This is a genomic window from Pseudomonas sp. 273 (genome assembly GCF_029201425.1).
Taxonomy (GTDB): Bacteria; Pseudomonadota; Gammaproteobacteria; order Pseudomonadales; family Pseudomonadaceae; genus Pseudomonas; species Pseudomonas delhiensis.
On the sequence record NZ_CP116775.1, the window covers coordinates 1,788,827 to 1,845,000 of the forward strand.

A 56,174-nucleotide genomic window follows, 5' to 3' on the forward strand; every position below is an offset into this window, starting at 1 on the left:
TACACCACCACTGACATCGAAGCGGTCGTGCGGCGGATCACCGCCGACCTCCTGATGATCGCGTCGAGCAGCGAAGCTGTGACTGAGGCGAAAGCAAAAGAGTGGGCCAATGACATTGAGCTGCTGGCCAAGAATGGCTACCTCCAGTTTGCGGATCTCACTTTGCTTAGTCATGGAGTAGAGCAGAAGGCCACCCGGTTCTATGTCAACGAGTCTGGCACCCTGGCCAATCAGCGCCCAGGTGATGCGCGCTGGCCCAAAGTTCAGGGTGCGCACCTGCGGATCGTTCTGTCCTACAACGACAGTTACACCCAGCAAGCGCGGGAGAAAATGTCTGGCAAGTTGAAAATCAACTGGACGACCTCTTACGACGACATTAGCCATTCTCAGCTCACCCAGAGCGGTGGTCGCGAATACTCTAGCAACGGCTACGGCATGGAACGGAAGGACTACACCCGATGAGCAACAACACCGTATTTGACTCAGCGATTGAACTGCCGGAAGCCCAACTGAGTGAGCGTGAAAAAGTGTTGCTCGGGTTTGCGGGTCGCTACGAGCGTGTGCAAAACCAGCTCCAGCTGTTGCTGAATCAGAGCCAGTTGTCCGAGTGGAGCAAGGTTCACCACGAAAGTGTGCTGCCAATTTGCAACCTGGTTGCCGATCAGTACCCCCTCGTGATCTTCCATGGCGACGTCGGCACCGGGAAGACCGCGACAGCGGAGTGTATTGCTAACCGTATCGTCCGTGACTCACGCAGTGAGGACTCGGTGCTGTTCAAGCTGAGCAACCGAGTCCGCGGCTCCGGTAAGGTCGGCGAGATGGGCACGCTTTTGACACAAGCTTTTGCGGAGGTTGTCGAAGCAGCAGGTAAAAAGCGCAGGGCGATTCTCATCATCGACGAAGGCGATTCGATCGCAGCTTCCCGCTCGCAAAGTCAGAGCCACCACGAAGATAAGGTGGCTGTGAACACCTTGATCCAAGGCGTGGATGAATTGCGCAAATATGGCGGTCGGATTGTGGTGATCCTGTGCACTAACCGACTTTCAGTTTTGGACGCAGCACTTCGTCGTCGTGCAGCCATCGTTGAAGAGTTCACTCGCCCAGACGCTGCTGAGCGGAAAGAGCTGTTCAGCATGGATCTGGCGGGCATGGGGCTCACGGATAAGCAGCTGACCGATTTGGCCACTCTCACTGGCGAGCGCAACGGTCAGCCAGCATGGACCTACTCCGATATTCGGACTCGCTTGTACCCTACGGCGATGGCGAAAGCCTTCCCTAATCGTCCGCTGAGCTTCAACGATCTGACCGACTCGATTCTGGCGATGCGACCATCTCCGGTCATGGAGGATAAGTAAGCGGCAGATCGTTTGATTGGCTCGGAGGAGGGGGCTCTGCTTGAACTCTTCACCGACTGGCACAGTGACCTTTCCAGGATTTTGGTGTCTGGTAGTGGTAACCGCGGTTGTCATCCAGACACCAGCTCAAACGGAGTAGTTATGAAAGCCGAAAAAGAAATTTTCGTCTCGGTCGACATTGAGGCATCGGGGCCGATCCCTGGAAAATACAGCATGCTCTCTATAGGCGCATGCGTTACTTCTGATGCCACACGGCAGTTTACTTGTTATCTGAAGCCTATATCTGATGAGTTTGTACCTGCCGCGATGGAGGTCACAGGGTTGTCCCTTGACCAGCTCCGGAAAGAGGGCCTGGATCCCCTCAAGGCGATGGAGCAATTCAAGGCCTGGGTAGATTCGCTTGCGGGTAAAGACGAAACCGTCGTGTTTGTAGGGTTCAATGCGTCGTTTGATTGGGCTTTCGTGAATCACTACTTTCACTGGTTCATCGGGGAAAACCCATTTGGTATCGCCGCTCTGGACATAAAATCTATGTACTTCGGGGCTGCTGCTTCAACTTGGAAGTCAACTCGATCAAGCGAAATTGATAAAGTAGTCAATCCGGACGGCGAAGGAAGTCATGATGCTTTAAATGATGCCGTCTATCAAGCTGAGTTATTTAATTTGATTCGCAAAAAAATAATGAATTAATGCGCTGGGGGCGCCGGACTCGCTATGCTTCATGTTGCGTAAAATATTGATATTGATTGGTTTGATATTGGTTTTGCTTGTGTTTGTCCTGGGTTTTAGAGCGCACTGCTGACGTTTTTTTGCGATGGGTGGTTTCAATGAGTAATTTTGATAAATTTGATCGTTCTATGGATCATGCTTGGAAGTACTTTGAACTCCATGCTCAGCAACGCATGACGGTTTTTAATTTTTTTTAGCTATTGCGGGACTGATTGCTGCCGGAATTGGTGTGGGATTACAAGCTAGCGGGAAATTATCTGGGCTCGTTTCGCTTCTCGGTTGTTTTTTGTCTTTAGTGTCATTGGTTTTTTGGAAGCTAGATCAGCGGGTTTCAGCAATGATAAAGCTGGCGGAGGGAGCAATTGTTTACTTGGAGGGGCTGGGTGTAGCACCGGAGGCAGCAATTTTCACAAGGGAGCTAAATTGTAAAAAAGCAAATGGCGTATTTAAAGTTTGGACCTATGGCCGGTGCTTTAGGGTTTCTTTTTTGGCTGTAGGGGTTGCAGGTTTTGCTTTTTCAGTTCTACCTTTTTTCTTTGAGTTCTCTTGAAGTGGTGGTTTGCTAGCTGAAGCCGTGGATGGGCGTTAGATAAGCACTGGAGTGCTAGATTTAATTTCGCAAGCATATCCTGGATATATTGATAATTGATCTTGCTCAGAAACTAAAAGCTGCTTTGGGTCCAGGCTGTGTAAAAATATTTTTGAAAACGATGACTGCTCAGGAAACGAAAAAGTTTCGCGTTCGTTTGCGAGTTTTGAGCGAGCCCAATGGGGAAATTTCTTCAGGTTTCACGTAGCAACGTGAGCCTAAAAATTGACTTGGTGTCTCTACACAGCCTCGGGTGGAGGCTGACGATGATGAAGGAGGACTTGATGATCGTCTCACCAAATGTGCATCAATCCGTATGCTGCCCGCGTGATTTTTAGGAGTGCCCAGGCCGCTATAAGCACTATGAGGTAGCGAGCAATGGTCGAAGTAGTTTTGGTACTAGCATTTGGCGCGCATCTCCATACCCCAATCGACCCTGCAGTCAACGCTAGTGTGAGAGGCAAAAGCGAGGAAATCGCTACAACAGGCGGCCCAATGGATACAGTCATAGTGACGAGCCACACTAGGGCCTGTATTCCTTGCTCAGTGGCTCCCCAGAAAGCGAGTACCAGGGCTGTAGTCCCCACTCCTAATGCCATGCATGGCAAGTAGAAGAGCCAGAGCGACCTCCATAAAGGTTGGGTACCCGCCAAGAATTCCTTGAAGGGCCATCCGGGTTGGCCATCCATAGCTACGCCTCCGCGCAATCCCTTAACGATGATGTTTCTCAGGAGATTAGATGGCTCAGGCCTTGCTGCCCAAACCAAGATTGCCATATGTCTAGATGATGCTCGTCCATCGCGTCGAAATGACACCAGCTTTCGCTTTCATCGCTTGAATTCACCGCCGATGGCCGTTATTTGTCAGCGATAGCTACCGAGCCAGAGCTACTGGTCGTGACAGGTAACAAACAGCCGTTAGCTGCCCAAGGCGTCTGCTCAGGTCGCTATCCAAGACATCTTGATATGCGTCCTGGTTTCACCCGTTCGGCGAAAGCCCTGACGTTCATAGAGCTTCTGCGCCAATGGATTCGTTCGGAAAACGCTCAATTGCAAGGGCACCTTTCGGGCCGCGGCGGCCAACTGGAGCTCCTTTAGAATTTGGGTGCCGATACCATTACCTTGGGACTCTCGTAAAATAGCAATGTTCTGAACGTAGATTCGATCGTCCTCGTCCAGGATCTGGACATATCCAATAATCTGGCCATTGGTTTCAATAACCGAAGTGGCTGCGCGTGCGAACTCTGCTGCAAAATTTGAGAGCTGCCAACTTTCATCCCAGCCCCATATTTTCTCGATGTGGCTCTGGAAGGCAGCCCGATGCACGTCAAAGAGAGCAGCTTGGTCACTATCGGTCGCCGGACGTACATTCATACTCGTTTTCTCGGTCTGTACTAATGCCTTTCATCAAGCGCTGCTATATGTCGGCATGCCCTTGATTCGTGCTATTGAATTTTTTGTGAGGCTAGCGGCAGCAAAAATAAACAGCAATCCCGACCACTGCGCCCCTCGCTATCTGACTGCTTCTGCCCGGTTGCAACCGGCCGCGCAGTACCGGTTTCATCTACCTTCCAGACAGGCCGCCACCGCAGCCGGCTCGGCCGCCTGCTGTGCCTGGTCGAGCACGCGGAGCAGGTTGCCGCTCCAGATGTTGGCCAGGTCCTGTTCGCTATAGCCGGCGTCGAGCAGGCGCTGGGTAATCTTCGGCAACTGGCTGACGTCCTCCAGGCCTGTCACGCCGCCACCGCCATCCCAATCCGCGCCTATGCCGACATGTTCCGGGCCGACCACCTGAAGGATGTGCAGCAGGTGCTGCATGAACACCTCGAAATCGGCGCGCGGGTGCTGGTACTTGCGATCGACCTTGCGGATGTCGGCATAGAGCTGCTGGACCTGTTCCGGGCTCAGCGCGGCCATGTTCCGGTAGCGCGCGTAGAACTGCAGGCGCGCGCGTTCGCGCTCGGGCTCTGCCTTCAGCGGGATGAGGTAGTCGCTGTAGGTGTTCACCTGGATCACCCCGCCCTTGGCTGCCAGCCGGCGCAGGCGTGCATCGTCGAGGTTGCGCGGGTGGCGGTTGACCGCCCGGCTGCTGGAGTGCGATGCGATCAGTGGCGCCGACGAGCTGGCCAGCAACTGGTCGAAGACCGCGTCCGAGGCGTGCGAGACGTCCAGCAGCAGGCCCAGGCGTGCAGCACGCTGCGCCAGGTCGCGGCCCTTGGCGCTGAGGCCGTGCCACTCGGGCAGGGCGGTGGCCGAGTCGGCCAGGTCGTTGTTGGCGAAGTGCACCAGGCCGAGCATGCGCAGCCCCTGCCGGTAGTAGGTGCAGAGCAGGCCGGGGTCAGAGCTGAGCGGGTCGGCATTCTCCATGCTGATGAACACCACGCGCTTGCCCTGGGCGGCAATGGCGCGAGCGTCCGCGGCCGTCGTGGCGAGCGCGAACTGTGCCGGATGGCGGGCGACCAGGTCGCGGATGCGCGTCAGCGTGGCCAGGCCATAGGCGCTGGCCTGGGCGCGGCCTTCGTCGGTACGCGGGCCCTGGGGCGTATAGATGGCCCAGAAGCCGCCATCCAGGCCGCCTTGCTGCATGCGCGGCAGGTCGACCTGGCTGCCGTCGGTGAGCGTGTCGTGGCGTTGCAGGATGTCCCAGCCAGGGCGGGACAGCTGGATGGGCGTGTCCAGGTGGCTGTCCAGCACCAGCAGGCGCTGGTGCAGGGCCAGGGCCGTGGCGGAAACCCCCTCCGCGGCCTGGGTGCTCGTTGCTGCGCAGCAGGCCATCAGAGTGCCGGCGAGCAGCCGGTACAGGGTCGGCGGAGGCATGTCAGAACTCCGCGCTGAGGGTGGTCTGGAAGCTGCGGGGCGGGCCGGGGCGGAATAGCGCCGGGCCGTCGGGGCTGGCGAGGATGAAGCCGAGGTAGTTCTTGTCGAACAGGTTGTCGACGTTGAAGCGCAGCTTGACGCTCTTCAGCGGCCCGCCGCCCCACTGCCGTCCGCCCAGGTCGAGGTAGGCGCTGTACAGCGTGTAGCCGCCGATGGACTCGGTATTGGTGAAGTTGCTGTAGCGCGAGTCGATGTAGCGCGCGGTGAAGTTGGCCACCGCCCAGGGCGTGATTTCATATGTGGCGCCGGCCTGCGCCAGCCAGCGCGGGCTGTCCGGCAGGGTGTTGCCGCTCAGTTGCAGGCCGCCGGCATCGTCCTTGAAGTGGGCGACGTTGTAGGTCAGGTTGCCGTTGATCACCAGTCCGCCGCCGGGCAGCGGCGGCTTCCATTGGCCGCTGAGCTCGCTGCCGTAGGCGACAACGCGGCCGACGTTCTGGTAGTAGGTTTCCGCCTGGCTGCTGCCGGGCACCGGCGCGGCGAACGCCTGCAGGCGGTTGTCGAAGACGGTCCGGTAGAAGGCCAGGGAGGCGTTGAATGTCGGCCGGTTGAAGCGGTAGCCGACCTCGTAGTTCTTCGCCCGTTCGGCCTCCGGCGCGGGGACGTTGGGGCTGGCGGCGCGGTAGACGTCGTCGGCGCCGCGCGGCAGGGCCATGTTCTCGGAGTAGGAGGCGAACAGCTGCGAGCGGCCGTCCAGGTCGTAGACCAGGCCGGCCTGAGGCAGGAAGTCATCCTTCCAGGAGGTCGACAGGCGCGGCTGGCGCCCGGCGATGTAGTCGCCGGCGTTGCGCTGGCCCTCGATGCGGTAGTCCAGGTCGAGGCGCTTGAAACCGTATTGCAGGCGCAGGCGGTCGTCGAGCAGCGACCAGGTGTCCTTGAGGTCGAGTTGCAGCGAGTCGCGGGTGGAGGTGAAGTCGCCCTGCAGGTGTACGGGCTGGTCCAGCAGTGGCTGGCCGGCCGGGCTGCCGTCGGTGAGGTTGTAGCGGGCCTGCAGGCGGTTGAACACGTCTTTCTCGATCCAGGCGCCGGCCTCGAGGAAATGCTCGCCAAGCTGCCATTGCAGGGCCTGGCTGAGGCCATAGCGGTGCCCGCTGATCTTCGACAGCCCGTATTGCACGCCAAGCGGATCGAACAGGCCGGCCACGCTGCCGGCCTCGGCGTTGTGCAGCGTCGTGGAGGTGGCGTAGGCCTCGGGAGATACTCCGTAGCCGCGCTTGCCCTCGTAGTAGAGGCTGCTAACGCTGCGCAGGTCCGGCGTCAGGGCGAAGCTGCCGCGCAGGGTGGTCAGGTTGTCGCGGCGCTGGTTGATCGCCTGCTTGTAGTACTGGTTGTAGGCGGTGTTGCTGAAGGGGACGCCGGGGGCTGTCTGCGGCAGCTGCGGCAGGTAGTCGATGTACGGGAAATCGCGCCCGGAACGGCCGAATGGATCGGCCGCCGAACCCTGGTACTGGGCCAGGGTGACATAGGGCGAGTCGTAGTCGTAGAAGTCGTTGTAGATGCTGCGCAGGCTCAGCTCATGGCCTTCGCCGAAGCGGTAGCGGACCTTGGCCTCGACGTGTTCGCGGTCGATGGTGCCGGGACCGCGCCAGAGGTCGCCATCGATCTTCGAGCGGCTGAGGTAGGCCGAAAGGCCATCGTGCTCGCCGCTCTCCAGCTTGACGAAGCTGCGCCGCAGGGCGTCGCTGCCGAGGCTGTAGGAGGTGCTGATGCCGGCCTCGCTGGCGGGCATCAGCGTCTGGTAGTCGACGTAGGGCCGAGCGAGGCGTAGCCCGGCTGGGATACGTCGCCGGCGCCGGTGGAGGCGGTCACCCGCGCGGTATTCTCGTTGTCCACGTAGCGGTAGATCGGGCTGCCGCCGAACTGGTCGCTGCGCCCCAGCGGCACGCCGTCGATGGAGAAGCCGATCTGCTGGAAGTTGAAGGCGCGGACGAACACCGAGTTGCCGAACTCGTAGAGCCCGAGGGGATCGTTGACCTGCACGTTGAACCCGGCCAGCGACTCCAGCATCTTCAGCCCGGAGGTGCCGGCCGGCGCCGAGAGCAGCGCCTGGTGGGAGATGGACTGGGTATTGCTGATGTGATCGACACCGGTGGCCAGGCTCGCCTCGGTGACACGTGCGCCGACCACCTGGACCTGTTCCAGGCGGGTGTCGTCTTCCTCGGCCTGTGCCGTGGCGCAGGTGAGCGCGCCGAGCAGCAGGCTGCCTAGCAGAGGGTAGCGGGTAGGGAACTTCCGTTGTGGTGCCAGAGCTTTCATCGATCGGCCTTGTCTTTCCTTGGGCTGAGAGAAGCCGTCCGGCCCAGCGGGGCTGGCCGGAGGCGGTGGGTTCCTTGGGGTGTCAGTGCCGCGTGATGGCGTGCTCGTCCAGCTCGCCCAGGGCCTGGGCGAGGAAGCGCCCGTCGGCCCAGTCGCTGACGCGGAAGTCGTGGCGCAGGTAGCCGCGCTGGTGCAGGAAGTCTTTCTTCAGTTCCAGGGCGGCGAGGTTGCGCTCACCCAGTTGCGGGACCAGGTCCAGGCCGGCCAGCCACTGCCGGGCCTGGGCTGCGCTGCGCAGGACGCTGAAGCGCGGCAGGAGTTCGGCGGCCGCCTGCGGGTTGGCGTTGATCCAGCGCCCGGCGCGGATCGCCGCGCGGAGGAAGGCCACCACCACTTCGGGATGTTCTTCGGCGAGACGGCGGCTGACCACGGTGGCATGGGGCCATTGACGTTCTTCAGCGTCCAGTCCGGGTAGCGGTCGAGGTCCTCGATGACGGTGAAGCGACCGTCCTGGAGTAGGCCGGGAGCCTGCCAGGCCTGCACCACCAGGGCGTCGATAGCGCCGTCGGCCAGCGCCTGCACCGCTACAGCGGCCTGGTGATGTTCACGCAGTTGCGCCCAGAGCGCGGCGGGGCGCTGCGCCGGCTGCAGCTCGCGCGGGTCGCCGTGGTCTTCGAACTCCACCACCTGTACTTGCTCACGGTCGAGGCCGGCCAGTTCCAGGCTGTAGTGCAGTGTCTGCTCGGCCAGCGCATTGAGCACGTCGATACGCTCGCGGTTGGCGCTGCGCGGTACGCCGACCTTGCATCCGGCCAGCTGTGCCACCCGGCGGATGCCGGCGCCGGCGCGGACCAGAATCTGCCCCGGCCGCTGGCTGGCGGTGCTGGCCACCAGGAGGGTGTCGCTGAGGTCGGCGCGGGCCCAGAGCGCGGGCACCGCGCCGCCGTCGCGGATCAGGTCGTCGCGGGAGTGGCGGAAATGCGGCAGCCAGCCCTGGTTGTCGGGCAGCGAGCGCAGGTAGCGGGCCCGGGCGCCGACGCGCTGGAATTCTTCGTCCAGCCAGCCCAGTTCGACCGCGATGTTCGAGGCGATCGGCAAGGGGCAGAGGGTGTACAGGGCTTCGGTGGGGTGGGTCGTGCTCATGGACAACTCCTGATTCATCGGGGGATATGAACGGCAGGCCGGTTGTCCGCCTGTTGTCGTTTGTGTCGGTTTCGCGGTGGCTAGGATGTGAGCGCTTCGAAGGCCTGCGCCAGGTCGGCCAACAGGTCCTCCACGGCCTCCAGGCCGACGTGCAGGCGCAGCAGGCGTTCGGCCGGTCCCGGTTCGCGTGGCGACTGCTGGCGGACCAGGCTTTCGTAGCCACCCCAGCTGGCGCCCTGGGCGAACAGCGTGAGACGGGCCAGGAAGGCATCCACCGCGGCCTGGGACTGGGCCTTGAGGACCACGCCAAAAAGCCCGGAGGTGCCGCGGAAGTCGCGCTTCCAGAAGGCGTGGCCGGGGTGTTCGGGCAGCGCCGGATGCAGCACCCGCTCGACTTCCGGGCGCCCTTGGAGCCAGTGCGCCACGGCCAGGGCCGAGCGCTCGTGCTGGCGCAGGCGCACGCCCAGGGTGCGCAGGCCGCGCAGGCCGAGGTAGGCGTCGTCGGCGCTGGCGATATAGCCCATCTCGCGCACCAGGTTGCGCACCGGCACGAACCAGTCGCGGGTAGTCACCAGCATCCCGAGCATGGCGTCGGAATGGCCGACCAGGTACTTGGTCGCGGCGTGGATGGAGATGTCCACGCCATGTTCGAAGGCCTTGAAGAACAACGGCGTGGCCCAGGTGTTGTCGAGCAGTACGGCGAGGCCGTGGGCGTGGGCGATGCGCGCCAGGCCCGGCACGTCCTGTACTTCGAAGGTGTTCGAACCGGGCGCTTCGAGGTAGAGCGCGCGGGTCTGCGGGTGGATCAACTCGGCGATCGCTTCGCCCGCCATGGGCTCGAAGTAGCTCACCTCGATGCCGTAGCGCGGCAGCAGGCCGTCGAACACCTGGCGCGCGTGCCAGTAGCAGTTGGCGGTCACCAGGATGTGGTCGCCGCTGCGCGCCACTGCCAGTACCGCACCGACGATGGCGGCCAGCCCCGAAGGCATGACCAGTCCGCGGAAGCCGCCCTCCAGTTCGGCCACGGCATCTTCGAAGGCGGCGGTGGTGGGGTTGCCGTTGCGCCCGTAGAGGTGCCCGCGGTAGTCCGGCTCCTGGCCGTGGTGGCGGTAGTCCTCGAGCACTTCCGGGGAGTCCCAGATGAAGGTCGAGGCACGGTACACCGGGATGTTCACCGTGCCTTGGTGGCTGGCCGGGTCGCGCCCCAGGTGGGTCAGCTGGGTGTCCGGCCGCCAGGTGTTGCGGCGTTTATCGTTCATGTCACAGGACTCGGTCGAGGAAGCGCTGGGTGCGCGGATCACGGGGGTTGCCGAACAGCTCGGCGGGTGCGCCTTGTTCGACGATGCGCCCGCCGTCGGTGAAGTAGAGGGTGTCGGCGATCTCGCGGGCGAAGCGCATTTCGTGGGTGACGATCAGGCAGGTCATGCCACTGGAGGCCACCGCGCGGATGGTTGCCAGGACCTCCTTGACCGTCTCCGGGTCGAGCGCCGCGGTCACCTCGTCGAACAGCATCACGTCCGGGCGCATCGCCAGGCTGCGGGCAATGGCCACGCGCTGCTGCTGGCCGCCGGAGAGCTGCGCCGGGTAGGCGTTCTCCTTGCCGTGGAGGTTGACCTTCGCCAGCAGCTCGCGGGCCCGTGCCTCGACCTCGGCGCGCGGCTCGCCGAGCACCCGCAGCGGCGCCAGGGTGATGTTCTGCAGCACGCTCAGGTGGGGGAACAGGTTGTAGCTCTGGAACACCATGCCGATGTGCCGGCGCAGGGCGCGCGGGTCGGTGCCGGCGTTCACCGCCAGGCCGCAGACCTCGATGCTGCCCGCGTCGATCGGCGTCAGGCCGTTGAGGGTGCGCAGCAGGGTGGACTTGCCCGAGCCCGAGGGGCCGATCAGGCAGGCGATTTCGCCGCGTTGCACGTCCAGGGACACGCCTTGCAGCACGGGCTGCCCGGCGTAGGCCTTGTACAGGTCGCGCACGCGGATTTGCGGGTGGCTCATCGGGGTGGGCTCCAGCGCTGTTCCAGCCGGCGTGACCAGCGGGAAAGGGGGTAGACGCAGAGGAAGAACACCAGGAAGGCGTAGAGGTAGGCCGGCAGCAGCAGGTCCGGCCGGGTCTCGCTGCTCAGGTGCATCTGCAGGCGGGTCATCAGCTCCTCCACGCCCAGCAGGTTGGCCAGCGAGGTGGACATCAGCAGGCTGCAGAACAGGTTCATGGCCGGCGGCAGCAGGGCGCGCAGCGCCTGTGGCAGGATCACCCAGCGCAGGCGCTGGAAACGGCCCAGGGCCAGGGCGGCGGCGGCTTCCCACTGGCTGGCAGGAATCGCCAGCAGGGCGCCGCGGACGAACTCCGAGACGTAGCCCGAGGCGGGCAGGGCCAGGCCAACGGCGGCCTTCAGCCAGTCGGGCAACTGCACCCAGCGGCCACCCAGACGCACCTCGAAGGGCAGCAGGTAGGCGACGTAGAACATCACCACCAGCCAGGGCAGGGCGCGCAGGCTGCGGGTCAGCAGCGCGGCCAGGCGCGCGCCGGAGCCACGGCCGAGCTGGAGCAGGCCCAGGGCGGCGCCGATGACGCCGGCCAGGGCCATGGCCACCAGGCCCATCAGCAGGTTCAGGGCCGCGCCGCCGAGCAGCGACGGCGTCCACGCCAGCAGCAGGCGTGCCGCGTCGAAATAGGGCCAGGCCAGCCACAGCAGCGCGGCCAGGACCACGGCCAGTGCTGCCGGACGCCAGCCGAGGTACTGGGAAGGGCAGGGGCGGGCCACGCTCAGGGCGCTCATGCGCGCACCTCGCCGGGGATGCGGAAATGCCGTTCCAGCCGGCGCTGCAACCAGGTCACCGCGAGCACCAGCAGCAGGTAGCTGAGCAGCAGCACCGGCATCATCTGCGCGACGTTGCCGTTGTCGGCCCACAGGCGGTTGGCCGCGTAGAGCAGCTCCGGCACGGCGATGGCATAGGCCACCGCGGTGGCCTTGACGATCTGTACGCTGGTGTTGCCCAACTCCGGCAGCGCCTGGCGCAGGGCCAGCGGCAGGATGATCCGGCGGTGCAGTTCGCGACCTTGCAGGCCGAGGGCGCGGGCAGCTTCCAGGGTGGCGACGGGAACGCTGTCGAGCGCCGCGCGCAGAGCCTCGACCTGGAAGGCGCCGTAGTGCAGGCCGATGGCGATGATCGCCCAGGCGGTATGTCCGAGCAGGTGCTCGCCGGCACTGTCGAGCGGTAGCAGTGCGCCAACGCCGAAGTAGAGGAGGAACAGTTGCACCAGCAGCGGGGTGTTGCGCATGGCCTCGACATACACCCGCACCGCCAGTCGCGCACCGCGCCATGGAGTGGCGGCGAGCAGCGCGCCGGCCACCCCGAGCAGCAGCGCGAGCAGGCTGCTGCCGGCGGCCAGCAGCAGGGTGTAGCCGAAGCCGGCGAGGTAGCGTTGGCGATCGAGCGGGTCGGCGAAGGCGGCCAGCAGGTCCCGCTGGCCGAACCAGTGAAGCAGGCTGTCGATCATGGCTGGCTCGCCGGTTGCGGTTGGGCGTAGCGCGCGCGCTGTTCGGCGACCCAGGGGTTGGGCGGCAGGTGGTAGTGCTGCTCCAGGGCGACGATGCGCCCGGAGGCGTGCCAGTCGCGGACTATCGCGGCGACGGCGTCGCGCAGCGCCGGCTGCTCCTTGCGCAGGGCTATGCCCCAGGGCGCCGGGTCCTGGCCCGGCAGCTTGACCTCGAAGTCCTGCCAGCCCGGCTCCTGCGCCAGCGAGCGGTACAGCACATCGTCGCCCAGGGCGCCCAGGCAGCGGCCATCGAGCAGCGCCTTGCGCATCTCCGGCAGGCCGCCGAAGGAGACGAACTCGATGCCGTAGCGCGCTTCGTAGGGGCGAACCCAGACGCTGGTCAGGGGCGCGCAGAGGGTCTTGCCGCGCAGTGCTTCCCAACTGTCGATGCGCGTACTGCGCGGGGCGAACACAGTGGCGGCGGAGCTGTAGTAGCCGGGGCTGACGAAGTCCACCTCACGGCGCCGCGCCGGGGTGTCGAGCAGCGAGGTCACCAGCAGTTCGCAGCGACCCTGGTTGAGGAACAGCAGGCGATTCAGCGGCGTGACCTGGACCAGCTGCAGCTTCAGCGGCTGGCCGACCTGAGCCGCCAGGCGCTGGTGCAGGTCGAGGATCAGGTCCTGGATCAGCCCGCTGGCCTGGCCGTCTTTGTCGTAGCGCTTGAACGGCGGGAATTCGTCGGCGGTGCAGATGTTCAGGCTGCCGCGCTCCACTGCGTGCTGCAGCAGCGGCTCGGCGTGCGACGTGGCGCCGGCCGCGAGCAGGGCCAGCGCCACGGGGAGCCCGGCGAGGCGGCGGGGGAGTGCCTTCATGCCGCGCTCCAGCCCTGGCGCACCCGCTGCGCGGCGCCGGCCGGGAAGCGTTGCGCACCGCCGAGTTGCTCGGCGAGGAAGCTCAGGTAGGCGGTTTCCTCCAGGTTGACCAGCAGCCGGGTGGCTGCCAGTACGCCGCCTTCGGCCCAGGCGAAGGGGCCATGGTTGGCCAGCAGCACCGCCGGGGTCCAGGGCTGTTCGCGCAGCGCCGCGACCACCGGTTCGGTGGAGTAGCGCGGGCCCCAGTCGGCGACCGGGATGGCCTGGTCCTCGGCGATGGCGAAGAGCAGCGCGTTGCTGTGGGCCGGCAGCGGCCGGCGGGCGATGGCAAAGGCCGAGAGGTACGGCGAGTGGGTGTGGATGATGGCGTTGGCCCGGGGACGCTCGCGGTAGATGGCCGCGTGCAGCGCAGCGACTTCGCGCAGGTTGTCGCTGAGGGTGCCCTGGGGGTTGCCCAGGTCGAAGTCCAGCAGCAGGGCGGCGCCCATCTGCGGGCCATTGAAGGCGGCGATGGCCAGGCGCTGCTCGCCGGGCAGGCGCAGGCTGATGTTGCCCGCGGCGCCGGGGCGTAGCGACTGGCTGTCCAGCAGCAGTTGGCGGGCTTCGGCGACCTCGCGCTCGAATTGCTGGACGAAGTGCACCGCGTCGAAAGGGGAAGGCTGGCTCATGGGGATTCTCCGGTTGGGAGCGGGCGCCGTGGCGGCGCCCGCCGGGGGCGGTCAGAAGCTGTAGTCGGCCTGCACGTAGTAGAAGGCGCCTTCGGCACCGGCCGGGGCGATGTTCGGGTATTCGACGATGCCGCCGGCGGAGCGGTTGGCGAGCAGCAGCTTGTCCGGGTAGCTGTCGAACAGGTTGTTGCCGCCGACGGTGAGCTTGAAGGCCTGTGTCAGGTGGTAGGACAGGCTGGCGTTGGCGACCCACTGTGCGGAGAAGGTCTGGTCGTATTGCGGACCGTTGTTGGAATCCAGGCTGTACTTGCCGTAGCGGATGGCGCTGGCGGCGGCCTGCCAGTCGCCCTTGCGGTAGTCCAGGCCGAGGATCAGCTTGCTTTGCGGACTGGCGCTCTCGACGTAGCTGAGCGCCTCGCGGTTGATCAGCACGATGCCGGTGCCGGCCAGCGCGCCGGGGTTGGCCTTGACGTGGGTGACCTCGGTCTTGCTCCAGTTGAAGCCGCCGTTGAAGGTCAGGGTCGAGGCGTCCGCCAGGTCGAGGCGGTAGCTGCCGTTGAGGTCGACGCCATGGGTGTTGGTGTCCAGGGCGTTGGTGAAGAAGCTGACACCGGTGTAGGAACCGTAGCCGGCGGCGTTGAGGATGCTGCTGACCTGCGGCCCGGTGAGGGTTTCGGAGAGGGCGATGCGGTCCTTGATGCGGATGTCGTAAGCATCGATGCTCAGCGAGGCGTTGTCCAGCGGGCGCAGCACCAGGCCGAGGGACAGGTTGGTGGACTTCTCCGGCTTCAGGTCGCTGGCGCCGAGGGCGCGCGCCACCGGGCGGTCGACGCTGAGGGTGCCGACCTGGTAGGCGGTGGGGTCGCCCGGGTGGAAGTCGGTGGTGGTGGCGGAGGTGCCGATCTGCCCGAGAGTCGGTGCGCGGTAGCCGCTGCTGAGGGTGCCGCGCAGGCCGATCCGGGGCGTGAAGTCGAAGCGTGCCGAGAGTTTGCCGGTGGTGGTGGTGCCGAAGTCGTCGTAGTGCTCGCTGCGTCCGGCCACGCCCAGCTGCAGCTGTTCGGTGAGCTGCTGCTCCAGGCCCAGGTAGCCGCCGAACACGTGGCGTGAGTAGCGCCCCTCGTCGCTGTCCTGGATGCCGGGGAAACCCTGGGAGCCGGCGGCTTTGCTGTTGGCGCTGCCGTGGATCCAGGACGCGGTGTCGCCGGAAATCACCTGGTAGTCCTCCTTGCGCCAGGCCAGGCCGCTGGAGAACACCAGCGGGCTGTCGGCATAGCCGACGCTGAAGTTCTTCACGTGGTCGAGGGACAGGCTGGTCTGCTCGTTGACCAGGGTGCCGGCATCGAAGTCGTGCGGGCTTGCGCTGCCGAGGCTGGCGTTGAGGCTGTCGCCAACCTGGTATTCGATGCGGTTCTGCCCGTAGGTGGCGCTGAGGTCGAAGCTGCCCAGGCGTTCGTCGTCGAACTTCAGCCCGGCGGTCGCGGCGCCGTCGCGCGAACGCACGTCGAGCAACGGCAGGAAACCGTTGGGGTAGACCTCGGGCAGGTTGTTCGGGTCCACCGGCCGGCGGAACAGCGCCTGGGAATGCGTGGTGCGGTCCTGGTAGGTGGCGAAGCCGTAGGCTTCGAGCTGGTCGTTGAGGGAGAAGCCGGTGTTGGCGCCCACCTTGAAGTCGCCCAGGCCCGGCGAGCCATAGCGCCAGTCGCGGTCGGCGCTGGCCTCGCGCGGGTCGCCGGCGGGGTAGAACTGGCGGCTGTCGCTGCCGCCAACCGAGGTGCGTTCCTGGCGGGTGCCTTCGGCGTTGAGGGTGAGGAAGCCATCGGCGGGCAGGGTGAACCCCTTGAGGCCGCTGACGGTGCGGGTGAAGCCGTCGCCCTTGGTGTACTGGCCCAGGCTGCCCTGCAGGTCGCCGCCATGGTCGTCCTGGCGCAGCACGATGTTGATGACCCCGGCGATGGCGTCCGAGCCATACTGCGCCGAGGCGCCATCACGCAGGACCTCGATGTGGTCGATGGCGCTGACTTGGATGGTCGACAGGTCCACCGCCTGGGAACCGCGCCCGAGCGTTGCCTTGGTGTTGACGAAGGCCGAGGCGTGCCGGCGCTTGCCGTTGACCAGTACCAGCACCTGGTCGGCGGCCAGGCCGCGGAGGGTCGCTGGACGCTGCGAGGAGACCCCGTCGGTGCCGTTGATCTGCGGGAAGTTCACCGAGGGCACCAGGGTTTCCAGCACCTTCGCCAGGTTGCTGCTGCCCACCGCCTGGATCTGCTGGGCGCTGAGAATGTCCACTGGCGCCGGCGCATCGAGCGCTGCCAGGTCGCTGCGCCGGCTGCCGATCACGGTGACTGTCTTCAATTGTGGCGCGACGGCCGCTGGGGCGTCCGCTTGCGGCGCCTCGCTGCGGTGGATCAGCACCGCGCCACCGGCGATGCGCGAGTAGCTCAGCCCACTGTCGCGCAGCGCTGCCGCGAGTGCCTGGTCACGGCTGAGCGCGCCGTGGATGGCCGGGCTGCGATAACCCTGGACCAGTGCCTGGTCGAAGGAAATCGGTTGCCCGGTCAGGCGCGAAATGTTCAGCAGCGTATCGGCCAGTGGCCCGGCTTCCAGATCGAACTGCGTGATGCGTTCCTGTGCCGCCGGCGAGCCTTCCTGCGCCAATACGGCACCGGTGGCCAGTGCGCCGGCCAGTGCCAGCGTGCAGGCGCCGATTCCCCTGATGATCCCCTTGTCCAGCATTCGAAGTGCTCCAGTGCGTGCAAGTGATTCGGCCGGGCGGTCTGTGCGGCGCCGCGCCGTACCGTGTTTCGGTTTCTGCACTGGTTGAGCAACTTCGGTGGGGAATTTTCAGCAGGCATTTAGATCGTTTTCGCTGCACTACCAAACTTTTCGTAAAGCCAGGATTTTGCCTTCCTTATTACACGGGGCACTTTTTGCGGAGTCGTCTGGATAGGGCGTTCGGGAGATTTCATAGGCCATAAGCTGAAAATAAAAAGTTCTAAGGAAAAACTGAAAATACCCTTCGGGAGTTGCTCAGGGGATGAGAACGGCAAGAAGCCGCGATGTTGAAGTGCAACTTTTGAAAGTGCCTGCAACCGTCCATGAAGGAGATCTCGACATGTCCGATGTTTCTCATTACGAAAACACCGTTCCGCGCAGCCTGGTGCATCGCGCCGCCGTCAGCGAAGTATTCCTGACCGGCGCCATACGTTTTGACGACGTGAGCTTCCAATGTGCCGCGCAACTTCCGCGCACCCACAGCTACTTCAGCGAGCATGCCCACGGTGGTGAGTATTACGACATGCTGTTGCTGCTCGAAGTGTTCCGCCAGGCATCGATCTATATTTCCCACGCCTTTCTTGGCGTCAGCCCCAAGGACAAGTTCCTCTATGTCGACAGCGATACTCGCCTGGTGCGCCGTGACTTGCTGCGTGTCGGCAGTCGACCGGCGTCGGCGCTGATCGATGTGCAGGTGGTGGACCACTACTGGCGTGACAGCGTGCTGTCCGGTGTGACCCTGGACATGCAGTTGCTGATCGACGGCCAGGTGGCCGCTCGCCATGAGCGCATGAGCATCCGCTGGATGCCCTCGGCCAGCTGGGACAAGCTGCGTGCCCGCGGCCTGGCCAGCGTGCCGGCGGATGCCGACCCGCGGGTGCAGCGCCCCGAGCCATTGGCGCCGCGCCGGGTCGGGCGGCACTGGTTGAACAACGTGGTGCTCGGCCGCGACCTGGCGGAAAGCGAGGAGGGCTTCTCTGCGAGCCTGGTCGTCGACCGCGACAACCCGGCGATCTTCGACCATCCGCTGGACCACATCCCCGGCATGCTGCTGCTCGAAGGCTTCCGCCAGGTCGCGCTGGTCGCCGCGCGGCGCTATCGCTCCATCGAGTCCGACGCGTTGCTGCTGTCGCAATGCAAGGTGGCCTTCACCCGTTTTGGCGAGTTCGGCCTTGAGACCCGCTACCGTGTCCGGGAGGCCGAACTGCAGTTGCTGGGCGATGGGCAGACGCTGACGCTGCCGGTGGACGTCGTGCAGGCCGGGCAGGTCATCGCTCGCGCGCAGGTCTGGCTGGTGCCGGTCGCCTCGGCTTTGCCGCTGGAAGTCAGCGGCGTGCCGCTGCACGAAGAGGTGGCTTGAGATGGCCGCGCTGAAGATCGTCTGGTTCGACTTCGGTGGCGTGCTGTCGCCACCGATTCCGGAACTGTTCGCCCAATACGAGCGCAAGACCGGTATCGCTCCGGCTGCCTTGCAGCAGGCGATGCAGGACGTCGCCGATGACCTGGGCGTGCCGATGCTCGCACCGATCGAGAATGCCCTGATCAGCGAAGAGCAGTGGGGCATTCGCCTGGCCGAGGCGTTGCGCCGCAACGACCCGCAGCTGGACCTGTCGCGGGCCCGGCTCACCCGCTTCGGCCAGCAATGGTTCAGCGGCGTGCAGCCCAACCCGGCGATGCGCGAAGCGGCGCGACGGCTCAAGGGTGCCGGCTACCAGGTGGGCATCCTCACCAACAACGTGGTCGAGTGGGAGCCGTACTGGCGTGAGCTGGTCGACCTCGATGCGGTGGTCGACCTGATCGTCGACTCCTCGCGCGAGCGCTGCCGTAAGCCGGACGCACGTTTCTTCGAGATCGCCACGCAGCGTTCCGGCCGCCTGCCGGCGCAAAGCCTGCTGATCGACGATGTCGCGGAGAACATCGCCGCGGCAGCCGCGCAGGGCTGGCAGACCCTGCATTTCATCGACAACCCTGGCGCGCTCGATGCTCTCGAGGCATTGACCGGTGTTGCCTTGCGCGCGTCCGAGGAGGCCCTCGCATCATGACCATTGCCCTGCATACCCGCCCACCGGTGCTGGTCACGCAGATTCCCCAGCTCGACGCGGCGCCGCAGTACCGGCCCGCCGAGCCGAGCGGGGGCATCGCCCGCATCGTCCTGCCCAGCGGCCACCTGGCCTATCACCTGACGCGCTACGAGCACGTGCAGCAGATCCTCACCGACGCACGGGCAATCCGCAGCCCGTGCAACGCCGAGGATGGCGCCAGCTTCCTGCCGACCATCACTCCAGCGGAAATGCTGCTGAACAACGACGCGCCGTTCCACGGACGGCTGCGCAAGGTGATCGCCAAGGACTTCAGCCCGGCCGGCGTGGCCGAACTGCGCGAGCGCGTGGTGGCGGTCACCCAGCAGCGCCTGGAGCTGTTGCCGCAGGCAGGCGAGGGCGCCGACCTGTTCGGCCTGGTGCTGGATGAGGTGCCCGCGACGGTGGATTGCCACCTGTTGGGCATCGACCTGGCTGACCGTGCCTACTACCGGCCGCTCAGCCACACCATGCAGATCGCCTCGGACGAAGACGTGCCGGAGTTGCTGCGGCAGTTCTGGGCGGTCTACGGCTACCTCACGGACCTGGTGACCGGCGCGCGACCGACGCTGCCCGGCGGCCTGATCCAGCGCCTGGTCGCCGGACGCGAGGAAAGCGAGCCGCCACTGAACGACAAGGAACTGGTCGGCATCCTCATCGGCGTGCTGGTCGGGGGCGACCAGAACATCCTCACGGTACTGACCAAGGCGCTCTATACGCTGCTCGCCGCGCCGGGGCTGTGGCAAACCCTGGTGGACAATCCGGCGCTGATCCCGACGGCCGTGGAGGAGCTGCTGCGGCTGATTCCACTGGGCACCATCTCGACCTTCCCGCGCCTGGCCAGCGAAGACATCGACGGTCCCTGGGGGCTCATTCCGGCCGGCAGCGCCATCTACGCCGACGCCTTCGCCGCCAACCGCGACCCCGACGCCTTCGCCGACCCGCTGGTGATCCGCCTGGATCGCCAGGGCCCGCGTCACCTGCAGTTCGGCTATGGCATGCACAACTGCATGGGCGCGGCCCTGGCCCGCCTGGAAATCACCACTGTGCTGCAGGTGCTGGTCGAGCGCCTGCCACGCCTGCACCTGGCGGTGCCCGCCGCAGAGCTGCCGTGGGTACACGGCATCATCCTGCGGCGACCGGCGCGGCTGCCGGTGCGCTGGACCGTCACCCACTGACCGCAACGGGAAACGAACATGAGCAAAGCACTGATCGACAAGGCCCTGCTGGGCATCATCCTGCTGGCGATCTTCGTCGTGCCCAGTTCCATCTCGGGCACGGCGTTGGCGCTTCCGGCCATCGGCAGCGACCTGCGGGCTCCGCTGACCAGCCTGCAATGGGTGGTCAACGCCTTCAACCTGGCCTTCGCCTGCTTCACCCTGACCTGGGGGGCGCTCGCCGATCGCCTGGGCCGGCGCCGCTGCTTCGTCAGCGGCGTCGGCCTGTACGTCCTGGCCTCGCTGCTCTCGGCGCTGGCGCCGGCAGCCTGGATTCTCGATCTGGCGCGGGCGCTGGCCGGGGTCGGCGCGGCGGCGATCTTCTCCTGCGGCATCGCCATTCTGTCCACCTACTTCGAGGGGGCGGCGCGGCTGCGTGCCTTCGCGCTGTTCGGCACTGTCGCCGGGCTGGGTGTCAGCCTCGGCCCGACCCTTTCCGGCGTGTTGCTGGACAGCATCGGCTGGCGTGCGATCTTCGCCGCGCACACCGTGACGCTGGTACTGGTGCTGCTGGGCAGCGCACTGATCCCGCGCGACGTCGCACGACCAGGGGCGCAGCGCTTCGACGTGCCCGGTGCGGCACTGTTCATCCTCGCCCTGTTGGCGCTGATGACGGCCATCGTGCAGGGTTCGCAATGGGGCTGGCAGAGCCAGGGGCTCGGCCTGTTGGTGCTGGCCTCGGCGGTATTGCTGGGCGTGTTCGCCTGGCAGGAGCGGCGCCATGCGCAGCCGATGCTCGACCTCTCGCTGCTCGCCAATGCGCCCTTCGTGGGGCTGGCGTTGGTGACTGTGGCCGCGTCGTTCGGCTTCGTCACCCTGCTGACGTACCTGCCCAGCTACCTCTCCGGAGTGTTGCGCCTGGCGCCGACCCATGCGGGCCTGGCCATGTTGCTGCTCACCGCGCCCATGCTGGTGTGCCCGATCCTGGCCGGCAAATGGGTCGGTCGTGGCGTTTCGGCGGTGGGCATTCTCAAGGCCAGCCTGCTGGCATTGCTGGCGGGGCTGGTCAGCCTGGCGTTGCTCAGCCAGCCAGGGGCGCTGCTCTGGCAACTGGCAGCGCCGCTGTTGCTGGTGGGCATCGGCATGGGCCTGTCGGCAGGCCTGGTGGATGGCCTGGCGCTGAAGACCGTGCCCGAGCCGCAGGCCGGCATGGCGGCGGGGCTGCTCAACACCTTCCGGCTTGGCAGCGAGGCTGTCGCCGTGGCGCTCTACGGCTCGCTGCTGGCGACTTTCCTCGGCCAGCAACTGGGGCCGCGCATCGCTCCGGCTCTTGATGGCCCGGGCAGCCTCAGGCAATGGCTCGACGCAACCGCCGCGGGCAATCTGGACGGTCCGGCGCAAGCTTCCGCCGACCTGCTCCAGGCCTTGCAGCCGCTGCTGCTGGCGGGGTACGACCAGGCCTTCCACGGTGTGCTTTGGGTGCTGGCCGGGATCGTGCTCGTCCTGAGCTTGGTGATCGCCTGGCTGGTGCGTCCGCTGCGCGCGCAGGAGCGCCAGGCGGCCCCGGCACGCGCCGCGAGCCAGGCGGCCTGATACCCGCGTCGGCAAGCGGCGTCAGCGTCCGACGGGCTCTTGCCAGAGCCCGTTGGCGCCTGTCCGCGTGTTTTATTTCTTATAGCTTGCAGTGTGGTAGTAGAAATTTTTTATTCCTTCTGAGAGGGCCCTGATCATGCAGATTGATAGCCAACCGGTTCCTCGCAGGTCCCGGATGCGCCGGCTTGGCGCTCGTTCCCTTCACCGACAGGCCCACTACCGCACCACCCGTTGGCGTGAGCAGTCCCCAAAGGCCTCGATTCATATGGACCATGAAGCCCTCAAGCACAAAGTGTTCGGCCAGTTGTTCCAGCAGAACTACGCCTGGCTCTGCGCCCGGCTGTCCTACCGTACCGGTTGCGCGCACAGCGCCCAGGACATCGCCTCGGAAACCTTCCTGCGGGTCTGGTCGCACACTGATCCCAGCGCCATCCGCGAGCCACGCGCGCTGCTCACCACCATCGCGCAACGCCTGATGTACGAAGGCTGGCGCCGGCGCGAACTGGAGAATGCCTATCTGCAGGTGCTGGCCGAAACGCCCGAGCAGACCCACCCTTCGCCGCAGGAGCAGTGGATCCTGGTGGAGAGCCTGTTGGCCATCGACCGTCTGCTCGATGGCCTGTCGACCCAGGCCAAGGCGGTGTTCGTGTACAGCCAGATCGATGGCCTGACCTACACCCAGATCGGCCAGCGCCTGAACCTGTCGCTGGGGCGCGTGCACCAACTGATGACCGACGCCTTGCGCTGCTGCTATCAGGAGCTCGCCGGATGAGTCGCAAAGCGATAGCCGATCCGTTGGTGGAGGAGGCCATCCAATGGATGGTTAGACTGCAGTCGGGGGAAATCTCACAGGAGGAACGCCAGGCGCTGGAGCATTGGCGAAGCGCCTCGTCGCAGCACGAGGCGGTCTTCCTGAAGCTCTCCCAAGGGCTGTCTCCGCTGCGCGACTCGCCATGGCGAGCACAGTCTGGCGACCAACTGCTGCGAGCCATGCAGGCCCCTTCCGGGCGGCGCCAGTTCCTGCGCGTGAGCCTGGCGCTTGGCGGCCTCGCATTGGCCGCCGGAGCCATACTGCGCGTGGAGCGGGCGGGCCTGGCGCTGCCTGGCGACCTCTACACCGGCACTGCCGAACGGCGCTTCTGGATCCTGGAGGACGGCAGCCGGCTCGACCTGAACGCCCGCAGCGTGGTGGCTACCGGCTTCGACACCCATCGGCGGGGGCTACGCATGCGCCAGGGAGAGCTCCTGCTGCAGATCGCAGCGGATCGCCGAGGGCCTTTCCTGCTCGAAACTGACGCGGGCCAGGTAAGTGCCTCGCAAGGGCGCCTGCTGCTGCGCGAGGAAACCCAAGGCATGCGCCTGGTGACGCTGGACACGCCCGCGCAACTGACTCTCCCCAACGCCAGGACGCATGCGCTCGACGTTCGGCGCAGCGTGCTGTTCAACGAGCACGGTCTGTTGGCGGATGAGGCGATGCAGCCCTCGGAAAGCGCCTGGGTGGATGGCTGGCTGGCGGCGCACGATCGTTCGCTGGCCTGGGTGATCGAGGCGATCAGGCCCTACCGCCGCGGGATACTACGCCTGGACGCGGCCATTTCCGGCTTGCGCGTAAGCGGCCTGTATCCGCTGGACGATAGCGACCTGACGCTGGAGATGCTCGAACGAAGCCTGCCGATCCGGGTGGTTCGGCGTAGCGATTATTGGGTGAGCATCGAGGCGCAGGGCTAGTAGATAAGTCCAAATGCCTGCTCAGCTAATTGAATTGACGATAGGTTTTCTATTCATGCCAGTCCCCCTGAACTTGCCGATCCAAGCTGCAGCGAAACTTGTCCTGACGCAGCTCGTTAATCACATAACTCCAAGCTCCAGTGAGGCCTCCATTGTACGAATAGCTGCCGAGATGCTCGCTCATTTAGGCTATCCGGATACATGGTATTACGATTGCCCGGCATTCGTTTTGCTGGGATCCCGCAGCTTGGCCTCAATCTCGGGCCGGGACTACCGACCGAGCGAAGAAACAGTCGGCTTTCAGAACCTCGTGACAGTTGACTTGAGCCCTCGGTCAGGAACTGTATGGGGTGATTGCGCACGTTCATTTTATGTAGAGCAAGGTATCTGCCGTACATCGCCACTTGGCAAGGAATTCGCAAGAGGATTCGACGTTGAGCAACATCTACATCGGGCCATGCTCCGATTTGTTCATCCTTCAACGACCTTCAACGAGCTATATGAGTGGGCTAATGAATTGATAATTGATGTTGGTTTCGAGAATCTTGATTTTCTTGGCAATGTTGGTCACAGCATCTGTGAGCGGCGAGAGGAGAGGCTCTACATTGAGTCGGGTAACGATCGATGCTTGGGCGAGGTTACTTGCTTTACGTTTGAACCGCACATTCGAGTGAGGGGTGGTAAATGGGGTTATAAACATGAAAATATATATTATTTTGATGGCGCAGGCGTAGCATGTGAACTTTAGTGTCTATCACCTGATTTTATATTGAGGTTGGTTGCAGTCTGTTTGGCCCAGAGCTAACCGATGAAACGTATCGCTCAAGTTATATGCTGTTGTTCGGTAGTTTTTTGATGTATTTTTGCAGTGCTTTCTCAAATCCTTTTGGATCTAGTTTACCTTGCTCTTTGTAAATAATGAAAAGCTCTTTTATTAAAATTCTTGAAAGAATTTCGAACTCTCCTCTGGAATGTAGTGATAATGCCTTGAATAGAAATGCTACTGGGCTTTTTTTAGCAGGGACGGATAAAACCCTAATGCTTTCCTTGGTTTTTCCTACTACTCTAAGTGATGATCCGAGACAAATTTTGGCGATCAATTCCTTCTGCGGTGGAAGACCGAGTTTAATTGCATCTTTATAGTGTTTAATGGCTTTGCTTTCTTGCGAAGCTCTGTCTAGATTTAGTGCTTTATCTAAAAGCTCTTCTGCAATTTTTGTCTTCTCTTCTTCCAAGGTTTTCTCCTTTTATTTGGGGTAGACCGTTTTGATTTTTCCGTCCCTTAATATGTTGAAGGGATACTCTGATTTCTTCTTTGCATTGATTCTCTGAAGTCTTAATGACATTTTTACAATCCAAGCAGGTGCCTTGAAACGATTTATGTTGAGAGTAGGGAACTCGGATATTGGCGTTCCTCTCGGGACGTTGATGACATCGGAGGATCTATTAAAATCTTTGTTGTAAATGTCAATGAAATGGCGAGCTTGGTTTAAGCTCGTCATATCTGCTAGGTTGTCAAATATGTGTGCTACGCCACGAGGTATGATTAGGGATTTATCTGGGCTCCCCTTGTATTCTAGGCTGGCCTCTTGATGTAGTGTCTTGGAGTTATTTCGGCAATCAACGAAATGCCCTTTGATCAGTCGATCATCGTAGGTCAAAAAACTAAGAACATCATCTTGACCTAGGTGGATTCCATAAAACTCATATCCGCCATGGTTCGCACCAGAAAAATCTTTTCCGTGGTATATGATGCTGTATGCGTTTTGGTTGGGATTGGGAATTATAATTCTTGAGTTTGGTGCGCTTTTGAAAAATCTGTTCTTTATCCAGAATAGACCATCTATTGGCGTGGTTTCAATTACCTCATCGTCATCGGAGCAAAAGTCCTTATATGCTTGAGTAATTCTATTGAGCATGAAGTTCCCTCTTGGGTTATGCAAATTAGCTCCATTCTTTAATAGGAATTGCTGTGACCTCCCCCGATAGTCGTCGAGGAAGGTCGTTCGGTTATTGCCCAGAGTCGTCTATTGGTACCTCGTCAGAGAATAACCCCATGCCGATCCCACCAATACCTGCAAGTGCTGCATTGGTGATGCTTAGCAACATCAGTCCTATGGAGAAGCAAACAAAGCGAATAACCTTCATGGCAACTTCCCTGCTGATTAATGGAGATTAATTTATAGCTCCCCAGTCTTATGTTTGGTAAGAATATTTTTTTCTGTTGTTATGTCATTCTGTTATTCGGTCCGCTGATGTGGTGAGTAAATTCTCCCTGCTTAGAAGGCAATCAATACGCTCATCAAGTAATTGAAGCTTCCCCCTGCTTAAGCTCAAGTCCATCCAATGTTGTTACCAATATTCAATGGATTGCCACTGCCCAAAGAAGCCGAAACGCTGCCGATGACCTGCACGTTGTAGGCAACGGAATGCATGATGACCAGTCCATGAAGCTGATCAGGCGCGTCGGGTCGTAGTGGATGCACGGCGGGCAGGGGAACCAGCCGATACGGTTCTTGTGGTAGATCAGGCCCTCGGTCTCCAAATGTTGCAGGGCCTGATGCAGTTTCCCCTGGGAGGCCGCCAAAGTGCGTGGTGAGGTCGCGCTCAACGTCGCCCGGGCCGCTGCAGCCCCAGGTGTTCGCGCAGGGTTTTGCCCTGGTATTCGCGGCGGAACAGTCCGCGCTTCTGCAGCTCCGGCACCACCAGGTCGACGAAGCTGTCCAGGCCGTCGGGCAGCAGCGGCGGCATGATGTTGAAGCCGTCGGCGGCGCCGCTGGTGAACCATTGCTCCAGGTGGTCGGCGATCTGCCTGGGGCCGCCGACCAGGGTGCAGTGGCCGCGGGCGCCGGCGACCTTCAGATAGAGCTGGCGGATGCTCAGATTCTCGCGCCGGGCCAGTTCGATGAACAGCGCCTGACGGCTCTTCATGGCGTTGCTCGGCGGCAGTTCCGGCAGCGGGCCGTCCAGCGGGTAGGCGGAAAGGTCCAGGCCGCCGGCCATGCCGGAGAGCAGGGCGAGACCCAACTGGGGTTCGATCAGGTCCTGCAGTTCGGCGTAGAGGTCCTCGGCCTCGGCCTGGGTGCGGCCGAGGACCGGCGACAGGCCGGGCATCACCTTCAGTTCGTCCGGCTCGCGGCCATAGCGGGCCAGGCGGCCCTTGAGGTCGGCGTAGAAGGCTTGGGCGTCCTGCAGCGTCTGCTGTGCGGTGAACACTACCTGGGCGGTGCGCGCGGCCAGTTCCTTGCCGGGCTCGGAGGAGCCGGCCTGCACCAGTACCGGATAGCCCTGGGGAGGGCGCGGCTGGTTCAGCGGGCCGCGTACGCGGTAGTGCTCGCCTTGGTGGTCGGAGATATGCAGCTTCGCTGGGTCGAAGTAGCGGCCGCTGGCTTTGTCGCGCAGGAAGGCGTCGTCGGCGAAGCTGTCCCACAGGCCCAGGGCCACGTCGATGTATTCCTCGGCCTGGGCGTAGCGCTCGGCGTGGTCGAAGTGGCGTTCGCGGCCGAAGTTGTGGGCCTCCTGGTCGGTGGCCGAGGTCACCAGGTTCCAGCCGGCGCGGCCGCCGGACAGGTGGTCCAGGGAGGCGAAGCGGCGGGCCAGCAGGTAGGGCGCGTTGTAGGCGGTGGAGACGGTGGAGATCAGGCCGATGCGCTCGGTGGCCGAGGCCAGGGCAGCGAGCAGCATCAGCGGGTCGAGCACTTCGGCGTGGGTGGTGTGGCTGGCCAGTTCGGGCGAGCCCAGCAGGGCCAGGTTGTCGGCGAAGAAGATGGCGTCGAACAGGCCGCGCTCGGCGGTCTGCGCCAGGCGCCGGAAATGCGCGAAGTCCAGGGCTCCGGCCGGGGCCTTGGGGTGGCGCCAGGCGGCCAGGTGGTGGCCGCTGCCCATGAGGAAGGCGCCGAGGCGCATCTGTGTTTGGCTCATGTTCACCTCAGAAGTCGTAGCGCAAGGTCACGCCGGCCATCCGGCGCTGTCCGGGATAGCCCACGTAGAGGCCGTTGGAGGAGGCGATGACCGCCTGGTAGAACTCCTTGTCGAAGGCGTTCTTCACCCACAGCGAGCCATCCAGCAGGCCGTCGCCGACCTCGTGGCGCAGGCCCACGGAGAAGTTGGCGATGCCGTAGCCGGGGATCTTCGACAGGTCGGAGTTGTCCAGGGTGCCTTCGGCCTCGGAGCGGTATGCGTAGCTGGCGGTGACGTAGGGCTCGAAGCTGTCGGCCAGTTGCCACTTGTATTCGCCGTTGAGGTTGGCGATCCACTTCGAGGCGCCCATCACCCGCTCGCCGCTGAGGTCGCAGGTGGTCGGCGCGCCGGGCTGGCCGCTGACTTCGGCGGGGCAGGGGGCATCCTTGAACGACAGGTAGGTGACATCGTTGTAGGAGCCGTTGAAGTTCAGCGTCAGGCCGCGTAGCGGCAGGGCGGTGGCCTCGAACTCCAGGCCGCGGGAGCGCAGTTTGCCGGCGTTGGCTAGCACCTGGTAGCCGGTCACCGAGCCCGCCGGCTGGTAGTAGGTGGTGGCCTGGTAGCCGTGGATGCCGGTCCAGAACAGGTTGGCGTTGAGCAGCAGGCGACGGTCGAACAGCGTCGACTTGATGCCCAGCTCGGCGTCGTTGGCGCGCTCCGGGCCGACGAGGAGGGAATCTGCTCCGGCGCTGGGCGCGCTGCCGACCGAAAGGTTCACCCCACCGGACTTCTCGCCATGGGACAACGAGGCGTAGCCCAGCAGGTTGTCGTCGAACTTGTAGCTCAGGCTGAGCAGCGCCGAGGGCGCGGCGTTGTGCAGGCCGAGGTCGCCGGAATCGTAGGCCCCCGCCTGGCTGGCGCGTACCGCCGCCGGCAAGCCGCTGACCGCGGCGCCGCCTTCGGGGGCGTAGCGCCTGACCCGCGCCTGTTTTTCCTCGTAGGTGCCGCGCAGGCCGGCGGTGAAGTCGAGCCTGTCGGTGAGGTGCCAGGTGCCCTGGGCGAACAGCGCGTAGCTTTCGGTGTCGATCCTGCCCTTGCTGGTGCTGCTGACGTTGTTCAGCGCATTGAGGTTGGCGCCGATCAGGTTGAGGTCGGCCAGCGGCCCCAGGTCGACGAAGTAGCGGTTGTTCAGCTCCTGCTTGAAAGCATAGGCGCCCAGCACGTAGTCGAAGGCGCCGCCGGTGGGAGAGGCCAGGCGGATTTCCTGGGAGAACTGGCGGTCATGGATCTCGTAGCCGAGGTCGCGGATCACCGGCACGTCCAGTTCGTCGGAGTCGTTGGCCGGGTTGAAGTGCCAGTAGCGGTAGGCGCTGATGGAGGTCAGGGTGTAGCCGCCGCCCAGCTGCCAGTTGGCCTCCAGCGAGGAGGCGTTCTGGTGCACGCTGACGTTCTGCCGGCCGTCGATGTTGGACTTGCCCAGCACCGGGTGCGCGCCGACCAGGCTGGCGCGGCGCCAGAACAGGTCGGAGGCGCCGTAGACCACGCCGCTGCCCTGGCTGGAGTTCTCGCTGTTGTATTCGTTGATCCAGCGCAGGCTGAAATCGTCGTTGGGCTGGAACAGCAACTGGCCGCGCGCGCCTTCGCGTTCGCCGCCGAGCAGGGTGCGGTTGTCGGCGAGGTTGTTCAGGTAGCCGTCGTCGCGGCTGCGGTACACCGACAGGCGCCCGGCCAGGGTGTCGGTCAGCGGCCCGGAGAAGGTGCCCTTGCCCTGGAAGTAACCGTTCTCGCCACCGGAGGCCTCGACGCTGCTTTCAGGGGTGAAGGTCGGCTTGCGGGTGGTGATGTTGAGCACACCGGCGGTGGTGTTCTTGCCGAACAGGGTGCCCTGGGGGCCGCGCAACAGGTCGAGCTGCTCGATGTCCATCAGGTCGAACACCGCCATGCCCGGACGGCCCAGGTAGACATTGTCCAGGTAGATGCCGGCGGAACCTTCCAGGCCGTCGCTGGCCGGGTTGTTGCCGATGCCGCGCACGGCCAGGCTCGACTGGCGGGCATGGATGTAGGCGACGTTGACGCTGGGCAGCGCCTGCTGCAGATCCTGGATCTTGTAGATGCGCTGCTTCTCCAGGGTTTCGCCGGCGAGGGTGGTGATCGGCGTGGGTACGTCCTGGGCGTTCTCCTCGCGGCGCCGGGCGGTGACCGTGACTTTCTGCAGGGTGTCCGCCTGCACTTGCGGTTCGGTTTCGGCGGCACTGTCCTCGTCGGCCGCCTGGGCGGCGCCAATGGCCAGCAGCAGCGCCAGGGCCAACGGATGCAACGCCAGGCCCGCCCGGGCGGCGTGGGAAAAGGTCTTGCTCATGGCTTGTCCTTGCAGGGGCCGTGGCACGCACGGCGGGTTCGGCTTGATGGGGGCTCATGCCCCTCTGGCTGCCGATGCTAGGACTGCCCGGCGCGCAAGGACGGGCTTTTGCGGACAATCCATGGTCCGTTGCGGACAGCGCTCCCTCACACCGCCAGCGCCAGGACCGATGCCCTCGGCGCCGGAGATGAGGTGGCGCCCTGGCCGAGTTCGCGCTGGCGCCACTGCCCCGGGGTCTGCCCGGTCCAGCGGCGGAAGGCGCGGTTAAAGCTGCTGGGCTCGTTGAAGCCCAGGCGGTAGCAGACTTCGCTGACCGAGCAACGGGACTGCCGCAGGTAGTCGAAGGCCAACTGCCGCCGGGTGTCCTCCAGCAGTTCGGTAAAGCTGGTGGCGTGGCGCTGGAGGTGGCGATGCAGGTTGCGCACGCTCATGCCCAGTTCTTCGGCCACCAGTGCCTGCTGCACCTCGCCGCGCGGCATCTGGCGGATGATCGACTGCCGGACCTGCTCCGGCAGGTCGTGCCGCGCCAGGCGTTCGAGGTAGTCGCTGAGGCTGCCGTCGAGGGTGCGCGCCAGTTCGCTGTTGCCGCCGCGCAGGGGCACTTCGAGCAGGCGCGGGTCATAGTCCACGGCGTTGTGTTCGGCGCCGAAGCTCAACGGGAAGCCGAACAGGCGCTCCCAGCGCGGGGCATCGGCCGGGCTGGGGCGCATGAGATGCACGCGGCACACCACCCCCAGGCCCCAGATCGGCGTGGCATGGCGCAGCCCGGACGCCAGCAGGGCTTCGGTAGCCATCTGCTCGACCTGCACACCAGCGATGCGCCTATAGACCAGGCGGCTCGCCTGTGGAGTACGTTCCAGGCTGACCTGGCCGGAAGTACTGACCACCGAGGAGAAACGTACCACCCGCTCCAAGGCTTCGCCGACGGTGGCGCTGCTCTGCAGGGCGAACAGCAGGCCGTGGAAGTCGGTGGGTAGACTGTGCGCTGCCACTTCGAGACCGAAACTCGCATCGCCGGTAGTGCGCTCCACCGCCCGCCACAGGGCGCTCATGCGCGCCAGGGGAATGCGTAGGTTGGCGTCCTGCAACTGTGCCGGGTCTATTCCAGCGCTGCGCAACAGCGGCCGGGGATCGTACCCGTTGGCTTGCAGCGCGCGGGCGATGACCTGGGCCCAGGTGGCGATGGTATCTGCATGCATGTCATGCCCCTCCGCAGTGGCTCAATGGACGTGGGCCTGATGGGGAACTGCCTCCCGATGGCCCGTGGTCGAGGCGGGCGGCGCCGGAGCGCGGACTAGGCGTCGCGGGTCGGGCCGAAAGCGGCATGATCGGAGGTTTCGATTAGCTCACAAAGGAATTATTTTTATTTTATAAATAACTTTTAGATCTAATAACGGTGCACATTCAATGGCCTGGCCCCCAGGGCTACCCGGCTACCGACAGCTTCGTGCAAAAGAGGATTTCCTTTGACCAGGCGATTGCCTGCTTCGACCGCCACTGCGAGAAAGCCCGAGCGATCTGGTGCTGATCCGAAGTGAGCCTCGCGCCCGTTTCGTGGCCTACGGTCCGTCGTTGCGCGGGTAGGGAAATGATTTTCCTTGGGTTTCGTCGATACCTCCAGGCTCATGGCGAGTCCCATCAGGAAGCGTCATGTGCTGCCGGCATTACCCCGAAGAGCTCAAGATCGAAGCGGCCAAGCACAAGTGGCAAAGCTCCGTCTAGGCGCAGCCGTATGTGCGTGCCGGTGCTAGTCGAAGCGGAGCCAACGGACTTGGGGTTGGCCTGTAACTACGATTTCCGGTAGGTCGGCCTGATGGCGAAGCAGGCTGAATCCGCCTGGACTTGATTGTTCCCGAGGGCTGGAGGCGCGCGTCCGGCAACAGAGGCGTGGGGGAGCAAAGCCGCGTTCGGCAAGCCTCCGTAAACGGACATCCCTTGGCCAGGAATCTGGTTGTTTATATATTCCTAAATGATATTGAAAGCTTGTTGATACCTGCTCGTATCTTATAAAAGAATGCTCGGTAATTTCCCGGCAAAGGCTCTGTCACGGTGCTTTTGCCACTTCCGCCGCATACCTGAGTTTCCCATGCCTTCCTGTTCCGCTCCCGCCACCTCCTTCATTCGCCTGCGAGGCCTGGGCAAGTCGTTTGCCGGGACCAGGGTGCTCGAGGGTATCGATCTGGAGATTCGCCCGGGCGAGGTCCTGGCGCTGCTTGGCGCCAACGGGGCGGGCAAGTCGACGTTGGTCAAGGTGCTCGCCGGCAGCCATCGCCACGATGCCGGAGAACTGTCGATCGATGGGCGTTCGCTGCATCTGAAGTCACCGCAGCAGGCTCGGCGCATGGGCCTGGTCGCGGTGCATCAGCAGGTGGAGCAGGGTGTGGTCCGTGGGTTGAGCGTGGCCGAGAACCTGCTGCTGGATGAGCTGTGCGCGCCGCGCGGCGCGACCTTCTTCAGCCCGCGCGCGGCGCTGCGCCGGGCCGCCGAAATCGCTGCCGGACTGGACCTGCGTCTGCCGCTGCAGGCGTCCATCGAGTCCCTCGGCGCGGCTGAGCAGCAATTGGTCATCCTGGCCCGCGCCCTGGCCCTGAAGCCCAGGCTGCTGATCCTGGACGAACCGACCGCGGCCTTGTCCACCCTCGAAGCCGAGCGCCTCTTCGGCCTCATCGAGAGGCTACGCGAAGCTGGTGTGGCCATTCTGTACATCTCCCATCGGCTGTCCGATCTGCAACGCCTGGCCGATCGCGCTCTGGTATTGCGCGACGGGCGCCTGGTGACCGCGTTCGAGGCGCCCCTCGACCTGTCGGCCGCCGTGGACGCCATGCTCGGCTCGCGCCTCGAAGAGGTGGCGCTGCAAGCCCCGGAGTCCGGCGAGGTGGTCCTGGCTCTGCGCGCCTGGCGCCTGCATTCGCGCAGTGTCGCCTTCGACCTGGACCTGCGCGCTGGCGAGGTCGTCGCGCTCACCGGCTTGCTCGGCGCCGGCAAGAGTGCGATCGGCGAAACGCTGTTCGGCCTGCGCCGGCAGCATGCCGGCGACATGTTTCTCGACGGCAGGCCTTGGGCGCCGCGTTCGCCGAAGCAGGCCATCGACGCCGGGGTGTTCCTGGCCGGTGAGGATCGCGCGCGCTGCTCGCGAGTGCCGGGATTCTCGCTGCGCGCCAGCATGACTCTGCCGTTCCTGCAGCGCTTCAGCCGCTGGGGGCTGCTTGACCTTGCCGCCGAGCGTGAGGTGGTACAGGCGCAGGTCCAGGCGCTGGGAATCAAGGCTCCGGGCATCGAGCAGCCGCTGGAACTGCTTTCCGGCGGCAACCAGCAGAAGGTGATCCTCGGCCGCTGGCTGCTCGGTACCGGCCGTTTGCTGATTCTCGATGAGCCCTTCCAGGGCGTGGATGTGCGGGCCCGCCGCGACATCGGTCGGCGCATTCGCGAGAGCGCGGCTGGTCGCGCCACCCTGGTGATCTGCAGCGACCCGGACGAGGCCCTGGAGATCGCCGACCGCTTGCTGGTGGTGCGCGACGGCGCGGTGGTGGCGGAACTTCCGCGCCCCGGCCTGTTACGCGCCGACATCATCGCCCACCTGGCCGGCACGCCGCCGCCGGCCTCTCTTCATAGCCCGCGCCAAGGAGCCGTGCGTGTCTAGACCTGCCGCCGCGAGCGCAACGGCGAACCCCGCCGCGCGCCTGCTCGATTTCCTCATTCACTACGCGCTGCTTCTGCTTCTGGCGCTGCTGGTATTCGTCTTTGCCTTGCTGGAGCCTGCGTTCCTGCGCCTGGGCAATCTGTTCCTGATCCTGCAATCGGTTTCGATAGTGGCGCTGCTGGCTCTGGGCGTGACGCTGAGCATGGCCGTGGGCGGGTTGGACCTGTCCATCGGCGCGATCGCCGCCCTGAGCCTGATGAGCGCCAGCTACGTGATGGTGGTGCTGGACTGGGGCGGCCTGGCCGCCATCGCCGTGAGCCTGGCGCTGGGCACTCTGGTCGGGCTGTTCAATGGCTGGCTGATCGTGCGCCTGCGGGTGCCGGACATCCTCGCCACCCTCGGCAGCATGTTCCTGGTACTGGGCCTGCAATTGATTCCCAGCGGCGGGCGCTCGATCGCCGTGGGCATGACCCTGGCCAACGGCGACGAGGCTCCCGGCGCCTTCGCCGGCTGGTTCCTGGCCCTGGGCCGCGCACAGCTTTGGGGCAGGGTGCCGCTGGCGGTGCTGGTGATGCTCGGCTGCGCGCTGCTGGTGTGGTTGTTCCTCGAGCGCACCCGGCCTGGACGGCTGTTCTACGCCATTGGCGGCAACGAGCAGGCCGCGCGCCTGGCCGGCGCCGCGGTGGAGCGCCACAAGCTGCTGGCCTACGTGCTTTCGGCGCTGCTGGCCTCGCTCGGTGGGTTACTGCTGGCGGCGCGCCTGGGACGCGGCGACGTCAGTTCCGGCAATGGCCTGGTGCTCGACGCCCTGGGCGCCGCGCTGATCGGCTTCGCCGTGCTCGGCGCACGCAAGCCCAACGCCTTTGGCACCCTGGTCGGTGCGGTACTGGTGGCGACCCTCCTCAACGGCCTGACCATGCTCAACGCACCGTACTACGCCCAGGACTTCGTCAAGGGCGCGGTGCTGGTGGCAGCGCTGATGTTCACTTTCGGCCTGGCGCAACGCATGCCCTGAGCCCCTGAAAAAGGATCTTCCGATGAACCTGCCAATTCCCCGTGGCCTGCGCGCGCTATGCGCCGCCGGTCTGCTGCTCTCCGCCATCAGCGCCGATGCCGCCGGCTTGCCCGGTGCGCCAGCGCCCTTCGACAAGGGGGGCGTGCAGATCGCTCTGGTTGGCTTCCTGTTCTCCGGCGACTTTCCCGAAGCCTACCTGCGAGGCGTGGAGAGGCAGGCCAAGGCACTGGATGTGAAGCTGCGGGTGTTCGACGCTCGGCAGCAGGCCGCTACCCAGCGTGAGATGCTCGAACAGGCCATCGACCTGGGGGTGGACGGCATCATCGTCCAGCTCGGCCTGGCCGAGACACTCAAGGATTCCATCGACAAGGCGCTGGCCAAGGGCATCAAGGTGGTCACCTTCGACGTTGAGGCCAACGACCCGCGCGTCACCCAGGTCGAGCAGGACCACCGCGAACTGGCACGCCTGGCGTTGCAGCAGGCGCTGCACGACAACGGCGCGGCGTTCCCGGCCGGCTACGTGTACATCGACGGCTTCACCCCCATGGAGCGCCGCGACGAGATCTGGCGCCAGGTCAAGGCCGCCAACCCGGGCATCGTCGAGAGAGCTCGCTTCGGCACCCTCAACCCGCCTATCGCTAACTCGGTGGCCGACCAGGCTAGCGCGGTGTTGCGCGCCAACCCGGACATCAAGGTGTTCTTCGCGCCCTTCGACGAGTTCGCCAAGGGCGTGAAGATCGCCGTGGACGAAGCAGGACTGAGCGACAAGGTGAAGATCTACAGCGCCGACATCTCCACCGCCGACATCCAGATCATGAAGGAGCCGAACAGCGCCTGGGCCGCCACCGCCGCGGTCAATCCGGAAGTGGCCGGGGCCATCAGCGTACGCAGTCTGGCGTTGCGCATCGCCGGACAGAACCCCGGCGAGCACGTTCTGGTGCCGCCGACGCTGATCACCCGCCAGCAACTGCTGGACTTGGACGTACGCAACATCCGCGACCTGGCGAAGAAGGTGCCGGCCTTCGGCGAGGCAGCCCAGGTCGCCCGCGCGCCCTGGATTCCCCTGGCCGACTGAGGTGCGGACGATGCACGACAAGGCCCGGCGCCTGCGCAACAGCCGCAACCCGCCGGCGAACCCCGAGCTCGGTGAGCGCCTGCCGCCCGGCCAGGTGCTCACCGAGCGCTTCCCGATCCTCCACGAGGGCGAGATTCCCCACTACGACCCGGCCACCTGGCGCCTGCGCTTGGGGGGCGCTCTGTCCGGCCAACTCGAACTGGGCCTGGCCGACTTGGCTGTGCTGCCGCAGCGTGAGCTGGTCTGCGACATCCACTGCGTCACGCGCTGGTCGAAGTTCGATACCGCTTGGCGGGGCGTGCACCTGGGCGACCTGCTGCGGCATTACGGCCTGCGGCCGCGTGGCGCGTTCGTCATGGCCCACGCCGACCCGGACTACCAGACCAACCTGCGGCTCGACGACCTGCTACGCGAGGACAGCCTGCTGGCTACCGGCTATGCCGGCCGACCACTGACCCCGGCTCACGGCTGGCCGCTGCGCCTGGTGGTGGCCGGGCGCTATTTCTGGAAGAGCGCCAAGTGGCTGCGTGAGCTGGAGTTCCTTGACAACGACGAGGCCGGCTTCTGGGAGCGTAACGGCTTCCACAACGATGCCGATCCATTCCGCGAAGAACGCTTTTCCGGCGAGGCGCTGGATATTCCCGAGGATGAGTGGGTGCGCAAGGCGTTCGACTGAAAGTTGCTTGGCGACAACTTCCGAAGTTTGCGCAAAAGGCCGCTAGCCGTAACGGGAAGTGGTCTTTTTGCGTTTGGGGTAGCCCGGCCGAGGGCCGGGCTGTTGCCACTCCAACACTGTTGGTGTTGTTTTTTGAACAGGCAAGGTCGTTATAAGTAAAGCGTTTTTTATTATTTTTAGGTCGTTGTTACATTCATTAGCATCGCTCCCGTAATTCCCCATCTGGCCAGGGACGGCCAGCACCACGAGAAGTCGGACCGGAACGCCTCACGCGCATGGTTCCGACCACAACAACGACGATTTCCCGAGCACTGTCTTTGCCCGCAAAGCGGTCGCTCGCGGTTTCTCTTGCACTCGACACATAACCACTACAAACCGCCAGCATTGCAAAGCGGAGTGCCGGACAGGCCGCCAACGGCGTGTGGCGCTCTATGAGCGACTACAGGAGTAATTCGCGTGTTTTCCCGTTCCCTCCTCACTCTCGCGGTGACCGCCGTCATCGCGCAGGCGCCAGTGCGCGCCGATGAAGCCGCCGACAGCAGCCAGACCGCCACCAAGCTCGACACCGTGCTGGTCACTGGAGCCCGCGGCAACCACCGCACCCTGCTCGATTCACCGGTACCGGTCGACGTGCTCACCGCGGAGGACCTCAGGTCCACCGGCACCGTGGGCGGCGAGTTGGGCCAGGCGCTGGCGACGCTGTTGCCGTCCTTCAACTTCCCGCGCCAGTCCAACTCCGGCGGCGCCGACCACGTGCGTGCCGCACAACTGCGCGGCATGAGCCCGGACCAGGTGCTGGTGCTGATCAACGGCAAGCGCCAGCACACTTCGGCGCTGGTCAACGACTCGTCGAAGATCGGCCGCGGCACCGCCCCGGTGGACTTCAACTCAATCCCCATCAGCGCCATCAAGCGCATCGAGGTACTGCGCGATGGCGCCGGCGCCCAGTACGGTTCCGACGCCATAGCCGGGGTGATCAACATCATCCTCGACGACGCCCCCGAAGGCGGCGAGGTCTCCACCAGCTACGGCGCCTATCACACCCACCAGGACGCCATTCATCGCACCACCACCGACGGGCAGAACGCCTACAGCAGCGCCAAGATAGGCACGCGGCTGGGCGAGGAGGGCGGCTTCATCCGTGGCGGCACCGAGTACATCGACCGCAACCCGACCAACCGCGCCGGCTTCGACGGCTTTGCCGACACTCCCGGCCAGCGCAACTACGTGATGGGCGACGGCGTGGCCCGCGATACCAATGCCTGGTTCAATGGCGAGTTGCCGCTGGGCGACGGCAAGGCCTATGCCTTCGGCCTGTACAACCAGCGCCACACCACTGGCGCGGAGTTCTACCGCTACCCCTATGAGCAGCCGGACATCTACCCCAACGGCTATCTGCCGCAGTCCCTGGGCGACAACACAGATCTTTCCGCCAGCGCCGGCTACAAGGGGCAGATCGCCGACGCCTGGGATTACGACGCCAGCCTCACCCACGGTCGCAACCGTTTCGAGTCGGCGACCCGCAATACGCTCAACGCCTCCCTTGGCGAAGACACGCCGACGCGCTTCGACACTGGTGACTACGAGTTGCGCCAGAGTGTCGCCAACCTCGACCTGAGCCGCGAGCTGAGCCTGGCCGGGAGGCCCTTCGTGCTGGCCCTGGGCGGCGAGTACCGCTACGAGAACTACCGCACCAGCGCCGGTGACGAGGCTTCCTATGTCGGTACCGGCGCCGATGGCGCCAACGGCCTGCGGCCTAGCGAGACGGTCAACATCGACCGCAATGTGTTCGGCACCTACGTCGACCTTTCCGGCGACCTCACCGAGCGCCTCTTCGTCGATGCCGCGGCGCGCTGGGAGCGCTATGACGACGCTGGCAGCAAGCTCACCGGCAAGCTCAGCGGGCGCTACCAGTTGACCCCGGTGCTGGCCCTGCGCGGCGCCGCCTCCACCAACTTCCGCGCCCCGTCACTGGCCCAGGTCGGCTTCCAGAACACCACCAGCAACTTCGGCGACGGCGGGACGCTGACCGACATCCGCGTGCTCTCGGTGAACGACCCCATCGCCCGTGCGCTGGGCGCCGAAAGCCTGGACCCGGAGATCTCGAAGAACTTCAGCCTGGGCCTAACCGCGCAGCTGAACGAGCGCTTCGATCTGTCCTTCGACGTATTCCGCATCGACGTCGACGACCGCATCACCCTGTCCCAGCGCATCGGTGGCGATGCCCTGGAGCAGTTCGTGCAAGACAACTTCGGTGTGGCCGGCGTGCACGACGTGAACTTCTTCACCAACGCCGCCGACACCCGCACCGATGGCGCCGAATTGGTGCTCAACTACCACCAGCCACTGGTAGGCGGACAGTTTGGCCTGACCACCGCCTACACCTACAACCACACCAAGGTGCGCAGTACCAAGGGCACGCCCTCGCAGCTCAGTGCCCTGGGCGTCGGGGAGGATGCGTTGGTCGGGGTGGAGGAGCGCAATACCCTCACCGACGCCGCGCCACGTGACCGCTTCGTGCTCACCGGCACCTGGGCCAACCAGCAGTGGAACCTGCTCGGCCGCCTGACCCGCCAGGGCAAGACCACCCGGGTCTTCGACTTCGGCGACGGCGACCACCCGGAGCAGACCTACGGCGCGGTGTGGCAGCTGGATGCCGAGGTGGCCTACAAGTTCACCCCGCAGTTCAGCCTGGCGGTGGGCGGCAACAACCTCACCGACAACTACCCGGAACGCTCCAGCTCGGCAATCAACTACGGCGGCAACCTACCGTATGACGTGCTCTCGCCGATCGGCTCCAACGGCGCCTACTACTACGCCCGCGCGACCTACGCGTTCTGACCGCAGGGGCCGTTCTCGGCCCTTCATCTTGCGGAGCTGACACATGAGCGAAGCCGTCACCGGCCCACGTCGACATCTGGGTTCCATCCACGCGCTGTTGCTGACCCTGGGCATGGTCATCACCAGCGATATCCTCAAGACCGCGCCCACGGTCGCGCTCAACGTCGGCGCCGAGCACTTCTATCTTGTCTGGGTGCTGGGCGGCGCGCTATCGATGCTCGGCGCACTGTGCTACGTGGAGATGGCCAGCGCCTTTGCCCATCCCGGCGGCGACTACCACTTCCTCGAACGCGCCTATGGCCAGCGGGTGGGCTTCCTGTTTGCCTGGTCGCGCTTCGCCATCCTGCATACCGGATGGATCGCGCTGATGGCGTTCCTCTTCGCCGATCACTTCAGCGCCCTGCTGGGCCTCGGGCAACTGGGTAACGTGCTGCTGGCGGCCGGGTTGGTTACCGCGCTGGTGGCGCTCAACCTCATCGGATGGCGTGTCAGCCTCGGCTCCCAGGCCGGATTGGTCGCTCTGGTAGCAGCGGGTTTCCTTGGTATCGTCGGAGCCGGTCTGTGGCTGGAGTGGCGTGGTTTCGCACCGCCCGCCTTGGGGCCGGTCGAGTCGGAGCAGGCGGGCGTCGCCGGCTTCTCCGCCGCGCTGATCTACGTCTTCCTCGCCTTTGGCGGCTGGAGCGATGCGGCCACATTGTCGTCGGAGTTGCGCGACAACCGCCGGGGCATCTTCACCGCCATGCTCGGCGCGCTGACAACCTTGCTGTTGATCTACCTGGCGCTGAACTGGGCATTCATTCGCGGCCTGGGTTTCGATGGTCTCGCGGCCAGTGGCGCACCGGCGCTGGAACTGCTGGGGCTGGCCTTCGGTGCTCCGGGCGTCGGCCTGATCATGGCGGTGGTGGTGGTTTCCGCCGTCGCCAGCATCAACTCGACGCTCATCGTCGGCAGCCGCACTACTTACGCGGCCGCACGAGATGTGCCGGCACTGGGCGTACTCGGCCGCTGGGACATACGCCATGGCGTACCGCGTGCCGCGTTGCTGGCCGAAGGCGTGGTGGCGCTCCTGCTGATCGTGGTGGGCGGCTGGAGCGGCCACGGCTTCAACACCCTGGTGGAGTACATGACCCCGGTGTACTGGCTGTTCCTTGGCCTGAGCAGCGTGGCGTTGATCGTTCTGCGCCGCCGCCACCCGGACGTACCCCGACCGATCCGCGTGCCGCTCTACCCTTGGCTGCCGCTGGGCTTCCTCATGGTGTGCCTGTACATGCTGTATTCCAGCGTGGCCTACGTGGGCTGGGGCGCTTTGTTGGGTGTGGCGGTGCTGGCGCTCGGCGCAGTGCTGCAGCTGATCCTGCGTCCACGCATGGCGCGAGCGAAAAGCTGGCAGGAGGAGGGCGCTTGATGCGCCTCATGAAAGTACTCTGGCGCAATAGCGCTCTGGTCATCCTGCTGGTGGCGGTATTCGGTCTCTGGCTGAACGAGCCGACCGCCAGTACCAACGGTGAAGCCGGCGGTCGGCGTATGCTGCGCACCGAGCTGTACCTGGAGGCGGTGGAGTTGTCGCAGTGGGAGGACTTTCTCGCCCGCGAAGTGACCCCGCGTTTCCCCGACGGCCTCAGCTGGCTCGACCTGCATGGCCAGTGGCGCGGGCCCAGCGGCAAACCGGAGAAGCTGCCGTCGCGCCTGCTGATCGTGATCCACGCCGACAATCTTTATAGCCGCCAGGCCCTGGCGCAGATAGGCGAGGACTTCCGAGCGCGTTTCGGTACCGCGGTACTGCAGGTGAGTGCGCCGGTGCGGGCCAGCGATAATGACTGGACCGCGCAGCGGTTGGACAATCCCCAACTGGTACGTTGAGAGAGAACGCGGAGATGATCGAACTGCATGTGATACGGCACGGCGAAACCCAGGCGAATGCCGAGGGGCGCTACCAGGGGGCGCTGGATCTACCCTTGGGCGCCGAGGGCCTGCGCCAGGCCGGCGAACTGGCCGCGCGCTTGCCGGCGGAAGTGGATGCGATAGTGGTCTCGCCGTTACTGCGTGCCTGTCAGACGGCCGAGGCGATTCTCGCGAACCGGGCACTGCCGCTATTCACCTTGGCGGCGTTCCGCGAGCGCGATGTCGGTGTTTTCGAGGGGCTGACCCGGGACGAGGCCCGTGCGCGCCATGCGTCGCTCTGGGAGCGCAACGTCACCCGGCGCTGGGCCGAGGCGCCGCCCGGCGGCGAGACCATCGCCCAGGTGGTCGAGCGCGTGCAGGGCGGCTTGGAAGAACTGTCGTCGCGCTTCGCCGGACGCTCGGTTGTGCTTGTGGCCCATGGCTTCGTCGGCAAGTGCATTCGCGCCCTGGTCCGGGAGGATTTCTCGGACTTCTTCGAGTGGCAGTTGCCGAACGCGGGCATCCTGCAACTGACGCTCGAGCGGGTTCCCGCCTGCCCCGAGCGCGACCCGTTGACTGTCTAGGAGCCTGCGCCGGACATTCCGGCGTCGACCAGCGCTCGCATGTACTGCGGCAGGGCGAACGCTGCCTGGTGCACTTCGGCGTTGTAGTAGCGCGTTGCCAGGCCGCTGTCGTGCAGGCGCTGGCGCAGTGTGGCGAGATCGGTGGCCCGCGCCCTCGGGCTGTTCGAGCCCCAGCCGAAGCACATGCTGCCGCCCACGTAGGTGGGGACCGCGGCGTGGAAGAACCCCCAGTCGGCGAAGTTCTCCATCAAGCGCCGGGCGGTGCCGGAAAGTTCCTCGGGTTGGCGAACTTGTACAGCTTGAGCAGAGCGATCTCGTGGGTCAGCTGTTCATTGACCGCTTCGATGCGCTGGATCTTCGTAACCGTGCGGTGAACTCACATTCCATTCCAGTCGCGGCATGGACTCGGATACAGCCCCCCGTCTAGATCCAGAGGTGTTAGGCTTTCATGAGTCATACACGGCGGTTGTCTCAGGAGTGTCGATTGAAGGACAAAGAGACGGATTATGCTCTTCTCAAAGTATCGCTCGAAGCCGACTGGCAGGCGTACCACGATATTCGCCGCCGAGTGCTCTGGGAGGAAAGGGGCAAGTATAACTACAACTCCAATCTGCCGGACGAATACGCTATTTCTAACCACCCATTGCTTCTTAAGCTTGCAGGCCGCCCTATAGGCACCACCAGGTTAGATGATTATGGTCGAGGAAGGGGTATTGTGCGGTTAGTAGCTATTTCGCTTTCTGATCAGCGCCAAGGACACGGCCGCATCCTGTCCGAACTAGTCGAGGACTACGCGCATCGCCTTTTCCTAGAGGTCTTGCTCGTCAACGCAGCTCCTGATGCTGTTGGGTTCTACAAGAAAATGAGTTGGCAAACTCAGGTGTGGGATAACGCCGAGTATATGAGCGGTAAATCGGATTGCGTGCAGATGGTTAAATCACTCGTAGACTAGCCGAAGCGCCAAGGTGTCGAGCGACTCCATTAGGGATGGTCTGAAATAGCCTGGTATTTTCGGCTGACTTCAGTGCCCGCCAATTTTTGAAGGCGGCCAAACGATCCAAAACCGCCAGATCGTCCGAGCGCTACCGATTTCTTGGCCGTCGAGCGACCCTCGGTGGCCATCTTTTGCACTACAGACGCACCTCTCCTGCGCCGGCCAGCAAATGTCGGCGAGCCATCCACAGATTCGACAGGGCGAACAGCGTCACCATTTGCGCGGCATTCTTGGCCAATCTTCGGAAACGCACCTTGGTGTAACTAAACTGCCGCTTGATCGTGAGTGCCTGCCCAACTCACCTTGCGTGATTCAGGCAGGCGTCCATTGATGCGGCAGTAACTGGTCTATCTCACTCGCCCGCTCACGTCTTTCGCGGTATTCGTCCATCAGAAGGAAATCCGTGCCGGCTGTGACAGGCGTAGCACCGAAAGGTCGCCGGTGATGCGTTTCCAGGCCAGGCGGATCGCCTCGATGTTCTCGTGGTTGCCGGCGTTGTCGGGATGGAGGATCACGATCACCTTGGTGGCCAGTCGCTCCGGCTCGGCGGCGCCGTGGTCGCGCCACTGGCCGTAGGCGTCGTATACCGTGAAACCGTCGGGAAAGCGCGAGGTGACTTCCTCGTCGAGGAAGCGCCGCCAGCGCTGCTCGTCGATCCGTCCCTTGTCCGCGGTAAGCGGACCCAGCGAAAAGTAGAGCTCGGTCCGCAACCATTGCGCCTGGTCCGGACGACTGCTGTCACCTTGCAGGCTGGAGCTGCTGGGGTTGGTGGTGTGCACGGCGGGAGCAGGTGTGCCGGCGCAGCCGAACAGCGCCAGGGTGAGGCCGACGGCGAGCAGGGGGCGGTACATGAGGGGCATCCTTGTGGTGGCTGTTCTTGGGACCGGCGAAACGGGAACACGCCACTATAGAGGGTGTCGTTTTATCTCTATAAATACTTAAAAAGTATTTTTATATTCGTTTTTTGAGTTATCCAGAGAGAAAAGCCGCCGGGGCTTTTGCTTTTGAGGGGAGTCTTGGTCCAGGTGTTCGGCATAGGTGGCCGCCAGGTAGGCCATGGGACGTGCCTGGTCGCGGGCGTGGTCGATGATGTTGTCGGCGCTCTCCACAGCAACGTCTCAGGGAAACTGCGGTGAAGGATGAAGCCTGTACGCGCCATCAGCTCGGGTACTGCGCTTCGACCGCCACCGTCACCGCGTCGGGCCGCCAGAACTCCTGGTCGAGTTCCACCAGCAGGTCGTCCTCCGCGTAGTTCAGGCGTTCCAGCACTAGGTTGCTGGCACCGGCGCCCAGTTGCAGCAACTCGGCCTGTTCCTCGTTCACCGTGCCCAGGCGCAGGCTCAGGCTGCAACGCGTCTGCACCTTGCCGAAGCGCTCACGCAGCAGGGTGGTCAGCGAGCAGTCCAGGCGCGCGTCGAGCAGATCCGGGCACCAGCGGGCGAGCAGGGTATTGATCTCCACCAGCACCGGGCGGCCGTCGATGAGCCGCCGGCGGTGCAGCTGGAACACCGGCTCGTCGGCCGAGGCCAGGTTCATCCGCGCCGCCAGCCAGGAGCCGGCGCGCCGGCGTTCGGCACTGAGGCACTCGGTGAGCGGCTCGCGGCCTTGCAGGCGCACGTAGTCCATGAAGCTGACCAGGCGCGTCGGGTCGTAGTGGATGCGCGGCGGGCAGAGGAACCAGCCGATACGGTTCTCGCGGTAGATCAGGCCCTCGGTCTCCAACTGCTGCAGGGCCTGGCGCAGCGTCACCCGGGTGCAGCCGAAGCGTGCGGCGAGGTCGCGTTCCGGCGGCAGCTTCTCGCCGGCGAGGAAGCGGCCGCAGGCGATGTCCGCGGCCAATTGGTCGCGGATGCGCGCGTAGTGTGGAGCGATGGCTTGGTAGAGCACTCTGGCGCCGATGTTCATGGCTGGCTGGCGACCAGCGCCGGGGCGCCGTCCTCGGTGCGTAGCTCGCGTTGCCACGCCAGCAGGCCGTAGATCGCCAGGACCACGAAGCCGGCATAGAGCCCGGCGGTGAGGTACAGGGCCTTGTACAGGAACACCCCGGTGTAGATCACGTCGAGGACGATCCACAGCCACCAGCTGCCGACATACTTGCGCGCAGCCCAGAAGCTCGCCACCAGGCTGAAGGCGGTCAGCGCCGAGTCCAGCCAGGGCACGCTGGCATCGGTGTAGCTGTGCATCGCCCAGCCCAGGGCCAGGGCGCCGACGGCACCGGCCAGGCTACTGCGCGCGGCCACGGCGAAGGGCAGGCGTTCCACCCGCACCTTGCCCTGGGGCGTGGCGCCGCGACTCCACTGCCACCAACCGTAGCCCTGCAACAGTACGAAGACCAGTTGCAGCAGCATGTCCGAATACAGCTTCACGCTGTAGAAGATCCAGGCGTACAGCAGGACTGCCACCACGTTCACCGGCCAGCACCAGCGGATGCGCCGGGCGGTCAGCCAGACGCCGAGGACGTTGACGATCACTGCGAAGATTTCCAGGGGTGACATGCTCGCTTTCCTTAGAAGTTGACGGTGGCCGACAGCCGCGCGGTGCGCGGGGCGCCCTGGAACAGGTAGCCGTCGCCGAAATATTCGCCGACGTCGCGCCAGTAGCGCTTGTCGAACAGGTTGTCCACGACCAGCCGCAGCACTGCGGGGTAGTCGCCGACCCGTGTGCTGTAGCGCGCGCCGAGGTCATACACGGTGTAGCCGCCGACTTCTACCGCGCCGTCGCGATCGGCGTACTTGGCGCCGCTGTAGCGCGCGCCGCCGAGCAGGGCCAGGCCGGGCGCGCCGGGTACCGAGTAGTCGGCACTGAGGCTGGCGCGCAGGCGTGGCACGTTGATCGCCTGGTGGCCTTCGTAGTCGGTGGTACCGGTGTTCTCGACGCGCGAACGGATGGCCGCGGCACTGGCGCTCAACTGCAGGTCGGGGCTCACCCGGCCGCTGGCCGAGAGCTCCAGCCCGGTGTTCTTCTGCTGACCCTGCTGCACGTAGGTGAAGGTGCCGTCGCCGTTGGGCCGGGCGAACTGGTAGGCCTGGTGGATCTGGAACAGGGCGGCGTTCCAGTTGATGCGCCCGAGGTCCTGCTTGATGCCCAACTCCCACTGGCGCGAGGTGGTCGGCGCCAGCGTCTCGTCGGCGTTGCTGGCGAACCAGGGTGCCGTGCCGCCCAGGGACAGGCCTTTGCTGTAGCTGCCGTACAGTGACAGGTCGGCGCGCGGTTTGAATACCAACGCAGCGTTGGGCAGGAACAGCGAGCGGCGGGTATGCCGGGCGGTGTCGCCGTCGGCGTCGAAGCTGCGTTCGTCCAGGCGCACCTGGCGGCCGCCGAGGATCAGTTGCCAGCGCTCGTCGAAGCTGATGCGGTCGCTGGCGAACAGGCCGTACTGGCGGCTGTCCAGGTGTCGGTAGGTGTGTCCCGCCTCGCCGTCGAATGGCGCCACCGCGTCGATGCCGGTGTAGATGTTGCCGCTGCCGACCCACTCGTTGAGTTCCGGGCGGCTGTCGAGGATGCGGCGGAACGCCGAGGTGCCAATGGTCAGTTGGTGGCGCAGCGGGCCGCTGGCAAGCTCGCCGTGCAGGGCAGCCTCGGCCTCGTCGTTGCGGCGGGTGTCGTCGGGGCTGCGGAAGTCGTAGAGATCGTAGTCGCCCTCGGGGCTGAAGTAGTTGGGCACCGCCGAGTCGGCGCAGCTGGCTGCGCCGTAGCAACCCCAGGGGAAGGCGCTGTAGTCGTCGATCACCACGCGGCTGCGCGAAGCGCTCAGGCTGGCGTTCCAGTTGTCGTCGAAACGGTACTCGAAGCGGGTCTGCAGGTTCAGCGACTCGATACCCACGTCCTTCGCCCAGCGCTGGTAGCCGATGCGGTCATGCGGGTCGATGCCATGGGGCAGCTCCGTGCCGCCCAGCAACTGGTAGCCGGGCGCCGAAGGCTGCTGGCGGTTCTGGTACTCGACGTCGAACTGCCACAGTGCCTGCGGCGAGAGGTTCCAGTCCAGCGCCAGGGAGGCGAAATCGCGTTTGCCATCGGTATGGTCGATGTACGAGCGGATGTCCTCGTGGGCCAGGTTCACCCGCACGCCGACGGTCTGCTCGGCGTCGAGCCAGGCACCGAGGTCGGTGGCCAGGTAGCGCTCGCCCTGTTCGTTGGTTTCCAACGTCACCGAGCGTACGTCCGTGGGGCGCTTGGTCACGTAGTTGACCAGCCCGCCGGGTTCGGAAACGCCGCTCTGCAGACCGGAAAGGCCCTTGAGCACTTCCACCTGCTGCTTGTTCTCCAACGCCACGTTCTGCTCGCCGGCGATGGTACGGCCGTTGATCTTGTAACTGCTGGCGGCGTTCAACGAATAGCCGCGGATCTGGAAGTTCTCGTAGTAGCCGACCGGGGCGTAGGCCTCGCCGCTGGAAGCGTCATTCTTCAGCACGTCGCTGAGCAGGCGCGCCTGCTGATCCTTGAGCAGGGCTTCGTTGTACACCGAAATATTCGCCGGGGTGTCGAGCAGTGACGCGTCGCCGAAACCGCCGACCGAGGCGCGGTCGCTGGCATAGCTGTCCTGGTCCTGGCCGAGCACGGTCACCGCCTCCAGGGTGGTGGTTTCCTCGGCTCGGCCGGGCTCGCTGCTCAGCAGCAAGGCCAGGGCCAGCAGGCTGAGGGGGAATCGCGGGTGCGCGCTGGGCGTTGTGCGCGTGGGGTGCTGCATTGGAGCGCTCCTGAGAGTCGCCATGGCGTGCGGCGGAAATGCGTGGGGCGTGCCCCTTCCGCGGAAACGGATGGCCATGGATGAATGGACGTGATCGCCCGGGGGGCTTCAGGCCGGAGCTGCTCCGGTGGTCATTGGCAGACGCGCTTCGGCGGCCCATTCCTGTAGCGAGCCGTCATAGATCGCTACCCGCTCGCGGCCCAGCAGAGTCAGGGCGAGGGCGTTGGCGGCGGCGGAAATGCCGCCGCCGCAATAGAGGACGATCGGTTCCGGCGCCGTGTCGAGCACGCTGCAGGCCGCGGCCAGGGCCGCGCCTTGGCGGTAACGGCCGTCGTCCTCGAACAAAGTGCGCGCCGGCAGGTTGCGGCTACCAGGGATGTGTCCGCGACGGGCGTAGCGGGTCACCGCGCTGCCGTCGAACAAGCCGGCTGACAGGGCACAGACCAGGGTGCCAGGGGCGCGCCCTGCAACCACGGCCTCGACGCCGTCGCGTTCGATCCAGAAACCGGGGCGGTACTGCACCTGCACGCTCAGTTGCCCAGCCGGGTAATCCGTTTCCTCGCCACTGGCCAGCGGCAGGCCTGCTACTCGCCAGGCGCGCAGGCCGCCGTCGAGCACCGCGGCGCTAATGCCGAGGCTGCGCAGGGTCCACCACAGGCGTGCGGCCCAGAAGCCGTCGCTGCGGTCGTAGATCACGATCAGCGAGTCGTCGCCCAGGCCCAGCGTCTGCAAACCTTGCAGCAGGACCGGTACTGGCGGCAGGGCGAAGCTGAAGCCCGCCGTGGTGTCGGCCAGCTTATGCAGCAGATCGGCATGGCGGGCGCCGGGCAGGTGTTCGGCGAGCCAGCCCGCGCGGCCACTGGCCACCCGATAGTCGCCGTCGAATCCGGGGGCGGGCAACTCGACACTGGCGTCCAGCAGGCGCAGACGGGGTTCGGCCAGGCGCTGGGCCAGCCAGGCGGCGTCCACCAACGGGCCGGGGAGAGCGTGGCTCATTTCAGGCCCTCCGGGCGGCAAGGCCGCGCAAGTGGTCGAGCAGGCGCTGGCCTTCGTGGTCGAGGAACCAGCGGGTGTGACCGAACAGGTAGTTGTCGTAGGCCAGCGAAGCGCTGGGAGCCGAGCCGAGCACTCCATGGAAGTAGATCACCTCGGACAGAGCGAAGTCGGCATGCACCAGCGGCAACAGCTCGACCAGCGCGAGCAGGTCGTCGCGGCTCAGCGGGCGCACGCTGGCGTAGCCATTGAGCAGCGCATCGAGGGCGCCGAGGTCGGCCACCGTGGCGCGGCCCTGGTCCAGCTCCAGCCAGGGCACCAGGTTGCGCTCGACGGCGGTGGCCAGGTCGAACAGCGCGAAGGTACGGTCGCTCAGGCCGAAGTCCAGCACCGAGACGACCCGGGCGTCGGCGCCGGCGTCGCTCCACAGCAGGTTGGAGGCGTGCCAGTCGTTGTGGGTCCACAGCGGCGCCTGGCGTTGCAGGTACGGCAGCAGCCTACGTTGCAGCGGCAAGTGCAGCTCGCCGATGGTCTCGCGCCAGTGGCGTGGCTCCAGGTATTCGGCCAATGCCGGCTGTGCGCGACAGGCGGCCTCGATGGCCCGCAACGGCTCGGCCGCGCCAAACAGCCGGAAGTTGCTCACCAGTACCTCGGCGCCGCGGTTCGGCGCCGCGTAGCCCTCAGCGGCCCGGTGCAGGTGCGCCAGGGCCTGGCCGGCGGCACGGGCGTGGTCGAGGTGCTGGAAGGGCGTCCATGACAGCGCGTCGCGGTATAGGTCCAGGCCCTGGGCCTGACAGTGCACTTCGTAGGTCCAGTCGCCCGCGGCGATGGCGCTGCGGCCCTCGCTGTCGCGCAGGACCCGGGCCACTGGCGCGCCACGTGCGGCCAGGTGGTCGATGAAGGCGTGTTCCTCGGCCAGCCAGGGCGCGGTACGCACCTGGCGGTGGTGGCGCTTGACGAACAGTGGGCCGCCAGTGGTTTCCACCAGGGCGGCGGCGGAGAACGGTCGTGGGCTGTGCCAGCTCAATCCGCACAGGTCACCCGCCTGGGGGAATCCAGCGAGCAAGCGCGAGACTTCCTCGGCGTTCAGCGCCGGCCAGTCGGCCGCCACCGGGTCCAGGCCCATGCCGTGGGCCTGGGGCGTGGACTGCTGGCTCATGCGCGGGCCTCCGACAGCCAGGTGTTGCGGGTGGCGCCACGCCATACCTCGGGATCGTGCAGCACACCGTATTCATGCAACCACCGTGCATAGGGTTGCAGCAGCGCCTCGCGTTGCTCGCCCCACTGGCCCTGGTGCAACCAACTGGGGGCGATGCGCCGCAGCGACTCGGCGAGCATTTCGCGGGGGAAATAGGGAATGGTGCGCTCGTAGACGGGCAGCGCAGCCGCAGGCTCTTCGGCGACGGCGAGGAAACCGCGCGCACTGACCGCGAGAAAAGTTCGAGCGACTTCTGAATGGTCCTCCAGCCAGTCCTCGCGCGCGCCCAGCAGGTAGCTGTGGTAGGGCGGGGCGCCTATCTCGTCAACCGGCAGCACCACTCGCCGTTCGCTGGCGATGCTGCTCGGCAGCAACGCTTCCCAGGCCCAGTAGCCCCCGAAGCTGGCGTCGGCGACGCCGGCAGCCAGGTCCTCCGGGCGTAGCTCGCGGAAGCCGCTGTCCACCAGTTCCACGGCGTCCGGATCGCCGCCGTCGACGGCCACCAGGTGGCGGACCATGGCCAGCCCGCGCGGCGTCGGGTTCAGCGCCAGGCGCTTGCCCTGCAGGTCGCGGGGGCGGCGGATGCCACTATCCGTGAGAGCCTGGATCGACTCCAGGCCGCGGTGGTTGATCGCCGCCACACCGAGCAGCGCCTGGCCCAGTTCGCGGCGCACCAGCAGGCGGTTGCTGGGGAACACGCCGAAGTCCACGTCACCACGGGCCAGGTGTTCCAGGGTATCGCCACGGTAGGGGTCGTGCACCACCAGTTCCACCTCCAGGCCGGCCTCGGCGTACCAGCCGCGCTCCCGCGCCAGGTAGAAGCCGGCCGAGTTCGGCCAGGGGTGGAAGTATTCGAGCATGACCCTCAGTGCAGACATCCGTCTCTCTCCGCTACAGCCGCCGCGCGGCACCTTCGATGGGGCGTATTCAAGGGGAAGGGGCTTGGTATATACCAATACGTTTTGCGCCTGTGATTATTCTTATTAGAAATAAAAAATCAAAATTGAATTACGAAAAGTCTGGGAGGTAATCCTGCCCACCTGCCTGCGAACCGTTTGGTCAGGCCGCGGTGGGGCAAACCTGGACCCGCAGTCTGGGCAGCGAAGCGCCGTGATCGTTGCTGCAGCCGCCCGGGCAGCCACCAACCGCTCTGGCGCGGCCCTCCCCGAGGTTATGTGCTAATGCGATTTGGATATTTATGGTTATAAACAAGCAGGGGTAAAGTAACCGTCTCTTCTAAGCTGAGCCATCGGAGCAGGCAAGCATGAGCCAGACGCCGTGGAGCCCGACGCCGATCCTGACCTTGCCGCAGGGCGACAAGCAGCCGCTCTCGATCCGCGCCAAGGCCCTGGTCTTCGCCGATCCGCGCTCGCGCCAGCTGCTGGAGTTCCTCGATCGTGTCGGCCCCGGCGAGGTGCCGGTGCTGATCAACGGCGAGACCGGAACCGGCAAGGAACTGGTGGCGCGCTACCTGCATACCGCCAGCGGGCGCAAGGGCGCCTTCGTCGCGGTGAATTGCGGGGCGATCAACGAGAACCTGGCCGAGAGCGAGCTGTTCGGTCATGAGGCCGGGGCCTTCTCCGGCGCAACCGGGCGCCGCGCCGGCTGGTTCGAGGAGGCCGATGGCGGCACCCTGTTCCTCGACGAGATCGGTGACCTGCCGATGCCGCTGCAGGTCAAGCTGCTGCGCGCACTGCAGGAGCAGGAGGTCGTCCGCGTCGGTTCGCGCAAGCCGATCAAGGTGGACATCCGCCTGGTCACCGCGACCAACGTCGACCTGGAGCAGGCGGTGGACGCCGGCAATTTCCGCCTCGACCTGTTCTACCGCATCAATGTCGCCCAGGTGCAGGTGCTACCGCTGCGCGATCGGCCCCTGGACATCATGCCCCTGGTGGAGCATTTCCGCCGGCTTTACGCGCAGCGCCTGAAAATCGCCGAGCCGATGTTTTCCGAGGCCGCGGTCAGCGCACTGCTGGACTACGCCTGGCCGGGCAACATCCGCGAACTGGAGAACGTGGTGCACCTGGCGCTGCTGGTGGCTGGCGACAAGGTGGTGCGTCCCGAACACCTGAAGTTCTCCGCTGGCCTGGGTAGCTTGCGCAACGCGTCCAATCATTCGGCGGGGCTGCCCCAGGACATCATCCGCGAGCAACTGCAGCGCCTGTTCGAGGTGCCCGGCGAGTCGCTGCTGCATGACCTGGAGGACCTGATCGTCCGCGAGTCCTTCGCCCACTGCGGCTTCAACCAGTTGCGAACCGCGGCGCTGCTGGGTATCAGCCGCAACGCCATGCGTACGCTGCTGGTCAACCACGGCCTGCTCAAGGGCCGCGCCAAGGCCTGATCAATCGCTCCGGCGCTTGCGCCTACCGACGCTGGCCTGGCGGCGTAGCAGCGGTAGCAGCTCATCGCCCAGGTGGATGGCTTCTTCCAGGTGTGGGTAGCCGGAGAGAATGAAGGTGTCCACGCCCAGTTGGTGGTATTCCTCGATGCGTTCGGCGACCTCGGCGTAGCTGCCCACCAGGGCGGTGCCCGCGCCGCCGCGCACCAGGCCGACCCCGGCCCACAGGTTGGGCGAGACCTCCAAGTCACGGACGTTATGCGCGCGGCCCTGGTAAAGGCTGATCTGCCGCGACTGGCCGACCGATTCATAGGCAGCCAACTGGCGCTGGGCGCGCTCGATGGCATCGCGTGGGATCTCCTGGAGCAGGCGTCCGACGTGGTTCCAGGCCTGGCGCGCATCCGCCGCGGCGAACACGTGCAGGCGCAGGCCGAAGCGCAGTTCGCGACCATGGCTGGCCGCCAGCTCGCGCATGCGCTGAATGCGCTCGCGGATCATTGCCGGCGGCTCGCCCCACATCAGGTAGCTTTGGGCATGGCTGGCGGCCACCTGCTCGGCCACGGCGGAGGCGCCGCCAAAGCAGATCGGCGGCAGCCGCGCCTCCGTGGCGATGGAGAGGGGAGCGCCGGTGCGGTAGTGGCGGCCATGGTACGGCTTGCCGGCCCAGGTGGCGCGGAACACGTCGAGGAACTCGGCGCTGCGCGCGTAGCGCTCATCATGCTCGAGGAAGTCGCCCAGGGCGCGCTGTTCGAAGCGGCTGGAGCCACTTACCAGGTGCAGCAGCAGGCGGTTGTCGCTGAGCTGCTGCAAGGTCGCGGCCTTGTGCGCGGTGTAGGCAGGCAGTTCGACGCCGGGGCGCAGGGTGAGCAGGAACTTCAGCCGGCGCACTTCCTGGACCATCAGCGCGACTATCAGCCAGGGGTCCTCGAAACCGCTGGCGGTGGGCACCATGATGGCGTCGAAGCCCGACTGCTCGGCGGCGCGTACCACCTGGCGCAGGTAATCCAGGGTCGGGGCGCGCTCGCCCTGCTGGAACAGGCCGACCTTGGGCAAGCCGCTGCTGGTGAGGTGGTGGCCGTCGCCATTGGTGGGCAGGAACCAGTCGATTTCCATGGGGTGTTCAACACTCAACGTGGCTTTCCTCCTGCGCCGGTGCGCGCAGCAGTGGCAGTACCCGCTCGCCGAAGCGCAGCACTTCGCGCACCGCGTCAGCGGCGTGCAGGATGACCTGGTCAAGGCCCTGACCGTGCAACTCGCGCAGGCGCCCGGCGACCTGGGTGTGACTCCCTACCAGCACGGCGGGTTCGCCGGTGCGCGGCAGCCAGAGGTTGGGGTGGATTTCCTGGCGCCGTGCCGGATGGCTGCCACGTTCGGCGACCAGCTCCACTACCGTGCGGCTTCCACGCCGGGGCGCCTTGCCGGCAACGTAGGCCAGGGCCTGGCGCGCAGCCTCGTCCCAGGCTTCATCCTCACTGTCGCGGGCAATGACGCCAAAGCGGCAGGCGAAACGCAGCTCGCGGCCAGCAGCCGTTGTCGCCTTGCGCAGGTGCTGGACCTGGCTGCCCAGCTCGGCAGGGGTGGCGCCTTGCAGCAGGCAGACATCGGCGCGCGCGGCGATACGTTCGCTACCGAGTGAATCGTCCAGCAGCAGGGGTGGGGCGGGCAGGTCACGCAGGCCCAGGCCGGCGTTCTCCAGTTGGAAGTAGCGGCCGTTGTGGTTCAACGGGGTGGCCGGGGCGTGCAGCAGGCGTTGCAGGATATCGAGGAACTCGTCGATGCGCTCGTTGCGCTGGTCTCGGTTGAGCACTTCGCCGAAGGCACGTTTGAGGCTGCCGCGGTCGCTGTCCGGCAAGTGCAGGCGCACGCGCCCGGCGGACAGTGACTGCAGGCTCTGCAGGGTGGCTGCCAGGGCCGCCGGAAGCATCGCTTCGGCGGGCAAGGTGAGGGTCAGGCCCAGGCGCCGGGTGTGCGCGCAGAGCGCCGCGGCTACCGTCAGGCTATCGGCCTGGCCCGGGCCGCCGGGCAGGTAGAGATCGTCCAGGCCGGCGTACTCCACCGCCTGGGCCAATTGCACCCATTGCGCCGGTTGCGCGGCCCACTCCAGGCCGCGGCGGGCGACACCCTGGTCCAGGCACCAGCTGAATTGCAGGCTCATCGCACCCTCTCCGCGCTGTCGATGCTGCGCATCATCCCACCGCTGCCCGGGGCTGGGTAGGGGCCGCCGGGCGCCAGCCCAGCGCCGGGGCGACATCGCGTGCCAGCTGCTCGAGGCGGCGCAGTACCTGGGCCTGGGTCGAGCTTTCGGATTGCACCACGGCGATGAAGTAGTCGGCATAGGGCAGCAGCGCCGGGTCCTGGCGCACGCTGGCGATCACTTCCTCCGGATGCCCATGGTGGACGTTGAGCAGTTTCAGGTGACGCTCGAGGTCGGCGGCTTCGTCGATGAGCCCCTCGCGGATCAGCCGCGGCACGTGCAGCTCTATGTCCGGCGCGAGTTCGGCCCGGGCCTGGGCCTTGTCTGCGGCGGGGAAGACTGCGCGCACTACGCCGATCCGCGGCCGTCGCCCGGTGCCTGGCCAGGCCTGCAGGTAGGCCTCGGCCAGCGGCTTCTGCACAATCAGCGGATCGTGGGTGGCGGTGCCCAGCAGCAGACCGTTGCCCTGGCTGGCGGCGTAGGCGGCGCCCTCGGGGCTGCCATGGGAGTGCCAGAGGCGCTCGCCCAGGCCCGCCGCCGGCGGATGCAGGCGCAACCGCGCCTCGCCCGGCAGCGGAGCACCGGACAGCGCTGCCTGCAGCACGCTCTGGGCGCTCTGGAAGTCCTGTTGGCGGCGCTGGGCGTCACGGCCGAAGGCATTGAACATCTCCAGGTTGGCGCCGCCGCTGCCTATGCCCAATTGCAGGCGCCCGCCGCTGAGGGCATCGAGCACCGCGGCGTCCTCGGCCAGCCGCAACGCATCCTCCAGCGGCAGCACCACCACGGCGGTGCCCAGCTCTATGCGCCGGGTGCGCGCGGCAATGCTGGCGAACAGCAGCAGTGGCGAAGGCAGCTGGCCGAAGCCGCCGCTCAGGTGGTGCTGGGCGATCCAGCCGCCGTCGAAGCCCAGGGCCTCGGCGAACTCGAACTGTTCCTGCAGGTCGCGGTAGACCTGGCGCGGGTCGTCGCCGAAGGCGTGGGTGAGGAAGCCGAGCTTGAAGGGTTTCTGGCTCATGCCGGGGTCTCCTGGGCGGTGGCCTGGCGCTGGGCGGGTTGCCAGCCCAGCGCCGGGGCGATGTCGCGGGCGATGGTTTCGAGGTGGCGCAGGGCTTCGGCGAAACCGGTGGAGGTGGTCTGCACCTGGACGATCAACTGGTCGTCGGCGCCCAGTTCCGGCTCCTGGCGCAGCTGCTCGACGATCCGCGCCGGGTCGCCGTGGAGCACGCCGAGGCCATCGAGCACGGCTTCGAAGCCGTGCTCCGGGTCGGCGTGGCCGATGCCGATGCGCCGCTGGCGCTCGACGTAGGCGAGGATGTCGCGGTGCAGCGTCGAGCCGGCGAGGGCGGCGTCGCTGCCGGGGAACACCGCGCGCACCAGGGCCACGCGGGGCTTGCCCGGCGTGTCGGGATTCCAGGCCTGGCGGTAGCGTTCGATCACCTGCGCGCGGGATTGCGCGCCGGCCTGCGGGTTGGGCGCCAACACCAGGCCGTTGCCGCGCGCGGCCACCTGCTCGACCCGCGAGGTGGCTTCCCACAGGCGTCGTTCCAGACCCCGGGCGGCGGGGCGCAGCACCCGGCCCTCGGCGTTCAGCGGCTCACCGGCCAGGGCCTGGCGCAGACGCTCCAGGCGCTCGTCGTAGTGGGCGTGGCGGTCGTCCAGGGTCTGCCCGAAGGCGGCGAAGGTGTCGGGGTCGAAGCCGGCGCCCAGGCCCAGCTGCAGGCGGCCGTCGGCGAGCAGGTCGAGGACGGCGGCGTCCTCGGCCAGGCGCAGGGCCCGCTCCTGGTTGAGCACCACCACCCCGGTGCCCAGCTGGATGCGCCGGGTGCGCTCGGCGGCGGCGGCCAGCAGCAGCAACGGCGAGGGCAGGCGCCCGGATTCGCTGGCGAAGTGGTGCTGGGCCAGCCAGGCGCTTTCGAAGCCCAGTGCCTCGGCGGCCTCGAACAGTTCCAGGGTCTGCTGGTACAGGCGCGGCTCGAAGCTCGGCGCGTAGACGCGGTTGAGCAAGCCCAGGCGGAAAGTCCGTCGGCTCATGGTCGTATCTCCTGGCTGGCCAGCGCCGGCAACGCCGCCAGGGCGCCGGCCAGGGCCGGGCTCGCGGACGGCGCGCCGGGCAGGGCGCTGAACGGACTGAGGGTGAGGTAGCCCTTGGCGACCCACACCGCTTCGTCCTCGGCATTCTCCGGGCCGGGCGCCGGCGAGTAGGCGAAGCCGATGCCGGGCTTGCCGGCGAGCTTGGCGTCGAGCTTGCCGAGGTCTTCGGTGTAGAGGGTGTGGAAGGGCACGTAGCTGCCGACGCGGGTCAGCCTGGCGCCCTGCAGCCGGGCCAGCGGTGGCAGATTGAAGTTGAGCCCGACGCCCTTGGGCAGCAGCGCGCCGTCGGCCTGGCGGTGCTTGTCCAGGGCGTCGACGAAGCGCGTGACGAGCGCCGCCACGCGGGCGCTGTCCTGCTCCTTGAGGTCGGTGCTGACCGCCAGCGCCGGCACCCCGGCGAGCAGCGCGGCGCCGGCGGCG

At 65.4% G+C, this 56,174-nt stretch carries 51 protein-coding genes and 1 pseudogene (2 of these 52 running past the window's edge); 21 read left to right on the forward strand and 31 right to left on the reverse strand.

All coding sequences use genetic code 11. From position 1 onward, the window contains the following. The 4 genes from PKO50_RS08635 to PKO50_RS08650 all read left to right on the forward strand — a co-directional run. On the forward strand, window positions 1–462 hold the 3' portion of the coding sequence (locus tag PKO50_RS08635) for a hypothetical protein (protein ID WP_275629345.1). It extends 30 nt beyond the left edge of the window; 462 of the gene's 492 nt are visible here — the last part of the coding sequence; the start codon falls outside the window, past its left edge; its stop codon occupies window positions 460–462. Continuing rightward, entirely contained in the window at window positions 459–1,355 is an 897-nt protein-coding gene (locus PKO50_RS08640; RefSeq protein WP_275629346.1) for an ATP-binding protein, read from the forward strand. Before PKO50_RS08635 ends, PKO50_RS08640 begins: the two co-directional genes overlap by 4 nt. Before the next feature lie 141 nt (window positions 1,356–1,496). Next, window positions 1,497–2,045 (forward strand): 3'-5' exonuclease, encoded by a 549-nt coding sequence (locus PKO50_RS08645; protein WP_275629347.1) that lies wholly within the window; start codon window positions 1,497–1,499, stop codon window positions 2,043–2,045. Window positions 2,046–2,313: 268 nt separating this feature from the next. Beyond that, window positions 2,314–2,634, forward strand: a complete 321-nt coding sequence (locus PKO50_RS08650; protein WP_275629348.1) for a hypothetical protein — start codon at window positions 2,314–2,316, stop codon at window positions 2,632–2,634. A gap of 977 nt (window positions 2,635–3,611) precedes the next feature. Here PKO50_RS08650 and PKO50_RS08655 read toward each other — a convergent pair. The 12 genes from PKO50_RS08655 to PKO50_RS08710 form a co-directional block, all read right to left on the reverse strand. Further along, a complete protein-coding gene (locus tag PKO50_RS08655; protein ID WP_275629349.1) occupies window positions 3,612–4,046 on the reverse strand; it encodes an N-acetyltransferase in 435 nt (144 codons plus the stop codon). Window positions 4,047–4,232: 186 nt separating this feature from the next. Then, entirely contained in the window at window positions 4,233–5,447 is a 1,215-nt protein-coding gene (locus tag PKO50_RS08660) for a dipeptidase (RefSeq protein WP_346770516.1), read from the reverse strand. Window positions 5,448–5,490: 43 nt separating this feature from the next. Further along, complete coding sequence (locus PKO50_RS08665) at window positions 5,491–7,275, reverse strand: TonB-dependent receptor (RefSeq protein WP_275629351.1); 1,785 nt, start codon at window positions 7,273–7,275, stop codon at window positions 5,491–5,493. Then, complete coding sequence (locus PKO50_RS08670) at window positions 7,275–7,802, reverse strand: Plug domain-containing protein (RefSeq protein WP_275629352.1); 528 nt, start codon at window positions 7,800–7,802, stop codon at window positions 7,275–7,277. Before PKO50_RS08670 ends, PKO50_RS08665 begins: the two co-directional genes overlap by 1 nt. A gap of 207 nt (window positions 7,803–8,009) precedes the next feature. Then, entirely contained in the window at window positions 8,010–8,945 is a 936-nt protein-coding gene (locus PKO50_RS08675; RefSeq protein WP_275629353.1) for a hypothetical protein, read from the reverse strand. Window positions 8,946–9,025: 80 nt separating this feature from the next. Then, a complete protein-coding gene (metC, locus tag PKO50_RS08680) occupies window positions 9,026–10,204 on the reverse strand; it encodes a cystathionine beta-lyase (protein WP_275629354.1) in 1,179 nt (392 codons plus the stop codon). A gap of 1 nt (window position 10,205) precedes the next feature. Further along, window positions 10,206–10,937, reverse strand: coding sequence for an amino acid ABC transporter ATP-binding protein (locus tag PKO50_RS08685; protein ID WP_275629355.1), 732 nt, complete (start codon window positions 10,935–10,937; stop codon window positions 10,206–10,208). Continuing rightward, the gene (locus PKO50_RS08690; RefSeq protein ID WP_275629356.1) at window positions 10,934–11,719 is read right to left on the reverse strand and encodes an ABC transporter permease subunit; all 786 of its coding nucleotides are present in this window, start codon (window positions 11,717–11,719) and stop codon (window positions 10,934–10,936) included. The genes PKO50_RS08685 and PKO50_RS08690 overlap by 4 nt, the downstream gene beginning before the upstream one ends. Beyond that, the gene (locus PKO50_RS08695) at window positions 11,716–12,441 is read right to left on the reverse strand and encodes an ABC transporter permease subunit (protein ID WP_275629357.1); all 726 of its coding nucleotides are present in this window, start codon (window positions 12,439–12,441) and stop codon (window positions 11,716–11,718) included. The genes PKO50_RS08690 and PKO50_RS08695 overlap by 4 nt, the downstream gene beginning before the upstream one ends. Further along, window positions 12,438–13,292 (reverse strand): transporter substrate-binding domain-containing protein, encoded by an 855-nt coding sequence (locus PKO50_RS08700; protein WP_275629358.1) that lies wholly within the window; start codon window positions 13,290–13,292, stop codon window positions 12,438–12,440. Before PKO50_RS08700 ends, PKO50_RS08695 begins: the two co-directional genes overlap by 4 nt. After that, window positions 13,289–13,960 (reverse strand): class II aldolase/adducin family protein, encoded by a 672-nt coding sequence (locus PKO50_RS08705; protein WP_275629359.1) that lies wholly within the window; start codon window positions 13,958–13,960, stop codon window positions 13,289–13,291. The genes PKO50_RS08700 and PKO50_RS08705 overlap by 4 nt, the downstream gene beginning before the upstream one ends. A gap of 51 nt (window positions 13,961–14,011) precedes the next feature. After that, window positions 14,012–16,693: a TonB-dependent receptor gene (locus PKO50_RS08710; protein ID WP_275629360.1), complete on the reverse strand. Its 2,682-nt coding sequence runs from the start codon at window positions 16,691–16,693 to the stop codon at window positions 14,012–14,014. A gap of 379 nt (window positions 16,694–17,072) precedes the next feature. On the opposite strand from PKO50_RS08710, the gene PKO50_RS08715 reads away from it, so the two are divergent. The 7 genes from PKO50_RS08715 (at window position 17,073) to PKO50_RS08745 (ending at window position 24,036) form a co-directional block, all read left to right on the forward strand. Beyond that, window positions 17,073–18,092: a ScbA/BarX family gamma-butyrolactone biosynthesis protein gene (locus PKO50_RS08715; RefSeq protein WP_275629361.1), complete on the forward strand. Its 1,020-nt coding sequence runs from the start codon at window positions 17,073–17,075 to the stop codon at window positions 18,090–18,092. 1 nt (window position 18,093) lies between these two features. After that, window positions 18,094–18,774: an HAD family phosphatase gene (locus PKO50_RS08720; RefSeq protein WP_275629362.1), complete on the forward strand. Its 681-nt coding sequence runs from the start codon at window positions 18,094–18,096 to the stop codon at window positions 18,772–18,774. After that, entirely contained in the window at window positions 18,771–19,988 is a 1,218-nt protein-coding gene (locus tag PKO50_RS08725) for a cytochrome P450 (RefSeq protein WP_275629363.1), read from the forward strand. Before PKO50_RS08720 ends, PKO50_RS08725 begins: the two co-directional genes overlap by 4 nt. An 18-nt stretch (window positions 19,989–20,006) precedes the next feature. Continuing rightward, window positions 20,007–21,560: an MFS transporter gene (locus PKO50_RS08730; protein WP_275629364.1), complete on the forward strand. Its 1,554-nt coding sequence runs from the start codon at window positions 20,007–20,009 to the stop codon at window positions 21,558–21,560. 265 nt (window positions 21,561–21,825) lie between these two features. Then, window positions 21,826–22,332 (forward strand): sigma-70 family RNA polymerase sigma factor, encoded by a 507-nt coding sequence (locus PKO50_RS08735; RefSeq protein WP_275629365.1) that lies wholly within the window; start codon window positions 21,826–21,828, stop codon window positions 22,330–22,332. Next, window positions 22,329–23,288, forward strand: coding sequence for a DUF4880 domain-containing protein (locus tag PKO50_RS08740; RefSeq protein WP_275629366.1), 960 nt, complete (start codon window positions 22,329–22,331; stop codon window positions 23,286–23,288). Before PKO50_RS08735 ends, PKO50_RS08740 begins: the two co-directional genes overlap by 4 nt. A 55-nt stretch (window positions 23,289–23,343) precedes the next feature. Then, on the forward strand, window positions 23,344–24,036 hold the full coding sequence (locus tag PKO50_RS08745; protein WP_275629367.1) for a M24 family metallopeptidase: 693 nt from the start codon (window positions 23,344–23,346) through the stop codon (window positions 24,034–24,036). 79 nt (window positions 24,037–24,115) lie between these two features. Here PKO50_RS08745 and PKO50_RS08750 read toward each other — a convergent pair whose 3' ends face one another. From PKO50_RS08750 to PKO50_RS08770, 5 genes are all read right to left on the reverse strand, one after another. Beyond that, a complete protein-coding gene (locus PKO50_RS08750; protein WP_275629368.1) occupies window positions 24,116–24,523 on the reverse strand; it encodes a tetratricopeptide repeat protein in 408 nt (135 codons plus the stop codon). A gap of 12 nt (window positions 24,524–24,535) precedes the next feature. Beyond that, window positions 24,536–25,207, reverse strand: coding sequence for a dTDP-4-dehydrorhamnose 3,5-epimerase family protein (locus PKO50_RS08755; protein WP_275629369.1), 672 nt, complete (start codon window positions 25,205–25,207; stop codon window positions 24,536–24,538). Window positions 25,208–25,895: 688 nt separating this feature from the next. Continuing rightward, window positions 25,896–27,209 carry an LLM class flavin-dependent oxidoreductase gene (locus PKO50_RS08760; protein WP_275629370.1) on the reverse strand — a complete coding sequence of 438 codons (1,314 nt, stop codon included), beginning with the start codon at window positions 27,207–27,209 and terminating at the stop codon, window positions 25,896–25,898. 7 nt (window positions 27,210–27,216) lie between these two features. Beyond that, window positions 27,217–29,547 (reverse strand): TonB-dependent receptor, encoded by a 2,331-nt coding sequence (locus tag PKO50_RS08765; RefSeq protein WP_275629371.1) that lies wholly within the window; start codon window positions 29,545–29,547, stop codon window positions 27,217–27,219. A 146-nt stretch (window positions 29,548–29,693) separates the two neighbouring features. Beyond that, entirely contained in the window at window positions 29,694–30,746 is a 1,053-nt protein-coding gene (locus PKO50_RS08770; RefSeq protein ID WP_275629372.1) for an AraC family transcriptional regulator, read from the reverse strand. A gap of 887 nt (window positions 30,747–31,633) precedes the next feature. Between PKO50_RS08770 and PKO50_RS08775 the strand changes: the two genes are divergently transcribed. From PKO50_RS08775 to PKO50_RS08810, 8 genes are all read left to right on the forward strand, one after another. Further along, window positions 31,634–33,187 (forward strand): sugar ABC transporter ATP-binding protein, encoded by a 1,554-nt coding sequence (locus PKO50_RS08775; protein WP_275629373.1) that lies wholly within the window; start codon window positions 31,634–31,636, stop codon window positions 33,185–33,187. After that, the gene (locus PKO50_RS08780; protein WP_275629374.1) at window positions 33,180–34,202 is read left to right on the forward strand and encodes an ABC transporter permease; all 1,023 of its coding nucleotides are present in this window, start codon (window positions 33,180–33,182) and stop codon (window positions 34,200–34,202) included. The genes PKO50_RS08775 and PKO50_RS08780 overlap by 8 nt, the downstream gene beginning before the upstream one ends. A 22-nt stretch (window positions 34,203–34,224) precedes the next feature. Then, complete coding sequence (locus PKO50_RS08785; RefSeq protein WP_275629375.1) at window positions 34,225–35,277, forward strand: substrate-binding domain-containing protein; 1,053 nt, start codon at window positions 34,225–34,227, stop codon at window positions 35,275–35,277. Between the two features lie 10 nt (window positions 35,278–35,287). After that, entirely contained in the window at window positions 35,288–35,953 is a 666-nt protein-coding gene (locus PKO50_RS08790; protein ID WP_064583474.1) for a sulfite oxidase-like oxidoreductase, read from the forward strand. Between the two features lie 450 nt (window positions 35,954–36,403). Beyond that, entirely contained in the window at window positions 36,404–38,794 is a 2,391-nt protein-coding gene (locus PKO50_RS08795; protein ID WP_275630444.1) for a TonB-dependent receptor, read from the forward strand. Between the two features lie 43 nt (window positions 38,795–38,837). After that, a complete protein-coding gene (locus tag PKO50_RS08800) occupies window positions 38,838–40,199 on the forward strand; it encodes an APC family permease (protein WP_275629376.1) in 1,362 nt (453 codons plus the stop codon). After that, window positions 40,199–40,654 carry a DUF3574 domain-containing protein gene (locus PKO50_RS08805; RefSeq protein WP_064583471.1) on the forward strand — a complete coding sequence of 152 codons (456 nt, stop codon included), beginning with the start codon at window positions 40,199–40,201 and terminating at the stop codon, window positions 40,652–40,654. The genes PKO50_RS08800 and PKO50_RS08805 overlap by 1 nt, the downstream gene beginning before the upstream one ends. 14 nt (window positions 40,655–40,668) lie before the next feature. Then, window positions 40,669–41,259, forward strand: a complete 591-nt coding sequence (locus tag PKO50_RS08810) for a histidine phosphatase family protein (RefSeq protein WP_275629377.1) — start codon at window positions 40,669–40,671, stop codon at window positions 41,257–41,259. Here PKO50_RS08810 and PKO50_RS08815 read toward each other — a convergent pair. Then, a complete protein-coding gene (locus PKO50_RS08815) occupies window positions 41,256–41,510 on the reverse strand; it encodes a hypothetical protein (RefSeq protein WP_275629378.1) in 255 nt (84 codons plus the stop codon). The genes PKO50_RS08810 and PKO50_RS08815 overlap by 4 nt on opposite strands. Window positions 41,511–41,743: 233 nt before the next feature. On the opposite strand from PKO50_RS08815, the gene PKO50_RS08820 reads away from it, so the two are divergent. Next, window positions 41,744–42,211, forward strand: coding sequence for a GNAT family N-acetyltransferase (locus PKO50_RS08820; RefSeq protein ID WP_275629379.1), 468 nt, complete (start codon window positions 41,744–41,746; stop codon window positions 42,209–42,211). Window positions 42,212–42,389: 178 nt separating this feature from the next. Here the strand turns inward: PKO50_RS08820 and PKO50_RS08825 are convergent. From PKO50_RS08825 to PKO50_RS08860, 8 genes and pseudogenes are all read right to left on the reverse strand, one after another. Further along, a pseudogene (locus PKO50_RS08825) lies at window positions 42,390–42,533 on the reverse strand (IS5/IS1182 family transposase); the annotation flags it as partial. A gap of 109 nt (window positions 42,534–42,642) precedes the next feature. Then, the gene (locus PKO50_RS08830) at window positions 42,643–43,104 is read right to left on the reverse strand and encodes a DUF3574 domain-containing protein (protein ID WP_275629380.1); all 462 of its coding nucleotides are present in this window, start codon (window positions 43,102–43,104) and stop codon (window positions 42,643–42,645) included. 307 nt (window positions 43,105–43,411) lie between these two features. After that, window positions 43,412–44,158: a UTRA domain-containing protein gene (locus PKO50_RS08835; RefSeq protein ID WP_275629381.1), complete on the reverse strand. Its 747-nt coding sequence runs from the start codon at window positions 44,156–44,158 to the stop codon at window positions 43,412–43,414. Continuing rightward, on the reverse strand, window positions 44,155–44,748 hold the full coding sequence (gene pnuC / locus PKO50_RS08840; RefSeq protein WP_275629382.1) for a nicotinamide riboside transporter PnuC: 594 nt from the start codon (window positions 44,746–44,748) through the stop codon (window positions 44,155–44,157). The genes PKO50_RS08835 and pnuC overlap by 4 nt, the downstream gene beginning before the upstream one ends. 11 nt (window positions 44,749–44,759) lie before the next feature. Further along, window positions 44,760–46,940: a TonB-dependent siderophore receptor gene (locus PKO50_RS08845; protein WP_275629383.1), complete on the reverse strand. Its 2,181-nt coding sequence runs from the start codon at window positions 46,938–46,940 to the stop codon at window positions 44,760–44,762. 108 nt (window positions 46,941–47,048) lie between these two features. Further along, complete coding sequence (locus PKO50_RS08850) at window positions 47,049–47,936, reverse strand: rhodanese-like domain-containing protein (protein ID WP_275629384.1); 888 nt, start codon at window positions 47,934–47,936, stop codon at window positions 47,049–47,051. A 1-nt stretch (window position 47,937) separates the two neighbouring features. Further along, the gene (locus PKO50_RS08855; RefSeq protein ID WP_275629385.1) at window positions 47,938–49,092 is read right to left on the reverse strand and encodes a phosphotransferase; all 1,155 of its coding nucleotides are present in this window, start codon (window positions 49,090–49,092) and stop codon (window positions 47,938–47,940) included. After that, window positions 49,089–50,009 (reverse strand): ABC transporter substrate-binding protein, encoded by a 921-nt coding sequence (locus tag PKO50_RS08860; RefSeq protein ID WP_275629386.1) that lies wholly within the window; start codon window positions 50,007–50,009, stop codon window positions 49,089–49,091. The genes PKO50_RS08855 and PKO50_RS08860 overlap by 4 nt, the downstream gene beginning before the upstream one ends. A gap of 386 nt (window positions 50,010–50,395) precedes the next feature. Between PKO50_RS08860 and PKO50_RS08865 the strand changes: the two genes are divergently transcribed. Continuing rightward, window positions 50,396–51,472, forward strand: coding sequence for a sigma-54 dependent transcriptional regulator (locus PKO50_RS08865; protein WP_275629387.1), 1,077 nt, complete (start codon window positions 50,396–50,398; stop codon window positions 51,470–51,472). On the opposite strand, the gene PKO50_RS08870 is transcribed toward PKO50_RS08865, so the two are convergent. The 5 genes in view from PKO50_RS08870 to PKO50_RS08890 are tightly spaced (at most 31 nt apart) and all read right to left on the reverse strand, a layout consistent with a single transcriptional unit that may run on beyond the window. Beyond that, complete coding sequence (locus PKO50_RS08870) at window positions 51,473–52,600, reverse strand: LLM class flavin-dependent oxidoreductase (protein ID WP_275629388.1); 1,128 nt, start codon at window positions 52,598–52,600, stop codon at window positions 51,473–51,475. Then, complete coding sequence (locus PKO50_RS08875) at window positions 52,590–53,624, reverse strand: LLM class flavin-dependent oxidoreductase (protein ID WP_064583458.1); 1,035 nt, start codon at window positions 53,622–53,624, stop codon at window positions 52,590–52,592. Before PKO50_RS08875 ends, PKO50_RS08870 begins: the two co-directional genes overlap by 11 nt. 31 nt (window positions 53,625–53,655) lie before the next feature. After that, window positions 53,656–54,678, reverse strand: coding sequence for an LLM class flavin-dependent oxidoreductase (locus tag PKO50_RS08880; RefSeq protein ID WP_275629389.1), 1,023 nt, complete (start codon window positions 54,676–54,678; stop codon window positions 53,656–53,658). Beyond that, entirely contained in the window at window positions 54,675–55,694 is a 1,020-nt protein-coding gene (locus PKO50_RS08885; protein ID WP_275629390.1) for an LLM class flavin-dependent oxidoreductase, read from the reverse strand. The genes PKO50_RS08880 and PKO50_RS08885 overlap by 4 nt, the downstream gene beginning before the upstream one ends. Then, on the reverse strand, window positions 55,691–56,174 hold the 3' portion of the coding sequence (locus PKO50_RS08890) for a 5'/3'-nucleotidase SurE (RefSeq protein WP_275629391.1). It continues 458 nt past the right edge of the window; the window shows 484 of its 942 coding nt (coding positions 459–942); its start codon lies off the right edge, out of view — the gene reads right to left on this strand; the stop codon is at window positions 55,691–55,693. The genes PKO50_RS08885 and PKO50_RS08890 overlap by 4 nt, the downstream gene beginning before the upstream one ends.

Excerpts from the sequence above, each read along its gene's own strand:
- PKO50_RS08640 (WP_275629346.1), top strand. The coding sequence starts at position 459 with ATGAGCAACAACACCGTATTTGACTCAGCGATTGAACTGCCGGAAGCC.
- PKO50_RS08645 (WP_275629347.1), top strand. The coding sequence starts at position 1,497 with ATGAAAGCCGAAAAAGAAATTTTCGTCTCGGTCGACATTGAGGCATCG.
- PKO50_RS08655 (WP_275629349.1), bottom strand. The coding sequence starts at position 4,046 with ATGAATGTACGTCCGGCGACCGATAGTGACCAAGCTGCTCTCTTTGAC.
- PKO50_RS08660 (WP_346770516.1), bottom strand. The coding sequence starts at position 5,447 with ATGGCCTGCTGCGCAGCAACGAGCACCCAGGCCGCGGAGGGGGTTTCC.
- PKO50_RS08665 (WP_275629351.1), bottom strand. The coding sequence starts at position 7,275 with ATGCCCGCCAGCGAGGCCGGCATCAGCACCTCCTACAGCCTCGGCAGC.
- PKO50_RS08670 (WP_275629352.1), bottom strand. The coding sequence starts at position 7,802 with ATGAAAGCTCTGGCACCACAACGGAAGTTCCCTACCCGCTACCCTCTG.
- PKO50_RS08675 (WP_275629353.1), bottom strand. The coding sequence starts at position 8,945 with ATGAGCACGACCCACCCCACCGAAGCCCTGTACACCCTCTGCCCCTTG.
- metC (WP_275629354.1), bottom strand. The coding sequence starts at position 10,204 with ATGAACGATAAACGCCGCAACACCTGGCGGCCGGACACCCAGCTGACC.
- PKO50_RS08685 (WP_275629355.1), bottom strand. The coding sequence starts at position 10,937 with ATGAGCCACCCGCAAATCCGCGTGCGCGACCTGTACAAGGCCTACGCC.
- PKO50_RS08690 (WP_275629356.1), bottom strand. The coding sequence starts at position 11,719 with ATGAGCGCCCTGAGCGTGGCCCGCCCCTGCCCTTCCCAGTACCTCGGC.
- PKO50_RS08695 (WP_275629357.1), bottom strand. The coding sequence starts at position 12,441 with ATGATCGACAGCCTGCTTCACTGGTTCGGCCAGCGGGACCTGCTGGCC.
- PKO50_RS08700 (WP_275629358.1), bottom strand. The coding sequence starts at position 13,292 with ATGAAGGCACTCCCCCGCCGCCTCGCCGGGCTCCCCGTGGCGCTGGCC.
- PKO50_RS08705 (WP_275629359.1), bottom strand. The coding sequence starts at position 13,960 with ATGAGCCAGCCTTCCCCTTTCGACGCGGTGCACTTCGTCCAGCAATTC.
- PKO50_RS08710 (WP_275629360.1), bottom strand. The coding sequence starts at position 16,693 with ATGCTGGACAAGGGGATCATCAGGGGAATCGGCGCCTGCACGCTGGCA.
- PKO50_RS08715 (WP_275629361.1), top strand. The coding sequence starts at position 17,073 with ATGTCCGATGTTTCTCATTACGAAAACACCGTTCCGCGCAGCCTGGTG.
- PKO50_RS08720 (WP_275629362.1), top strand. The coding sequence starts at position 18,094 with ATGGCCGCGCTGAAGATCGTCTGGTTCGACTTCGGTGGCGTGCTGTCG.
- PKO50_RS08725 (WP_275629363.1), top strand. The coding sequence starts at position 18,771 with ATGACCATTGCCCTGCATACCCGCCCACCGGTGCTGGTCACGCAGATT.
- PKO50_RS08730 (WP_275629364.1), top strand. The coding sequence starts at position 20,007 with ATGAGCAAAGCACTGATCGACAAGGCCCTGCTGGGCATCATCCTGCTG.
- PKO50_RS08735 (WP_275629365.1), top strand. The coding sequence starts at position 21,826 with ATGGACCATGAAGCCCTCAAGCACAAAGTGTTCGGCCAGTTGTTCCAG.
- PKO50_RS08740 (WP_275629366.1), top strand. The coding sequence starts at position 22,329 with ATGAGTCGCAAAGCGATAGCCGATCCGTTGGTGGAGGAGGCCATCCAA.
- PKO50_RS08745 (WP_275629367.1), top strand. The coding sequence starts at position 23,344 with ATGCCAGTCCCCCTGAACTTGCCGATCCAAGCTGCAGCGAAACTTGTC.
- PKO50_RS08755 (WP_275629369.1), bottom strand. The coding sequence starts at position 25,207 with ATGCTCAATAGAATTACTCAAGCATATAAGGACTTTTGCTCCGATGAC.
- PKO50_RS08760 (WP_275629370.1), bottom strand. The coding sequence starts at position 27,209 with ATGAGCCAAACACAGATGCGCCTCGGCGCCTTCCTCATGGGCAGCGGC.
- PKO50_RS08765 (WP_275629371.1), bottom strand. The coding sequence starts at position 29,547 with ATGAGCAAGACCTTTTCCCACGCCGCCCGGGCGGGCCTGGCGTTGCAT.
- PKO50_RS08770 (WP_275629372.1), bottom strand. The coding sequence starts at position 30,746 with ATGCATGCAGATACCATCGCCACCTGGGCCCAGGTCATCGCCCGCGCG.
- PKO50_RS08775 (WP_275629373.1), top strand. The coding sequence starts at position 31,634 with ATGCCTTCCTGTTCCGCTCCCGCCACCTCCTTCATTCGCCTGCGAGGC.
- PKO50_RS08785 (WP_275629375.1), top strand. The coding sequence starts at position 34,225 with ATGAACCTGCCAATTCCCCGTGGCCTGCGCGCGCTATGCGCCGCCGGT.
- PKO50_RS08790 (WP_064583474.1), top strand. The coding sequence starts at position 35,288 with ATGCACGACAAGGCCCGGCGCCTGCGCAACAGCCGCAACCCGCCGGCG.
- PKO50_RS08800 (WP_275629376.1), top strand. The coding sequence starts at position 38,838 with ATGAGCGAAGCCGTCACCGGCCCACGTCGACATCTGGGTTCCATCCAC.
- PKO50_RS08805 (WP_064583471.1), top strand. The coding sequence starts at position 40,199 with ATGCGCCTCATGAAAGTACTCTGGCGCAATAGCGCTCTGGTCATCCTG.
- PKO50_RS08810 (WP_275629377.1), top strand. The coding sequence starts at position 40,669 with ATGATCGAACTGCATGTGATACGGCACGGCGAAACCCAGGCGAATGCC.
- PKO50_RS08830 (WP_275629380.1), bottom strand. The coding sequence starts at position 43,104 with ATGTACCGCCCCCTGCTCGCCGTCGGCCTCACCCTGGCGCTGTTCGGC.
- PKO50_RS08835 (WP_275629381.1), bottom strand. The coding sequence starts at position 44,158 with ATGAACATCGGCGCCAGAGTGCTCTACCAAGCCATCGCTCCACACTAC.
- pnuC (WP_275629382.1), bottom strand. The coding sequence starts at position 44,748 with ATGTCACCCCTGGAAATCTTCGCAGTGATCGTCAACGTCCTCGGCGTC.
- PKO50_RS08845 (WP_275629383.1), bottom strand. The coding sequence starts at position 46,940 with ATGCAGCACCCCACGCGCACAACGCCCAGCGCGCACCCGCGATTCCCC.
- PKO50_RS08850 (WP_275629384.1), bottom strand. The coding sequence starts at position 47,936 with ATGAGCCACGCTCTCCCCGGCCCGTTGGTGGACGCCGCCTGGCTGGCC.
- PKO50_RS08855 (WP_275629385.1), bottom strand. The coding sequence starts at position 49,092 with ATGAGCCAGCAGTCCACGCCCCAGGCCCACGGCATGGGCCTGGACCCG.
- PKO50_RS08860 (WP_275629386.1), bottom strand. The coding sequence starts at position 50,009 with ATGTCTGCACTGAGGGTCATGCTCGAATACTTCCACCCCTGGCCGAAC.
- PKO50_RS08865 (WP_275629387.1), top strand. The coding sequence starts at position 50,396 with ATGAGCCAGACGCCGTGGAGCCCGACGCCGATCCTGACCTTGCCGCAG.
- PKO50_RS08875 (WP_064583458.1), bottom strand. The coding sequence starts at position 53,624 with ATGAGCCTGCAATTCAGCTGGTGCCTGGACCAGGGTGTCGCCCGCCGC.
- PKO50_RS08880 (WP_275629389.1), bottom strand. The coding sequence starts at position 54,678 with ATGAGCCAGAAACCCTTCAAGCTCGGCTTCCTCACCCACGCCTTCGGC.
- PKO50_RS08885 (WP_275629390.1), bottom strand. The coding sequence starts at position 55,694 with ATGAGCCGACGGACTTTCCGCCTGGGCTTGCTCAACCGCGTCTACGCG.